The sequence below is a fragment of the Gilliamella sp. CG16 genome, assembly GCF_046635785.1.
Lineage (GTDB): Bacteria > Pseudomonadota > Gammaproteobacteria > Enterobacterales > Orbaceae > Gilliamella > Gilliamella apicola_I.
In genome coordinates, this window is sequence record NZ_JBIDFL010000009.1 from 1 (window position 1) to 57,671 (window position 57,671).

At 36.3% G+C, this 57,671-nt stretch carries 46 protein-coding genes and 2 CRISPR repeat arrays (1 of these 48 running past the window's edge); of the genes, 17 read left to right on the forward strand and 29 right to left on the reverse strand.

Translation table 11 applies throughout. The features are described 5' to 3' along the window. The first annotated feature begins 647 nt into the window (after positions 1 to 647). A CRISPR array of direct repeats spans positions 648 to 984; the repeat unit is 29 nt. A 469-nt stretch (positions 985 to 1,453) separates the two neighbouring features. Beyond that, positions 1,454 to 2,459: direct repeats of the CRISPR family, unit length 29 nt; unit sequence GTGTTCCCTATACACATAGGGATAAACCG. Between the two features lie 176 nt (positions 2,460 to 2,635). After that, entirely contained in the window at positions 2,636 to 4,951 is a 2,316-nt protein-coding gene (locus tag ACGH47_RS08785; protein ID WP_411623237.1) for a zinc/cadmium/mercury/lead-transporting ATPase, read from the reverse strand. Positions 4,952 to 5,162: 211 nt separating this feature from the next. On the opposite strand from ACGH47_RS08785, the gene ACGH47_RS08790 reads away from it, so the two are divergent. Continuing rightward, positions 5,163 to 6,368, forward strand: a complete 1,206-nt coding sequence (locus tag ACGH47_RS08790) for an MFS transporter (protein WP_411623238.1) — start codon at positions 5,163 to 5,165, stop codon at positions 6,366 to 6,368. 47 nt (positions 6,369 to 6,415) lie between these two features. Here ACGH47_RS08790 and surE read toward each other — a convergent pair whose 3' ends face one another. Together surE and ACGH47_RS08800 are read right to left on the reverse strand one after the other, a co-directional pair. Beyond that, positions 6,416 to 7,198 carry a 5'/3'-nucleotidase SurE gene (surE, locus tag ACGH47_RS08795; RefSeq protein WP_220215340.1) on the reverse strand — a complete coding sequence of 261 codons (783 nt, stop codon included), beginning with the start codon at positions 7,196 to 7,198 and terminating at the stop codon, positions 6,416 to 6,418. A 21-nt stretch (positions 7,199 to 7,219) separates the two neighbouring features. Further along, positions 7,220 to 8,074 carry a neutral zinc metallopeptidase gene (locus ACGH47_RS08800; protein ID WP_267352218.1) on the reverse strand — a complete coding sequence of 285 codons (855 nt, stop codon included), beginning with the start codon at positions 8,072 to 8,074 and terminating at the stop codon, positions 7,220 to 7,222. Positions 8,075 to 8,502: 428 nt separating this feature from the next. On the opposite strand from ACGH47_RS08800, the gene proP reads away from it, so the two are divergent. Continuing rightward, a complete protein-coding gene (gene proP / locus ACGH47_RS08805) occupies positions 8,503 to 9,996 on the forward strand; it encodes a glycine betaine/L-proline transporter ProP (protein WP_411623239.1) in 1,494 nt (497 codons plus the stop codon). A 351-nt stretch (positions 9,997 to 10,347) separates the two neighbouring features. On the opposite strand, the gene ACGH47_RS08810 is transcribed toward proP, so the two are convergent. The 6 genes from ACGH47_RS08810 to ACGH47_RS08835 form a co-directional block, all read right to left on the reverse strand. Next, positions 10,348 to 11,463: an ABC transporter permease gene (locus ACGH47_RS08810; protein WP_411623240.1), complete on the reverse strand. Its 1,116-nt coding sequence runs from the start codon at positions 11,461 to 11,463 to the stop codon at positions 10,348 to 10,350. Positions 11,464 to 11,480: 17 nt separating this feature from the next. Continuing rightward, on the reverse strand, positions 11,481 to 12,599 hold the full coding sequence (locus tag ACGH47_RS08815) for an ABC transporter permease (RefSeq protein WP_267352215.1): 1,119 nt from the start codon (positions 12,597 to 12,599) through the stop codon (positions 11,481 to 11,483). Beyond that, positions 12,596 to 14,332: an ATP-binding cassette domain-containing protein gene (locus ACGH47_RS08820; RefSeq protein ID WP_411623241.1), complete on the reverse strand. Its 1,737-nt coding sequence runs from the start codon at positions 14,330 to 14,332 to the stop codon at positions 12,596 to 12,598. Before ACGH47_RS08820 ends, ACGH47_RS08815 begins: the two co-directional genes overlap by 4 nt. A gap of 5 nt (positions 14,333 to 14,337) precedes the next feature. After that, a complete protein-coding gene (hlyD, locus tag ACGH47_RS08825; RefSeq protein ID WP_411623242.1) occupies positions 14,338 to 15,327 on the reverse strand; it encodes a secretion protein HlyD in 990 nt (329 codons plus the stop codon). Between the two features lie 17 nt (positions 15,328 to 15,344). Then, positions 15,345 to 15,839 (reverse strand): MarR family winged helix-turn-helix transcriptional regulator, encoded by a 495-nt coding sequence (locus tag ACGH47_RS08830; RefSeq protein WP_411623243.1) that lies wholly within the window; start codon positions 15,837 to 15,839, stop codon positions 15,345 to 15,347. Between the two features lie 73 nt (positions 15,840 to 15,912). Then, entirely contained in the window at positions 15,913 to 16,797 is an 885-nt protein-coding gene (locus ACGH47_RS08835) for a helix-turn-helix transcriptional regulator (protein WP_411623244.1), read from the reverse strand. A 279-nt stretch (positions 16,798 to 17,076) separates the two neighbouring features. Here ACGH47_RS08835 and fsa point away from each other — a divergent pair, with 279 nt between their 5' ends. From fsa to ACGH47_RS08850, 3 genes are all read left to right on the forward strand, one after another. Next, the gene (gene fsa / locus ACGH47_RS08840) at positions 17,077 to 17,739 is read left to right on the forward strand and encodes a fructose-6-phosphate aldolase (protein ID WP_294827079.1); all 663 of its coding nucleotides are present in this window, start codon (positions 17,077 to 17,079) and stop codon (positions 17,737 to 17,739) included. Between the two features lie 145 nt (positions 17,740 to 17,884). Beyond that, entirely contained in the window at positions 17,885 to 18,673 is a 789-nt protein-coding gene (locus tag ACGH47_RS08845) for a siderophore-interacting protein (RefSeq protein ID WP_411623245.1), read from the forward strand. A gap of 15 nt (positions 18,674 to 18,688) precedes the next feature. Further along, positions 18,689 to 19,270 carry an ACP phosphodiesterase gene (locus ACGH47_RS08850; protein WP_267352208.1) on the forward strand — a complete coding sequence of 194 codons (582 nt, stop codon included), beginning with the start codon at positions 18,689 to 18,691 and terminating at the stop codon, positions 19,268 to 19,270. Positions 19,271 to 19,376: 106 nt separating this feature from the next. Here the strand turns inward: ACGH47_RS08850 and ACGH47_RS08855 are convergent, their stop codons facing one another. Together ACGH47_RS08855 and ilvY are read right to left on the reverse strand one after the other, a co-directional pair. Next, the gene (locus ACGH47_RS08855; protein WP_411623246.1) at positions 19,377 to 21,458 is read right to left on the reverse strand and encodes a 3-hydroxybutyrate oligomer hydrolase family protein; all 2,082 of its coding nucleotides are present in this window, start codon (positions 21,456 to 21,458) and stop codon (positions 19,377 to 19,379) included. 122 nt (positions 21,459 to 21,580) lie between these two features. After that, positions 21,581 to 22,480, reverse strand: a complete 900-nt coding sequence (gene ilvY, locus ACGH47_RS08860) for an HTH-type transcriptional activator IlvY (RefSeq protein ID WP_411623247.1) — start codon at positions 22,478 to 22,480, stop codon at positions 21,581 to 21,583. Positions 22,481 to 22,680: 200 nt separating this feature from the next. Here ilvY and prfC point away from each other — a divergent pair, with 200 nt between their 5' ends. Next, positions 22,681 to 24,273, forward strand: a complete 1,593-nt coding sequence (prfC, locus tag ACGH47_RS08865; protein ID WP_267352205.1) for a peptide chain release factor 3 — start codon at positions 22,681 to 22,683, stop codon at positions 24,271 to 24,273. 73 nt (positions 24,274 to 24,346) lie between these two features. Here prfC and ACGH47_RS08870 read toward each other — a convergent pair whose 3' ends face one another. The 4 genes from ACGH47_RS08870 to ACGH47_RS08885 are packed head-to-tail and all read right to left on the reverse strand — an operon-like array spanning position 24,347 to position 29,112. Beyond that, positions 24,347 to 25,588 (reverse strand): hypothetical protein, encoded by a 1,242-nt coding sequence (locus ACGH47_RS08870; RefSeq protein ID WP_411623248.1) that lies wholly within the window; start codon positions 25,586 to 25,588, stop codon positions 24,347 to 24,349. Continuing rightward, the gene (locus ACGH47_RS08875) at positions 25,578 to 27,005 is read right to left on the reverse strand and encodes a glycosyltransferase family 2 protein (RefSeq protein ID WP_267352203.1); all 1,428 of its coding nucleotides are present in this window, start codon (positions 27,003 to 27,005) and stop codon (positions 25,578 to 25,580) included. Before ACGH47_RS08875 ends, ACGH47_RS08870 begins: the two co-directional genes overlap by 11 nt. Before the next feature lie 5 nt (positions 27,006 to 27,010). Then, positions 27,011 to 27,934, reverse strand: coding sequence for a hypothetical protein (locus tag ACGH47_RS08880; RefSeq protein ID WP_411599225.1), 924 nt, complete (start codon positions 27,932 to 27,934; stop codon positions 27,011 to 27,013). Beyond that, positions 27,922 to 29,112 carry a YaiO family outer membrane beta-barrel protein gene (locus ACGH47_RS08885; protein WP_267377790.1) on the reverse strand — a complete coding sequence of 397 codons (1,191 nt, stop codon included), beginning with the start codon at positions 29,110 to 29,112 and terminating at the stop codon, positions 27,922 to 27,924. Before ACGH47_RS08885 ends, ACGH47_RS08880 begins: the two co-directional genes overlap by 13 nt. A 327-nt stretch (positions 29,113 to 29,439) precedes the next feature. Between ACGH47_RS08885 and ptrA the strand changes: the two genes are divergently transcribed. Beyond that, positions 29,440 to 32,334 carry a pitrilysin gene (gene ptrA, locus ACGH47_RS08890; protein WP_411623249.1) on the forward strand — a complete coding sequence of 965 codons (2,895 nt, stop codon included), beginning with the start codon at positions 29,440 to 29,442 and terminating at the stop codon, positions 32,332 to 32,334. Positions 32,335 to 32,454: 120 nt separating this feature from the next. Here the strand turns inward: ptrA and ACGH47_RS08895 are convergent, their stop codons facing one another. Both ACGH47_RS08895 and lexA read right to left on the reverse strand, forming a co-directional pair. Then, positions 32,455 to 32,820: a hypothetical protein gene (locus tag ACGH47_RS08895; protein WP_267352199.1), complete on the reverse strand. Its 366-nt coding sequence runs from the start codon at positions 32,818 to 32,820 to the stop codon at positions 32,455 to 32,457. Between the two features lie 48 nt (positions 32,821 to 32,868). After that, entirely contained in the window at positions 32,869 to 33,492 is a 624-nt protein-coding gene (gene lexA, locus ACGH47_RS08900; protein ID WP_267352198.1) for a transcriptional repressor LexA, read from the reverse strand. A 374-nt stretch (positions 33,493 to 33,866) separates the two neighbouring features. On the opposite strand from lexA, the gene coaE reads away from it, so the two are divergent. Genes coaE through tsaD form a run of 4 tightly spaced genes read left to right on the forward strand, consistent with a single transcriptional unit; the run spans position 33,867 to position 36,487 of the window. After that, a complete protein-coding gene (gene coaE / locus ACGH47_RS08905; protein WP_267352197.1) occupies positions 33,867 to 34,475 on the forward strand; it encodes a dephospho-CoA kinase in 609 nt (202 codons plus the stop codon). 2 nt (positions 34,476 to 34,477) lie between these two features. Continuing rightward, positions 34,478 to 35,215 (forward strand): cell division protein ZapD, encoded by a 738-nt coding sequence (locus ACGH47_RS08910; protein ID WP_411623250.1) that lies wholly within the window; start codon positions 34,478 to 34,480, stop codon positions 35,213 to 35,215. Between the two features lie 31 nt (positions 35,216 to 35,246). Continuing rightward, a complete protein-coding gene (yacG, locus tag ACGH47_RS08915) occupies positions 35,247 to 35,465 on the forward strand; it encodes a DNA gyrase inhibitor YacG (protein ID WP_267359266.1) in 219 nt (72 codons plus the stop codon). Next, entirely contained in the window at positions 35,465 to 36,487 is a 1,023-nt protein-coding gene (gene tsaD / locus ACGH47_RS08920) for a tRNA (adenosine(37)-N6)-threonylcarbamoyltransferase complex transferase subunit TsaD (RefSeq protein ID WP_267377797.1), read from the forward strand. Before yacG ends, tsaD begins: the two co-directional genes overlap by 1 nt. Positions 36,488 to 36,524: 37 nt before the next feature. Here the strand turns inward: tsaD and ACGH47_RS08925 are convergent, their stop codons facing one another. Further along, positions 36,525 to 36,812 (reverse strand): DUF4282 domain-containing protein, encoded by a 288-nt coding sequence (locus ACGH47_RS08925; RefSeq protein ID WP_267359269.1) that lies wholly within the window; start codon positions 36,810 to 36,812, stop codon positions 36,525 to 36,527. Between the two features lie 143 nt (positions 36,813 to 36,955). Between ACGH47_RS08925 and ycaO the strand changes: the two genes are divergently transcribed. Further along, complete coding sequence (gene ycaO / locus ACGH47_RS08930; protein WP_267352194.1) at positions 36,956 to 38,722, forward strand: 30S ribosomal protein S12 methylthiotransferase accessory factor YcaO; 1,767 nt, start codon at positions 36,956 to 36,958, stop codon at positions 38,720 to 38,722. A gap of 57 nt (positions 38,723 to 38,779) precedes the next feature. Here ycaO and ACGH47_RS08935 read toward each other — a convergent pair whose 3' ends face one another. Next, on the reverse strand, positions 38,780 to 39,601 hold the full coding sequence (locus ACGH47_RS08935; RefSeq protein ID WP_411623265.1) for a shikimate 5-dehydrogenase: 822 nt from the start codon (positions 39,599 to 39,601) through the stop codon (positions 38,780 to 38,782). A gap of 84 nt (positions 39,602 to 39,685) precedes the next feature. Here ACGH47_RS08935 and ACGH47_RS08940 point away from each other — a divergent pair, with 84 nt between their 5' ends. Together ACGH47_RS08940 and ACGH47_RS08945 are read left to right on the forward strand one after the other, a co-directional pair. Next, complete coding sequence (locus tag ACGH47_RS08940) at positions 39,686 to 40,015, forward strand: nitrous oxide-stimulated promoter family protein (protein ID WP_267352192.1); 330 nt, start codon at positions 39,686 to 39,688, stop codon at positions 40,013 to 40,015. Positions 40,016 to 40,428: 413 nt separating this feature from the next. After that, positions 40,429 to 40,962: a hypothetical protein gene (locus tag ACGH47_RS08945; protein WP_267377804.1), complete on the forward strand. Its 534-nt coding sequence runs from the start codon at positions 40,429 to 40,431 to the stop codon at positions 40,960 to 40,962. A gap of 125 nt (positions 40,963 to 41,087) precedes the next feature. Here ACGH47_RS08945 and ACGH47_RS08950 read toward each other — a convergent pair whose 3' ends face one another. From ACGH47_RS08950 to ACGH47_RS08990, 9 genes are all read right to left on the reverse strand, one after another. Continuing rightward, positions 41,088 to 41,627, reverse strand: coding sequence for a methylated-DNA--[protein]-cysteine S-methyltransferase (locus ACGH47_RS08950; RefSeq protein WP_411623251.1), 540 nt, complete (start codon positions 41,625 to 41,627; stop codon positions 41,088 to 41,090). 137 nt (positions 41,628 to 41,764) lie between these two features. After that, a complete protein-coding gene (locus tag ACGH47_RS08955; RefSeq protein WP_267359281.1) occupies positions 41,765 to 42,529 on the reverse strand; it encodes a histidine phosphatase family protein in 765 nt (254 codons plus the stop codon). Between the two features lie 25 nt (positions 42,530 to 42,554). Then, positions 42,555 to 43,895, reverse strand: coding sequence for an OprD family outer membrane porin (locus ACGH47_RS08960; protein WP_411623252.1), 1,341 nt, complete (start codon positions 43,893 to 43,895; stop codon positions 42,555 to 42,557). A gap of 123 nt (positions 43,896 to 44,018) precedes the next feature. After that, positions 44,019 to 45,413: a glycoside hydrolase family 1 protein gene (locus ACGH47_RS08965; RefSeq protein ID WP_267352187.1), complete on the reverse strand. Its 1,395-nt coding sequence runs from the start codon at positions 45,411 to 45,413 to the stop codon at positions 44,019 to 44,021. Positions 45,414 to 45,416: 3 nt separating this feature from the next. After that, a complete protein-coding gene (locus ACGH47_RS08970; protein WP_411623253.1) occupies positions 45,417 to 47,312 on the reverse strand; it encodes a beta-glucoside-specific PTS transporter subunit IIABC in 1,896 nt (631 codons plus the stop codon). A gap of 186 nt (positions 47,313 to 47,498) precedes the next feature. Continuing rightward, positions 47,499 to 48,338: a BglG family transcription antiterminator LicT gene (licT, locus tag ACGH47_RS08975; RefSeq protein ID WP_294825999.1), complete on the reverse strand. Its 840-nt coding sequence runs from the start codon at positions 48,336 to 48,338 to the stop codon at positions 47,499 to 47,501. Between the two features lie 179 nt (positions 48,339 to 48,517). Beyond that, positions 48,518 to 50,392, reverse strand: coding sequence for a molecular chaperone HtpG (htpG, locus tag ACGH47_RS08980; RefSeq protein ID WP_220215302.1), 1,875 nt, complete (start codon positions 50,390 to 50,392; stop codon positions 48,518 to 48,520). 297 nt (positions 50,393 to 50,689) lie between these two features. After that, on the reverse strand, positions 50,690 to 52,063 hold the full coding sequence (locus ACGH47_RS08985; RefSeq protein ID WP_220215301.1) for a sodium-dependent transporter: 1,374 nt from the start codon (positions 52,061 to 52,063) through the stop codon (positions 50,690 to 50,692). Between the two features lie 190 nt (positions 52,064 to 52,253). After that, the gene (locus ACGH47_RS08990) at positions 52,254 to 52,550 is read right to left on the reverse strand and encodes a hypothetical protein (RefSeq protein WP_220215300.1); all 297 of its coding nucleotides are present in this window, start codon (positions 52,548 to 52,550) and stop codon (positions 52,254 to 52,256) included. Positions 52,551 to 52,757: 207 nt separating this feature from the next. Here ACGH47_RS08990 and ubiG point away from each other — a divergent pair, with 207 nt between their 5' ends. The 3 genes from ubiG to guaB all read left to right on the forward strand — a co-directional run bounded on the left by ubiG (position 52,758) and on the right by guaB (position 56,653). Next, positions 52,758 to 53,462, forward strand: a complete 705-nt coding sequence (gene ubiG, locus ACGH47_RS08995) for a bifunctional 2-polyprenyl-6-hydroxyphenol methylase/3-demethylubiquinol 3-O-methyltransferase UbiG (protein WP_267352183.1) — start codon at positions 52,758 to 52,760, stop codon at positions 53,460 to 53,462. Positions 53,463 to 53,701: 239 nt separating this feature from the next. After that, on the forward strand, positions 53,702 to 55,024 hold the full coding sequence (gene gntT / locus ACGH47_RS09000) for a gluconate transporter (protein ID WP_411623254.1): 1,323 nt from the start codon (positions 53,702 to 53,704) through the stop codon (positions 55,022 to 55,024). Between the two features lie 162 nt (positions 55,025 to 55,186). Further along, positions 55,187 to 56,653, forward strand: coding sequence for an IMP dehydrogenase (guaB, locus tag ACGH47_RS09005; RefSeq protein ID WP_220215297.1), 1,467 nt, complete (start codon positions 55,187 to 55,189; stop codon positions 56,651 to 56,653). Positions 56,654 to 56,797: 144 nt separating this feature from the next. On the opposite strand, the gene ACGH47_RS09010 is transcribed toward guaB, so the two are convergent. After that, positions 56,798 to 57,671: the 3' portion of an amidohydrolase family protein gene (locus ACGH47_RS09010; RefSeq protein WP_411623255.1), read on the reverse strand. Its footprint extends 143 nt past the window's final position; 874 of the gene's 1,017 nt are visible here — the last part of the coding sequence; the start codon falls outside the window, past its right edge; its stop codon occupies positions 56,798 to 56,800.

Sequence of the window (57,671 nt, forward strand, 5' to 3'; positions counted from 1 at the left end):
TTTTCTTTTTTTGGAAACAAATACGCAATTTATTAGAAATAATTACCTGTTATTTTTTTAATCTCAACAAACAAATTCTAATTATAAATCATTAGTCAAATGGTATTTCATAAGCAATAACCGATAAAAGTCAGAATAATGAATTTATTTCTGGCTCTTTTAATCTAGGTATAATTTCTTTATGTTCGGTTTAATCATCAATTGTTAATTTTTAAACGATTGAAAATATAGCGCCCGTGCATTTAGTTGCTAAAGAACAACCTCTTCATCCATAAAATTATTGAACATACTTTTAAACACTAACTGATTATTTATCGCTTAGATTTGCTAAGTGAATTAATGGAATAGCCCATTAGTTAGGTAAAAATAAGGCGAGGGCAAAAAAGGAAGATGATACATGGCAATTAGTCATGACCAATTAACGAAACAAGACAAGTCAGGCTGTAGGCAAAAATAGGCTGGTGCGCAAGAAAGTTGTAAAAAGATAAAATGCCTAAAATAGCATTTGGAAAGTAACTAACTATATGATAAATATTCAATTTTATTTTAGATAGCTAACAAAGCAGATCGCCTAAAAAAACGACAAAAAAGTTGGTGGAATTTTACACTTTGCTATTTTAATTAATAAACAATAGGTTATAATTAGGGTGTTCCCTGTATACACAGGGATAAACCGGATTGTCACCACGGAAAAATACGAGAATCAAAGTGTTCCCTGTATACACAGGGATAAACCGAGGTAACAGAATCGTTGATATATGGATAAATGGTGTTCCCTGTATACACAGGGATAAACCGTTTTAAGTTACAAGAAAGTTTTAAGCACACAAAGTGTTCCCTGTATACACAGGGATAAACCGGCGATCAATAAATATATTTTTTGCTGAGGAAAGTGTTCCCTGTATACACAGGGATAAACCGAATAGAATTAAACGCCGAAATTCTTAGATGTGCGTGTTCCCTATGCACATAGGGATAAATCGTTCCCCTCAAATAGGGCTATCTTTAAAATTATCGTGTTCCTTAAATGAATAGGGATAGCCATCATTTTCAAAGATCTAAAAATTAACGCTTTGTTCAAACTCCTAATTATTTCTTCTGTTATAAAACTTCTAACTATTGTTATAACGTCAGTCTGCGAATTAATGGTTATAACATTCGGCATAAAGCCGAATTAAATAAGAAGCTAAAGGTAAGATCAATATAAAGTCGTTCGTTAAAATCATCTACCAAAAAGTAACATGTTATCTTGTTCTCAAGAATTGCTCGGTGCGCAGTAAAAAATGCAAAAGAGTTTCCGCTAAAAAAACTCCATGATTGCAAGTAAGTATATGATAATTATGAAATTAAATTCCTAATGTGTATTAAACTAAATCGCCTAAAAAAACAACAAAAAATCGGTGGAATTTTACACCTCCCTATTTTAATTAATAAACAATAGGTTATAATTAGAGTGTTCCCTATACACATAGGGATAAACCGCGATTTAAAATCTGAAATAAAGCTCGGCGCCGGTGTTCCCTATACACATAGGGATAAACCGGCTCAAATGTTGATTTTAAAACATGGTCTAAAGTGTTCCCTATACACATAGGGATAAACCGTAAATTTATACAGGAGTTTGTAGATGAATATTGTGTTCCCTATACACATAGGGATAAACCGGCTATTATTACAGGTCAAAATATGGCATTTGTGTGTTCCCTATACACATAGGGATAAACCGTTCAGCGCGCAGTTTACGATTGCGTTGCACCTGTGTTCCCTATACACATAGGGATAAACCGGTTTTTGCGGTTAGATCGTGAACGGGATTCATGTGTTCCCTATACACATAGGGATAAACCGTGTCAGGAACTCAAAGCGCGGGTTTTTGCGCCGGTGTTCCCTATACACATAGGGATAAACCGATTTGGACGTCGGGACGTTCGGGGACAAATTAGTGTTCCCTATACACATAGGGATAAACCGCCCTGCAAAACATCGGGCTCTCACAATATCAAGTGTTCCCTATACACATAGGGATAAACCGGGATTGGATTTACCATTGTGTGATGAAATAACGTGTTCCCTATACACATAGGGATAAACCAGAGTTGGATGAGTTAGTCAAAAAACATTATACGTGTTCCCTATACACATAGGGATAAACCGAGACGCGTTTACGTCAGGCGATCATGCATCAAGTGTTCCCTATACACATAGGGATAAACCGGGCTTGCGACGCCATGACCTCCTCTAATCGAAGTGTTCCCTATACACATAGGGATAAACCGTTTTTCAACTTCATTGATAATCCCGGCTGGCTATGTTCCCTATACACATAGGGATAAACCGGGCGATTCTGATTTGCTGAAACGCATGTATGCGTGTTCCCTATACACATAGGGATAATCCGCGCAAATGCCTAACATTTTATTAATTAAAACGGTGTTCCCTATACACATAGGGATAAACTGTTCGCATGCGAACAAAAATGGATAATAGGTAAGGTTTCCTTTATTCTTAATAGCGCCAAGCAGGCATTTTGTAAAATCCCTACTTGGTGGGTGTTGATAGATGCCATACCGTTTTTAAAAAGTCTAAAAACTCATTTTTTAACAACGGTGTTTCTGCAACTTGATATTTAGAATCCTTATTTTTTAAGTTTAAGCAATCTTAAAGCATTGGCTGTGACAATCGCTGTTGTCCCCGAATCTGCTAATACAGCAAGCCAAAGTCCTGTAATACCAAATAGGCTGGTAATTAAAAATATCAACTTAATGCCTAAAGCAATTGTAATATTCTGTTTGATATTACGGTTAGCAAAGCGTGTTAAACGTATCAATTTTGGTAAACTTAATAAACTATTTTTGGTTAAAGCCGCATCGGCTGTTTCGAGTGCGACATCTGTTCCGCTACCCATTGCAATACCTACAGTAGCGGCTTTCATGGCAGGGGAGTCATTAATACCATCGCCAACCATGGCAATAGCGGTTGTGGTGCTTATTTTTTCAATTTCATTTAATTTATCGGCCGGTAAAAGTTCCGCTTGGTAATCAATATTGAGTTGTTGGGCAATAGCTTTGGCAGCTCGTTCATTATCGCCTGTTAACATCAAGGTTTTTAAGCCTAATTGATGAAGTTGATTGAGTGCACTGACCGCATCTTGGCGAAGTACATCTTGCAAAGCAATGATACCCAATAATTTTTGATGAGATACTACAACGACAACCGTTTTTCCTTTAGTTTCAAGCTGTTGTATAAGCTGTGCATCTTCTTGGGGTAATTGGGTTGATAGGGTGTCGAGTCTATTCGGGGCTACAACGTAAAAAGTCTCTTGATTGATATCTCCTTGAATACCGACCCCAGCAATCGCTTTACGATTATTGGCTTCAGTAAAAACAATCTTATTTTGTTTAGCATAGTCAAGGATAGCTTTGGCTAACGGATGATGTGATCCACTTTCCACCGCAGCAACAACAGTTAACAAGTGTTCGGTTGTGATATCACGATTGATAACATCGGTAACTTGAGGTTTGCCTTCGGTCAGGGTTCCGGTTTTATCAAAAGCAATCATTTTGATTGAACCTATATGTTCTAGGGCTGCACCGCCTTTAATTAAAACACCATATTTAGCCGCACTCGATAACGCAGAAGTAATAACAGCCGGTGTTGAAATCACTAACGCACATGGACAACCTATTAGTAGTAACGTTAATCCACGATAAATCCATGTGTACCAATCAGTCTGAATCAATAGAGGCGGAATAACCATTACTAATAGCGATAATAGGGCAATAGCAGGGGTATAATAGCGACTAAATTTATCAATAAATCGCTCTATCGGTGCTTTGCGTTCTTCAGCATCTTCAATAAGTTGTAAAATACGGTCAACAGCGTTTTGTCCTGTTTCTGAGACAACTTTTAATTGAATGGTGTTATCTACCACTAGTGAGCCAGCTAAAATTTTATCACCATATAAATAGTTGACTGGAATCGATTCCCCTGTTAGTGCGCTTTCATCAATGCTGGCTTGCTCACTGATTAAGATCACATCTGCCGGTAATCGACCGCCTGATGATATTTCGATAATATCGTCTGGTTTAAGACTATGACTTGCCACCGTTTTTCGATTTCCGTCAACAACAATCACGGTTTCTTCTGGCATTAATTCAACCAGTGAGGAAATCCCTTTTTTAGCTTTATTGCTAGCAATCCCTTCAAGCATTTCGCCAATCATAAACAAAAAAATCACCATGGTGGCTTCTTCTGCGGCACCGATAAATAGCGCACCAATTGCTGAAATACTCATTAGCGTTTCAATGGCAAAAGGAGTGCCACTACGGGTTAATGTGATGGCTTCTTTGGCTATTGGAATGATGCCAATTATAGCCGTAACAATGAAGGCATATTTACCTATATCATGATTGATTAACAGGATGATATAACTTATTACAATTAAGATACCCAGCGTCACTAAAGGTAGTAGCGCTTTTTTATCCAAACTGTGTGAATGCTCATGATGATGATGTGGCGAGGATTCAAAAATAGGGGTATAACCTAATTCAACCACTTTATCTTCAATGAGTTTGATAATTTCTTTATTTTTGTTGGGCACAAATACCATGAGTTTTCCAGTTGAAAACGTCATTTTTATTTGATTGATATCGGGTAACGTTTTGATTCCATTTTCAATTTTTTGGGCACAATGCGCACAATCCATGCCTTGAATTTTCCATGTTAATTTGACAGTTGGGCTTTGCTGGTCAGGTTCATCGGGTGGAGGATCAAGATCATTGGTTTGCGTTTGAATATGATCATGATTTTCACGTCCCAGATTGGATTGATGGTTTTTATTAATATTACGGGCATGAAGTGAATTATGTGCATGATTATGTGTGATGTTTTGGCAGCTATCATGGCAGTGATGATCAGCGTGCTGATGAGTGGATTTGTTATTATATAACATAACGTTACCTCGGCTAGTTGATGATTTTTATTGTACGCTTGTATCATTAAAAATAAATCATTTTTTTAATGATATTTGTCAAGGTTTGGTTTGTATTAATTAAAAAGGATTGAAAACAAGTCATGCGGGATTAAACCCGAATGCTTAACATGTTTTTTGTTATGCTTATTTTCAGTATATAATTATTTCATTCTATATACAGGAAATCACTATGCCGAGTACTTCATCTTTTCGACATTTAAAAGGGGTAATTTTTACTGCTTTTCTTGTTACTACTTTCATTATCGGGATCGCAGGCGCTTTACAATCTCCGACATTAAGTCGTTTTTTAACTGATGAAGTCAATGTTGATCCCATTCTTGTCGGTCTTTTTTATTCGGTCAATGCGATTGCCAGTATTTTGGGGAGTTTCTTGTTGGCGAAATATTCGGATAAAAAAGGGGACAGACGACTCATTGTCATATTCTGTTGTTTAATGGGTGTTTTCAATAGTCTGGTTTTTGCCTTTTCTCGGCACTATGTCTTTTTGATTACGTTGGGCGTGTTATTTGCGGCATTATCCTCAGCGGCAATGCCACAAATTTTTGCGTTAGCACGTGAGTATGCGGTTAAAACGGGTCGTAATGTTGTGGCATTTAACTCACTTATTCGAGCTCAACTTTCCTTGGCTTGGGTTATTGGTCCACCTTTGTCATTTATTCTAGCGATTGAGTATGGTTTTACTACCATGTATCTAAGTGCAATGGGGATGTTTTTTGTTGCGATGATCTTTATTGCTATTTTTTTGCCTTCAGTCGAAAAAAATCCGGCTACACAGCAAACTCAAGCTATGAATCAGCAGGAGATAAATCAACCGTTATTCCAAAATAAAAATGTGGTTTTTTTATTTTTATCAACCGTATTTATGTGGACAGCGAATATGATGTATATCATCGATATGCCATTATATATAAAATCGAGTTTACATCTGTCGGATTCCTTGCCGGGTCAGTTAATGGGGCTTGCTGCAGGAATCGAAATTCCGGTTATGCTAATTGCCGGTTTTTTAGTACCTTATTTAGGAAAACGTAATCTATTTTTTATTGCAATTGGCTGTGGTGTTCTGTTTTATATTGGCATCATCCTGTTCAAAAATGAAGTAGCACTATTTTCATTGCAAATTTTTAATGCACTTTTCATCGGTATTGTGGCGAATATTGGAATTATCTATTTCCAAGATCTTCTCCCTACCCGAATGGGCGTTGCTTCAACGCTTTTTAATAATGGTATAACGTGTAGCGTTATCATTGCCGGTCTGATTCAAGGTTTCGTCTCTAAAGCATTTGGACATGAAATGATATATTGGATCGCTTTAATTATGGTGACGGTTTCTTTCCTGTTTTGTGCTTTTGTTAACGAATCAAAATCAAACCATTAATAGCTTTTGTACGTCTTTCGATATAAGAAAGACGTACGCATTAAGTATTAGTCAAAATTTAACGCATTTTGCAATGTGTTAAGACTAGGATAATGTGTTCTTTCATAACTCATAGGCGTGATTGCAACGTAGCCACTGTTTGCTATATCCAGTTCTTTGTCTTCATGGCAAGCGGTTTGATTTCGTTTAGCTCTGAACCAAAAATAGTCATGTCCTTCTGGGTCTTTAGTTGGGGTGAGTATCAGTTCGCTTACATCCGGTTCCCCTTGTTTGGTGAGTTTATATCCTTTTATTTGATCAGCATTACAATCTGGAAAATTGACATTAAAACAGATGTTTTTAGGCATTGATAACCCATGCAATTTTCGGATGACGTTTTCAGCATGGTGAATGGCACAATGCCAATTTGTCGGTTGATTATCTTCACTGCTCACTTGGCTTAATGCCATTGCCGGTACGCCAAGGGTCATCGCCATCATTGCCGCCCCAACGGTACCCGATAAAATCGTTTCAAAGCCAACATTAGACCCATTATTAATACCGGATAAGACTAAATCAGGTAATTGGTCTGTCATTAGATGTTTCAATGCAAATAACATGCAATCTGCTGGCGTACCATAAACGGCGTATTCGGTATGAGAACGTTTAGAGACTCTGAATGGGGCTTTTAAACTGACGGAACAAGACACGCCACTTTGATCTATAATTGGCGCTACTACCCAAACTTCATGAGCCAGTTTTTCCGCCACATTTTTTAATATTTTGATACCTTGGGCATCGATGCCGTCATCATTCACTAATAAAATACGATTCACTAATTTGACATCCATTTTGTTTCCTTATGTTGTTCGTTACTCAGTAAAAGTGTCACATTGTTCAATTGAACCACTATCAAACCCTTTTTTAAACCAAGCGTAACGTTGTTTCGACGTGCCATGTGTAAAACTATCGGGTACTACATATCCATCACGTTGTCGTTGTAGGCGATCATCACCAATGGCTTCGGTTGTGTTCAGTGCTTGCTCGATATCACCAACTTCAAGTAAGTTCTGTTTTTGAACTGCATTTCCCCATAACCCTGCATAGCAATCGGCTTGCAATTCTAATCTTACTGATAATTGATTATCGCTAACATCGGAATATTGTTTAAATTGTTTTAGTTGATTAAATGTGCCGAGTAGATTTTGCACATGGTGACCGATTTCATGGGCAATGACATAACCTTGCGCAAAATCACCGCCACCGCCTAGTCGCTGTTTCATCTCTTGATAGAAAGAAGTGTCCAGATAAACCGTTTTATCAATACTGCAATAAAACGGCCCCATAAAGGTTTGACCGGTACCGCAAGAGGTTTGCGTTGAACCTGTATAAAGAACTAATTTGGGTGGGATATAGGTTTTGCCGAGGCGTTTAAATTCCTGGCTCCAATAATCTTCGGTGCTGGCTAAAATGACCGACGTAAATTTCGCTGCTTGCGGATCATCAATCGCATACTCAGCGCTGTTTTGTGGAGTGCTATTAAGATCAATAACATCTGAATTGAGTAAACCGGTTAAATCAACGCCATAATAGCCGGCGATTAAAACAACAATGAATAGAACAACTCTGCCTTTACCACCAATAGGAATTCGCGTTCCTAGTTCACTTCCTGATTGTGAGCGGCGATCTTCAATATTATCACTCTCTCTTTGGTCTCTCCAGCGCATAGGAATTACCTCATCAGTTTTAGTAACGTCATTTTAAAGGATTATTTCATGGGATACTAGGTAAAGTTAAATTTGTTACAGGTGAACGATTTAGAGAAGGGTAGAACAGCTATTTTAAAAAAATTTAACCAGAATTGTGTCGAATATATTGACGTGAAACTTTCAACTATCAGATTGGTTGTAATTTTACAACCTGATCTTATGTTGCTATAATTAAAGCCTATTTTTTGTCAAACTAAACGTAATTATCAAACTTAATTGATTGATAGTAATAACGATAAATCGTTTAATTCTTTTTCTGTTCCTTGTATATCTTCAAAATTTAAGTAATCAATAAACCATTTGTTGTCACTAAAGCACTATAGCAAGTCTTTATCAAAATTGTATTCAACTTATTCCATAATTTGCATGAAAATAGGCGGTTTTTTATGAAGAAGGCAAAAAAGTCAATTACAAAACCTTTGAATATTAATGATATTACCATTATTGATGATAGTAAGCTTAAAAAAGCCATTACGGCTGCTGCACTCGGTAATGCGATGGAGTGGTTTGATTTTGGTGTTTATGGTTTTTTAGCCTATATATTAGGGCAGGTGTTCTTTTCAAATGCATCGCCCAGTGTTCAAGTTGTCGCTGCGTTAGCCACTTTTTCAGTCCCTTTTTTAGTGCGTCCATTGGGCGGAGTGGTGTTTGGTTTATTAGGTGACAAATTAGGACGGCAAAAGGTGCTGTCTATGACAATAGTGATTATGTCGTTAAGTACCTTTTGTATTGGCTTAATTCCTTCTTATGCAACTATTGGGATTACCGCACCAATCCTATTGTTACTGGCGAAATTAGCACAAGGATTTTCAATTGGTGGTGAATATTCTGGAGCGGCAACCTTTGTGGCTGAATATTCGCCTGATCGTAAACGAGGATTTATGGGGAGTTGGCTGGATTTTGGGTCAATTGCAGGCTTTTTAATTGGTGCAGGGTTGGTTGTCATTTTATCTACTTTATTAGGTGATGCCAAATTTCGAGATTGGGGGTGGCGTATCCCGTTCTTTTTTGTGTTACCTTTAGGGGTAATTGGTCTGTATTTGCGTCATGCGCTTGATGAAACGCCCACTTTTCAGCAACAATCTGAGTCTAATGAACAACGGTCTGAAAAACCAACTAAAATTACGTTAAAACAGATTTTAACCCAATATTGGAAGAGTTTTATGGTCTGCGTGGGCTTAGTGATCGTGACCAATGTTACCTATTATATGTTGCTGACGTATATGCCAAGTTATTTATCGCACGATTTAAATTATCATTCCGATCATGGTGTATTACTGATTATTGCGATAATGATTGGTATGCTATTTGTTCAACCTATGATTGGCTTAATAAGCGATAAAATTGGGCGAAAACCCTTTATTATTGGCGGTAGTGTGGGGTTACTTATTCTTGCTTATCCGGCCTTTATGATGATTAATAGTGATAATATTGGTTTAATCTTTTTGGGATTACTAATACTTGCTGTACTACTTAATTGCTTTACAGGTGTGATGGCATCTATTTTACCCGCTATTTTTCCTACCAATATCCGGTTTAGTGCGCTAGCTATCGCTTTTAATATCTCGGTATTAATTGCCGGGGCAACCCCAACAGTGGCAGCTTGGCTTGTCGAAGAAACCAATAACTTATATATGCCTGCATACTATTTGATGGTTGTAGCAATTGTTGGATTAGTCACTGGTTTAAAAATGCGAGAAACCGCAAATCAACCATTAAGAGGCGCCACACCCGCCGCTTCAAATCGTCGAGAAGCAAAAGAAATTTTATCGGATCATTTTGATTCAATTGAACAAAAAGTTGAAGATATTGATGAACAAATCGAGAATCTGCAAGAACAGCGTCAAGATTTAGTCGATCAGCATCCTAAACTAGATTAACGACGATAAACATCGGGACGTCGAACAGACTTTTTGAATAAGTGATTTTGCTGATATTGAACACGCTCAAATCAAGAGGGGATAATATAATCTTCTCTTGATTCTCTCATCCCTCCAAAAAATTGAACATTGTTGTGTGACGGTTTTACAAGTGATAATTGTCAAAGTCCCATTGCCAAGTATTGTAAGTGTTTATTTGCTTTGGGTTTGGTGGATACTTGCCGATTGTGGTTGTTCAATTCTCTTACTGAAAGTTTATTAAATAGGAATTGTCATGATTGGATTGTAATCCTAAAACAGTTAACAGAATTTGATTTAAACATATAAGGTTAGGTGAGGCTCTCTTTAAATTCACATATATTTTTTAAATAAATAATAAGCCATACCTCCTAATAGTATGGTGATTGCATAGAGCTTCCATAGACTTTGCCAGATGATTGAAAAATTGACGTTTTTTAAATAAATCTGTTTAGTCAATTCGATAAAGTGACGCACTGGATTGATTTCAGTTAAATACTGTAAGCAGAGTGGCATGTTTTCGATTGGCGCAATAAAACCAGATAGTAAAATAGCCGGCACCATAAAGGTAATAATACCGATAAAGGTCTGTTGTTGAGTTGAGCAAAGTGCTGATATAAATAATCCAAATCCCACTAAAGAGAGTCCGTAACTCATCATACAGAGATAGTACCAAATAAACGATCCTTGAAACGGTATTTGATATATAAAAATACTGGCAATAAGTACGATTGTTCCTTGTAATGTTGCCACAATGATTGCCGGTATCGCTTTACCAACAAAAATTTGCCATGTCATTAAAGGTGAAATACGTAGTTGGTCAAGCGTGCCTTGTTCACGTTCTCTCGCTACTGATAACGAGGTTACGATCATAACGCCAATGGTGGTAATAAGTGCAACCAGCGAAGGTAAGATAAAATGTTTATAGTCTAAATTACTGTTATAACGGTGACGAACGATTAATCCGCCCTTATCTTGATTCATATTTTGTTGCTGATATTGCATAATAATTTGTTGAATATAGTTAGCGGCAATTTGGGCACTATTCGATTTACGACCGTCTAAAATTATTTGGATTTGTGGCGATTGTCCATTCAGTAACTTGCGAGAGAAGTCAGCAGGAAATTGTACAACCACCAAGGCTTTTTGATGATTAATCGTGTCAGTAATGGCTTGCTGTGAATCTAATATCAATACGTTTGAAAAACTGCTGGCATGGGCTATACGATGGATTAACTCCGTTGTTGGTTCATCAATCGTGGGGCGATAAACGGCAATGGTCGCATTATTGACATTCAAGGTTGCAGCAAAGGGGAAAATAAAAATTTGTAGCAATACTGGCACGATTAAGATAATGCGTGTCTGTTTGTCTTGCCAAAGTAGGGCTAACTCCTTTTTAATTAGAGTTAATGTGCGGTAAAAGGCGATAGTGTTGAAAAATTTTAACATAGTATTATTCCTTTACCTTAATCTAATTGCATTCGAGTTTTTTTGAAAATCACCACAAATAACAGCAATAAACACATAAGTAAAAAGCCTGCATTAATTAGCATGACTGAAAAAATATCGCCCGCTAAAAAGAGAGTTTGTAGAATATTGACGTAGTAACGTGCAGGAATGATATAGGTAACTAGTTGAATGATAGCGGGCATACTATTGATTTCAAATACAAAACCTGACAGCATAACCGCAGGTAAATAGGCCGCGTTTAACGCTATCATTGCGGCATTAAATTGATTCCGCGTAAGGGTGGATATTAATAAACCAAGTTGCAAAATCACCAATAAAAATAGACTGCTGAGTAGTAATAATAGCGTAAAAGATCCACGAAAAGGGACATGCATAATGCCTACAGTGACAATAAAACAGATAATTAAGGCTATTAAACCGATTAAGTAATAAGGAATCAATTTAGATAATAAGAACTCCAACTTGGTCATCGGGGTAGAGAGCAATGCTTCCATTGTGCCACGTTCCCATTCTCGAGCAACGACTAACGACGTCAATATCGAGCCAATTATCGTCATAATAATGGTTATTGCACCGGGCAAAATAAAATTTTTGCTGATTGCTGCGGAGTTAAACCAAACGTGTGAAGTCATGTCAATCATTGGTTGACTATTCATTAATTGCTGTTGACTGCGCTGCTGTAACCAGATTTGCCACACACCGGTTAAATAGCCTTGTACAAAATTAGCGGTATTCGGTTCACTTCCGTCGGTAATTAACTGAATGGCTGCTTGCCTATTTTGCACTTGTTGAGCAAAATTAACTGGAATGATAAGCATACCTCGAATTTCGCCAGCATTTAATTTTGCCGATAATGCTGAACGATTATCCAGATATATGGGTTCAATATAGGGGGAACCATTTAACACTTGGACAAAATCATGGGCAGGTTGACTGTTTTGTTCAACTAATACCCCAACACGGATTTTATTGGAATCTAAACTAATACCATAGCCAAATAAGAAGAGTAATATTAATGGAATAATAATTGACATAATCCAACTGCTCGGGTCACGAATAATCTGTTTCATCTCTTTTTTACACAGTGTTAATGTTCGAGAGAGTGAAAATATCATGTTGTTGCCCCTGAGTTAGCGTCGTTCACCAATTTAATAAAGGCTTGCTCCATGGTGGCGTTGCTTGCGACCGATTGTTTAAGTTGGTTAGGCGAACCCAAAGCAATTAACTTGCCACCATTAATTAATGCAATGCGATCACAATATTCGGCTTCGTCCATAAAGTGAGTGGTGACCATGACCGTAACCCCTTTTTCGACTAAACTGTTGATATGGATCCAGAACTCACGACGAGTGATAGGATCGACGCCAGATGTCGGTTCATCAAGAAACACAATATCGGGTTTATGCATTAACGCACAGGCTAAAGCTAATCGCTGTTTGAATCCTAAGGGGAGTGATTCTGGTGTTTTGTCTAAAATCGGCTCAAAATTAAATGCGGTTATCATTTCATTCATGCGCAGTGTTTGTTCACTGCCCATTAAGCCGTAGATGCCTGAAAAGAAGCTTAAATTTTGGCGTACAGTTAATCTGTCATATAAAGAAAAACGTTGTGCCATATAGCCAATGCGTTCACGTACTTTAGTTGCACTTTTTTTTAGATCAAATCCCAATACTAACGCTTGCCCATCACTAATCGGTAATAAACCACACATCATTTTAAATGTTGTCGATTTACCTGCGCCATTGGGCCCTAATAAACCAAATATTTCACCACGCTTTATGGCAAAATTAACATGATCCGTTGCAATAAAATGACCAAAAGTTCGGGTAAGATCTTTTGCTTCTATGACAATATCGTTTGGCAGACCGGCAACCTGCGGCATAATTTTAGTTAATATTGATTCTTTTTGAGTTATTCCGCCTAATCGGTCAATAAACGCATCTTCAAACCGTCCTAAGGTAGGTTGATAAGTGATGTTAGTTGTCCCAAGTTTTGCTATGACTTGTTCAATGGCGTGATTCGGCTTGAGTATTAAGCGAATACGATCACCTTCGATCACGCCGTCACTGACTTCAGGGAGTTTTAAGGCCGTTTGTAATAACCGACGATGTGAAATTGGCGAAGTGAGCAGGTAAACTCGATCTTTGACACGTTCAGTTAAACATGAGGGTTGACCTTGAAAGAGTAATTCACCTTGATTCATCAGTAAAATTGTTTCACATTGCTCGGCTTCATCAAGATAAGAGGTGCTCCAGATAATTAACATCCCTTCTTTGGCTAGTTGATGAACCATGTGCCAAAGTTCTTGGCGTGAAATAGGATCCACGCCAACACCAGGCTCATCAAGTAGTAATATTTGTGGATCGCCAAGCAAAGTACATGCTAACCCCAGTTTTTGCTTCATTCCCCCCGATAACTTGCCCGCCAAACGTTGGGTAAATTTAGTTAAATCGGTGAATTTTAGGAGTTTGGCAAAAATTTGTTGACGTTCTTCTTGTTTGATATGTCGCAGATCAGCAAATAAATTAAGGTTTTCACTAACCGTCAAATCCTCGTAAAGACCAAACTTTTGAGGCATATAGCCTAAAATTGCGCGCAATTGATCCCGATCTTCAGTCGGATTATATTGCGCAACATTAATTTGACCTGCACTTGGCGAAAGCAAGCCTGCCAGCATACGCAATAGTGTTGTTTTCCCTGCACCGTCAGGGCCAACCAATCCTGTCACACCCTGTGCAAAAATTGTTGTCGATAAAGGTTTTAGTGCGACAGTGACTTGCTGATTTTTTTGCTTAAACACTTTGGTCACATGAGTGAGTTTGATTTGCTGGCGATTTTGTTTAGTCATAGCGATTATTCTGCAAATTTAATCGTTACCGGCATGCCTTGGCGCAACATATCATTCGCTTGACCGTCACCAGTTTGACGTATTTGAATACGTAAGCGGTAAACTAAATCTGTACGTAATACAGGGGTTTCGACTGTTTTAGGTGTAAATTCGGCCGTAGGCGATACAAAACCAATCTGTCCAATATAAGGTTTATCTGGCTGTGAATCGGTATAAACATAGACAGTTCTACCCGGAATGGCTTGATGTAAATTGACCTCGTCAATATAAGCACGTACCCAGACAGGTCTATCTATAGATATAGCATAAATCGGGGTTCCTGCGGTTAACATTGTGCCAGATTCTACTGCTCGAGTTAAAATGGTGCCGTCGGTTGGTGCATAAAGTTCGGTATCCGATAAGTTAAGTTCCGCTTGGTCTAACTCAGCTTTAGCCGCTTGCACAGTGGCTTGTGCAGCTTCAATTTCTTCTTTTCGGTAACCATTAGTAAGTTGATCAAGTTTTTGCTTTGCTGTTTGTAAATTAGCGTTAGCTTGATTACGTAAGGTTAAACTGTTTTCAAGTTGATCTTTAGAAATGGATGATGATTTCATCAATTTGACCATGCGCTGATAGTTATTCTCTGCATAATCATAACTCGCTTGGTACTGTAAAACTTGTGCTGCTGCTTGGGCAACTTCTTCTTTACGATATCCGGTTATCATTAAATCAAGTTGCGCCTGCTTTACCATCAGATTTGCTTTCGCTTTATTTAAAGCGATTTGATAAGGTTTTGCATCCAGTTTAGCTAATAGATCACCTTGTTTAATCGAATCACCTTCTTCGTGATTTAATTGTATTAAGCGTCCTGATACACGAAAGCTACTGTTTACCGTTCGGATATCCACATTACCATATAAAATCAGCGATGAAGGACTTTTATATATGAACCAAATCACCCAAAGTACTGCAATAATGATTAATATTAACAGGGCGATAAGCCCTTTTTGTTTCATGGATATTCTCATTTAGTTTACTCGGCAAGATGCTTTAAAAGTTTAGTTAAAATTGTGCGTAACTGTTGACGTTCTTCTTGAGTAATAACTTGCCAAGCTTGAACCACTTTTTTTTCCATGGGTGGTAGTTCATGTTGAAAAAAATTGATGCCTTTTTTGGTTAAAATTAAACAATGTGAGCGGCGGTCATGCGGATCAGCTTGGCGGGCGACTAAGTCATTTCCCACCAGTGTATCAACAAAACGGGTAATTTGTACGCGAGTAAAATTGGTTAATTCGCTGATTTGCGATGGTTTTACCCCTTCAGGGTGAAAGGCGTTAATCACTAATAAAACCGCAAATAATTTATCATCTAATTCATAATGTCGGTAGGTTTGATTCAAATTTTCTAATAGTGCTTCGGTACTAAATTGCAATAAGCGACTTAAAAAAATCTCGTCATAGTTTGAAGAGAGTCCACGAGCTTTAAATTTTTCAATCAGTTTTTCAACGGTTGCTATCGGGATTGCCATCACATCACCTTATTTAGATAATTTCATTTGAAACTATATCAAATGAAATTACTTTTCACAACCATTAATTTAGTTAACTAGTTTTGTTGTTATCCGTCATCGGTAATAATTTACTATGATATTGGCGACGGTATTCGGTCGGGGTACGTTCAGTTTTTTTTCTGAAGATTCGACAAAAATAGTGACTATCTTTGAAACCTGATGCTAAGGCAATATCTTTGATATTTAAATCATAGTCTCTAAGGCGAGTTTTTGCATATTCCAGACGTACATGGGTAAGATATTCATTCAAACCTATTTTACCTTCTCGCTGGAATAGGTGAGATAGATAATTGGGTGAAATATAGAACATTTTAGCGAGAAAATCTCGGGTGATATCGTCACGAAAATGGCTATCAATATATTGCCGAATTGCCTCAAATAAGCTAGCTGTTTTGGTTGAGGTTCTGACATCAACATTCAGTAAGTCGAAGGTATGACTTAATAAGCTTTGAATAAGATGATAAGCGGTAGGAGCACGCTCGCAAGGCTGATGCTGCCAAGTTAGTTCAGTTAGCGCTTGAATGATAAACGCCCCAATACGTGCTCCTCGCCTAGGTACATTAATTTGATCATAAGATGTCAGTGCTTGACCGTCCCACTGGTTGATAGTTATGCTAATTTGTTGTTTATCATACAGGATGCTTAATGTGGTGAAGGGGGTTGTATAAGCGGGCTTGCTCCAACTTTGTGCTGTAATATATAAAAGATCGCTAGGAAATAACGTTTTTTCAATAATGTTTCCTTGATAGTCTGCCCATTGTATGGATTGTTTTCCCTCTATCATGATTTCTATTCTGGGTAAACTGACTTGATCAGCAAGTAGTGGTGCTGATTGAGCATAATTAGCAAAATATATCTGATTCGTTTGTTGATGATTAAGGCATTTTGCTAACACTTCATTGATCGTTATCGCCATATCGCTATCTTCATAAAATAATATCGTAGATAAATCGAGTTATGTATTGTAACCATGATTATATACTGCCAAATAGTATTTTAAAGTATCAAGTAAATCGTTAATTTTATCATTAGGATATTCTTAAAATGTTTTTAGTGTGATCTCACTCACATTTTCTTATTAAGCGTACAAATATCCAGTAAATCGCAGGATTGTCATCTAGGCTATCGGTTTAATATTATCTAGTATGGTATCAATACAGTGATTAATGATTTGAACATTCAGCAGGAGTTAACCATGGAGTTATATTTAGATACCGCCGATATTGAAGCCATTAAACGTCTAGCCCCCATTTTACCGATTAAAGGCGTCACAACCAATCCAAGCATTGTGGCAAAATCCGGTCAATCACTCTTTACCTTATTATCGACACTGCATGATTTATTAGGCGCCGATAAATTACTGTTTGCACAGGTACTTTCAAGCGATGCATCATCCATGATAAAAGAGGCAGAACAACTCAGAAGAGTCGTACCCAATATTGTTACTAAGATTCCTGTTAATGCAGAAGGACTGAAAGCGATTAGAGCTTTAACACAACAAGGAATCCCTACTTTAGGCACTGCTGTTTATGGCGCAGGGCAGGGATTATTAGGTGCGCTAGCCGGGGCTAAATATATTGCGCCTTATGTCAATCGAATTGATGCCCAAGGCGGCAACAGTAAAGATACCGTGCAAGAATTACAAAAACTGTTAGCGTTACATTGTCCTCAAACCATGGTATTGGCGGCAAGTTTTCGCACACCTAGGCAAGCATTAGATTGTCTGTTAGCCGGATGTGAATCTATTACCTTACCGGTGGATGTAGCTGAACTATTTATCTCCGATCCAGCTGTAGATGCAGCGATAGTAAAATTTGAACAAGATTGGCGTAATGCGTTTGGTTCACTGACTTATTAATTTAAACTGTCATCATCTGTTATCACATTCTGCCTAATTGGGTGGAGTGTGTTTGTCTGTGTTTCTGAGCAATAATTGAAAAGATAGCCTAAAAATTTAAGTTTTGTTGTATGATAGTTAAAAATGAAATATTAGGTTAGCCATAATGACAGGAAAAAAACAAACATCTATTGTTAATGCACTTTTAACGGTATTGAGAATTGAAAGGTTATCGCATAGTTTTATTCGAATTAACTTTAGTTGTGATAAACAGCTGACGGTTAATCCTTTATGGATTTGTCCTCATTTAAAATTATTGTTTGCTGATCCTTCAACGGGAACGATAATTTTTCCACAATTAGACGACAATAATAAAATACTGATAAATGACAAGATTCGTCAATTGGCTCGGAGTTATAGTATTCGTCACTATGATGAAACGACACAGCAATTAACGATTGATTTTGCCATTCATCAAGAGGGATTAGCTTCGGTTTGGGCTCAGCAGGCTAAAGTCAATGATCAGATAGGTTTAGTCGGCACAGCGGCAAAACTTATGTTTAATCAGCAAAGTTTGGTGTTGATTGGTGATATAACAGCTGTACCTGCCATTTGTTATACGCTTGAACACCTACCTAACAATGTTAATGTTCAAGCGTTTATCGAAGTCAATCACCCAACAGATATTATGGCTTTACCGAATAGTCTAAATACTCATGTTAACTGGCTGATACAAGATGTTAATCAGCCAAATCAACTTGTTGAAACAATAAAAAAAGCGAATATTGTCCATAGTGATAATTTACTTATTTGGGGTGGAATGGAGCGGGATTTAGCCCAGCAAATTCGACATACGCTTAAAGATAATTATCCTCATTTACCCCCCGATGCATTTCATATTATTAGTTATTGGCGACAAGGTTTTGCTGAAGGGGAGTTTAAACATCGTGAATAGTAACGTGTAATTAAGATGAACATTCTAGCTCATTTACATCTTGCCACTTTAGCTAATAGCTCCTTAATTGGCAATAGTGTGGCTGATTTTGTTAAAGGGGATCCTTATCTTGTTTATCCGCAAACGATAGCCGACGGTATCATGTTACATCGTAAAATTGATAGCATGGTCGATGGTTTAACAGAAGTGAAACAAGCCAAAACACACTTTATCAAACCGCATCAACGTGTCGCACCGATTGCACTTGATATTGTATGGGATCATTTTTTATCTAAACATTGGACTGATTATGGCATGGGGCAATCAGTGTCTGAATTTGACCAATACACCAGACAACAAATTCAGCCCTTTATTCATCTCTATCCTGAACATTATCAGCATTTTATGCAGTCAATGTGGCAAGGCAAATGGTTAGAAAATTACGCAAATCTTGAATTTGTTGGAAAAGTGCTTAATGGTATGGCCACCCGACGACCAAAGCTATGGTTATTAAAAGAGACTATTTATGATATTAAGCAGCACTACAAAGAATTCGAAGCGCTGTTTTTTATTTTGTATCCTAAAATGTGTCGCTTAATAATAGCTGATCCTATTTAGTTATCATCCCCGCTAGGACTACCTGTTATTAATGTAAAATTAGACTTAACAAATGTGAATTAATAACTTGGATGTGTCCTAAGCGGATTGCTAATTACCGTAGATACTAATTGGGTAATATAATTTTCCCGTTTTCAGTCGTGATTAAATCCTTTTGGTTTGGTGTTTGCGAAATAGGGACAAGCGTATTTTCGGTCAATTGTGGAGCAAAACCTATTTTACCACCTCTGGCTTTTGCACGAACAACTTGGCTTTCAGGTAAAGAGGCATGATTCGTTAAATGAAACCATAACCATTCCATGGCATCTTCCCCATAATAATCAATTGGTAAGAGCGAATTATCAAATGGATAAGTGCCATCCAAGTAGCTGGTGTTTTCAATCTCATAATAGCGCAGTTGCGAGGCGTTACCTTCTACTTGGCTATTTAATGCGACATAAGCACGTGCAGTATAATCAGGTAGCTGTTTAACGTTATGACGAGCATGAACGATAAGGGTTTTTGTGCCATGTAAATTTGCTGATGCACTCACTTGATTAATGCCAAATTTAACACGAGGATGCGTTAATTTTTTATATAAACATATGGCGCCCTTAGCATTATAGTCAATGGCTTTTTTGTTATCTGAACCCGAAAAGAAATCGCTTCTTGGTGAATAGGCATCTTCATTATTAACCAGTGCTAAAGCCGTTGAATCATCCGTTAACCATATCGGTAAATGACCCGTTGCAAAAGACCATAGCTGTTGAAATGTCACTTCGTGTAAACTAGCAACTTTACCTTGATAATTTATCGGATTTTGTTGCGTACTTGCGACCGAGTAACCACACATTCTATCGGTGACATCAAAATGACCATAGGCACTGATATATTGATAAGGCAATCCAATTGTTTCTTTATAATAAAAATAAGGGAGTTGGATATCCATTGATGGCGTCCAACCATAGCTATGTAATTTTTCAAGTGCTTCTTCAGGGGTACCTTTTGTTAATAAGTTTTCTTTTTTTAGCGCATCACAACGGTTTTGCGAATAAAGGTATTTGTCGGCAAACGGAATAGTGATCGTTTTGTGCTTAGCTACAATAGCAGATATAGCACAAGGAATATACAGGGACGCATAACTACTGTAATCAGCAATTGATTTATAATCGATTTTTTGAGGAGCACTTTTATTATATTGAATGGAAACGGTGCTATTTTCAACATTGGGTTGAATTTGTGGATTAACCGCAACGATACCTTTAATGACATTGTCAGTATCAAGTTCACCTGCTTTTAATGCTGCACCGCCACCATCACTTGCACCATAAACTAAAACTATTGTGTTATCCTTATTAAAATGAAACTTAGAATCAGAAGGGAATTGTGTATTAAGGGCATAAAAAGCAAATTCAATGGATTTTAATACAAATTCGCCCCATCTTTCTTCAGAATTTAATCGTGAATGGAGTTGTTTTATTGCATAGCGATTTGGATATTTTTTAATAAATCTATCTCTATTGAAAATAGTGGGTTCGAACAATAAATTAGTAGATTGAGTTTGCCCATTTATAGCATAACCACGCTTATGCTCAATATCATAAATACCATTGCCTAAACCTTTATCATTATAAACAACCGCACAATTGTGCCGAAGTCCCCATAAACCCCGAATTTGCACATCTTTGGCATTATATAACCCGTCTGAATCCGTCGCAGGCACTGCAATAATACATGGTTTATTTTTATCAAAATCAAGCGGGATTTGCAGTAACATGCCCACCTTTTCTTGTTCTAATTTTAGTGTTGCTAAAATTTCAAATCCCGGAATTTTGCCATCAAAAAGGGGACTTAATTCCTGGCGTCTAAATCCAAATAAGGAGCCTTCACCATTATTGATATTGATAAAACGATTGAGTTTTGCTTGCCGTAGCTCTTGAATGGTTGGCTGAGTCGGATCACTGAAATGTGGGGTATAAATTGACGTGGATAAGGTGGTAAATCCTAGACCTGCCGTGACGAGGTCATCACTGTCACCATCGTAATAAACGGCTTCTTCGGTAAGTAGCCAGTCGGGAGCTAAGATTGAGTAATTTTGAGAAGAATCGGTCTGAATATCTTGTTGAGCGTGCAAGGAAATTGGAATAAGTGTGGAGCTAAAAAGTAATAATGATAATAATGTTTTAACGTGAAAGTTGTGCAATTGCATTTCAAATATTCCTTTTTGATAGTCAGACTGTTAAATAGTTGCGTATCATTCATTGCAATCAAAAACATTAACAATCCTGTCAATGTTAGTTTTTGAATGACAAATCCATTATAAATTATTTTCTAATTTTTGGTATGATTTAGATTGGATAGGTTCCAAAATGCCGCGATAATTTTTTCGGATAATCGCCTTTTTTGGACACACATTCCTATGTCAAAAGGTTTCATTAAGTTGGTTGACCATTCAGTAATACGCTCTCTTATTCTTTCGGGACTGTTTTCCATCACAACTTTCGGTAATAGGGCAACACCGCAGCCTAATGCCACCATTGAGACAATGGCTTCATGTCCGGCAACGGTGGCATAAATTTTAGGGCTGGTAATTTTTTGTTGCTTAAACCAAAGATCAATACGTTGTCGGCTTGGGCCATGCTCAGGTAAAATGAAAGGGATATTATGCCAATCGGGCTTTTTTTGATGAAGTTTATCACTAAAGGTACTATTAAGTTTGGGTATTAACAAAACCATTTCAATTTCACCAAATTTTAAAAATTCAACACCAGCAGGCAATTGTTTCGGTTTGCCTGCGATAGCGAGATCCGCCTCGTTAGACTGGACTTTTTCAACGGCATCTGCCGCATCGCCAGTTGATAATTTAATTTCAATCAGTGGGTAATGTATACGAAACTGGTCTAAAATGTCAGGTAAATGGCTGTAAGCGGCTGTCACTGAACAAAAAAGTCTTAATTCACCAATGAGCTGTTGATTGGATAATTCTAACTCTTGTTTTAATTGCTGATGTTGACTAATAACTTGGAGTGCAAAACGTTTGACCTTTTCGCCAACTTGGGTGATTTGAACTTGCCGATTATCACGTATAAAAAGCGGATGACCAAAATAGTCTTCCATGCGTTGGATTTGCCGTGATAAAGTCGATGGGCTAACATGCATAGCATTAGCTGTCATACCAAAATGACACGTCTCACATAAATGTAAAAATAATTTCAAATCACGAATATTCATAGAAAGTTCCGTTTTGATAAAACTTTTGCGTAGTTCAGCGCTATTTTATACTGTAAATGTACAAATTGGCTAGGCTAGTGAAGATATTATGCAGAGATAATTAAATAAGGAAAATCACAGGTAATACATTCATGGCAATGCATAGCGATACCTGTTAAAATGCTCGATTATTTTTGTACAGGTTAATGAACGTTAATTTTATGACAGAACAAGCTTATTTAGACGAAGTTAATGCTCGTCGCACTTTTGCTATCATTTCGCACCCTGATGCCGGTAAAACCACGATTACCGAAAAGGTTTTGTTATTCGGTCACGCAATTCAAACTGCCGGAACGGTAAAAGGGCGTGGAGCCAATGCGCAACATGCAAAATCTGACTGGATGGAGATGGAAAAACAACGTGGTATTTCTATCACAACTTCTGTGATGCAATTTCCATATAATGATTGTTTAGTCAATTTACTTGATACCCCCGGGCATGAAGACTTTTCGGAAGATACCTATCGCACATTGACAGCAGTGGATAGCTGTTTAATGGTCATTGATGCGGCTAAAGGGGTGGAAGATCGTACTCGTAAATTAATGGAAGTGACACGGTTACGTAATACCCCAATTTTAACTTTTATGAATAAGTTAGACCGTGATATTCGTGATCCAATGGAGCTGCTTGACGAAGTTGAAAACGAGCTTAATATCCTATGTGCACCGATCACTTGGCCGATTGGTTGTGGTAAGTTATTTAAGGGCGTGTATCATCTGAAAAAAGATGAAACCTATCTTTATCAATCAGGTAAAGGTCACACTATTCAGGATGTACGTATTATTAAAGGGTTAAATAACCCCGAATTAGATACAGCGGTGGGCGAGGATTTAGCTCTGCAATTGCGGGAAGAGCTGGAACTGGTTCAAGGTGCATCAAATGAGTTTGATTTGGATGCTTTTTTATCTGGTGATTTAACCCCTGTCTTTTTTGGTACAGCGTTAGGTAATTTTGGTGTCGATCATATGCTTGATGGCTTAACTGCTTGGGCGCCAACGCCACAACCTCGTCAAACGGATAAGCGAGAAGTGAAATCCTCAGAAGAAAAATTTAGTGGCTTTGTCTTTAAAATTCAAGCTAATATGGATCCAAAACATCGTGACCGAGTTGCTTTTATGCGTATCGTGTCAGGGAAGTATGAAAAGGGCATGAAGTTACGCCATGTGAGGATTGCCAAAGATGTGAATATTTCTGATGCCTTGACATTTATGGCAGGTGATCGTGAACATGTCGAAGAAGCTTATGCAGGCGATATTATTGGATTGCACAATCATGGTACGATTCAAATCGGTGATACGTTTACGCAGGGGGAAGATTTCAAATTTGTTGGTATCCCTAATTTTGCGCCTGAATTGTTCCGACGGATACGATTAAAAGATCCGCTTAAACAAAAACAGCTATTAAAAGGATTGGTGCAGTTGTCAGAAGAGGGGGCTGTACAGGTATTTAGACCCTTATCCAACAATGATTTGATTGTCGGAGCGGTCGGTGTTCTGCAATTTGATGTTGTGGTTGCGCGCTTAAAATCGGAATACAATGTAGAAGCCATTTATGAACCGGTGAACGTCACAACCGCCCGTTGGGTAGAATGTAGTGATGTGAAAAAATTGGAAGAATTTAAACGTAAATGTGAACAAAATTTAGCGCTGGATGGTGGCGATAATCTTTCTTACATTGCACCAAGTATGGTGAATTTGAATTTAACACAGGAACGTTATCCAGATGTTGAATTTAGAAAAACACGTGAGCATTAATGTAAACTTCATTTATCCGTTTTTGGTATAACCGATAATGCCAATTAAGAAGAGCTAGGTGACTAGCTCTTATTTAATCTTCTTCAACATCAAGCCCATTAATAGCAAAACCATCGAAAGAACTCCAGTTTGAAAATACTTCAGTCAAGGCATTAATCATGCCAAATAGCTCATCTTCTTTACCTTCAAAGCTAATTTCTGTGAAGTCCACTATATGATCAGTTGAATTAACATCAGAATTCTCATCATTTGACCCTTCTTCGATTTCACTATTCGTTTGGTCATAGGAGTAATATTTTTCGAATTCTTCACTGAGTATACCATTTTCAAGGGCAATGACGATTTTATGAAGATTTTCATCTCCCCATGATAACCATTTAGCACTGATATCATAAATCAGTTCATAATCAGTACGATAAACCATGATAATATATTTTAAGGAATAAGGTTCAATATACTGGATAATTTGCTTGCTTTGATTAATATCTTTTAACCAAAATGGGACTACAATCTCAATTTTTCCTCCCCAACTTTCACTCAATTTTTTTATCGCTTGCGCCCATTGTTGCCAAATCAGATCTTTATTTTGGTCATAATCACTTAATAAATAGGGTTCTATATCATATTGAATTCCAGCAAGACAAGGTTTATTTATACGTCGCTGACAGAATTGCTTAATTATCTGATTACGTTCAATCGCATTTTGTAAACCACTTTCAAGTATCATTTCTGCTGCTCCTTCAACAGCAATGATCTCAATACCATTTTGAAATGCGATGTCTAAAAGATTTATTAGCTGTTCTTCATATTCAATTTGCTGGTTTTCAATAAATAATTGTAAATAAATCTGATTGATCCCTTTTGATTTTATCTTTGTGATAAATTGGTTAGGTGAGTTATTCCATGTGGTTGCTTTCCAATTCCACATAGCAAGATTGCGGTTTTTTTCCGGATAAGTTAAGTTATCAATCAGTGTATTTGAATGTGTTGATTGTTCAATGTCCAGTTTTGGAACATTTGAACTATCTGGTTGAGCGGATGGATCAAGTGATAAGGGTTGATTTTGATCAATCATAATTGGAACCGAATCACTCATTGCTACCTGCTCAATAATTTGCGTTGTATTTACCACGGCGCTTAAAACCGAATCGCTATTAGGATTCGACAAATCATGTTGTAATGCCGTATCGTATTGGCTCGTTTCGGTATTTTTAAGGTTGTTCAACATCGACACATTACCCGCAAAAGCCGCAGGCATGACAGTAATTAGAATAAATAGTACATTGCTTGATAGTCGTTTAATGTTATTTATCAAATTTAACTCTCTCCATTTTTCCCCAAGATAATTTACCTTTTTTCAAACGGAAGAAACCTTTAAATTTCCAATATAAACAGATTTGTCGATAGCCAAAATTATCAATTAGCGAAATAAAAAGTAGTGATACAAAATATCTGATTTTATCTAATCCTCTTAGCAAGAGGCCGTCAATGGCAATGGCAGTCGAGGTGATTAAAATATTGTAACTAATAACAAGTAAAAAATAGGATAAAATTAAATTACCATCGACCACATCAAAATAACAAAAAAGGGGTAATAATACATAACCTAATAATTCAGCAATCGGTCCTAAAATATCGGTTAAAATCGAAAAGGGTAAAAGAATAAAACTTAATCTTTTATATTTTAACTTAAAAGTAAACTCCCGAAAATGCAAATAAGTTTGCAATGCACCGATATGCCAACGTATTCGTTGATTCTTTAATACTTTCCATTTTTCGGGTACTTGAGTCCAGCATACCGCAGTTGGGACATATTCTATTTTATAATTGGCTTTGGTATCATAGATTAGTTTATGTAATTTTACCGTAAAGTCAAAATCTTCACCAACCGAGTCAGCCGAAAATCCACCAATTTTTATGGCTAAATCTCGACGGAACAAGCCAAATGCGCCTGATATAATCGGTAATATTTTAATATGATTCCAGGCCACTTTAGCCATTAAAAATGAACGCATATATTCCAATGCTTGTAATTGAACAATGTATTTTCTTGATAGTTTTATTTTTGTTACCACCCCTTTATTAATCAAACAACTGTTGGCAACTCGAACGGTTCCACCCACGGCAATAGTTTTAGGACTGTAAATAAAAGGAATAACCGCTTTAGTTAATGCATCGGGTTCTAAAATGGAATCAGCATCAATGAGACAAACGATAGGGGCTTGACTTAAATTGATTGCCGCATTATGTGCATCGGCTTTGCCTCCATTGACTTTATCTATCACGCGAAGACGGCTATCTTTTTGAGAGATATAAACCCCTCTTATTTTGGCATGAGATAGGTGATTTTGTTCCACATTATTTAAATGATGGGCGGTTTCTTGTAATCGAAAATGGTCATAAATTAATTGAAAAGTATTGTCGGTTGAGCCATCGTTAATCACAATAATATCAACATTAGGGTATTCCGTTGCGAGCATCGATTCAATACTATCGATAATGGTAACGCTTTCATTATAGGCAGGCATAATAATAGAGATAGCCGGTAAAATACCTTCATTCTTTTTAATATTCTGAATTTTTTTATCGTTATCTCGCGCTTTAATTAGGACATAAACAGAAATGATAAGTTGCAAAAAATAGATGAGCACTTGTAAAAGTCCGACAATCATTATGAGAATAACCAGCACTTCCATGCAAAGCTTGATTGCATAGTATAAATCATTGTTCATAAAGTTTACCCGTGTTTAATTTTGAAAATATTGTTGTTTTTATCGAGGATATGGACAAATCGCTTAGTCGTAAAATCAAAATATTCTGTTATCAATTCTTCAATACTACATATCTTTTCTTGATAGCAGAATTCATTAATAAAATTAAGTAGATAACAGCTGTGAATAATACCGGAAGAACTATTTTGTAAATCGATTAACGATTCATAAAACGCCCGCATATAATCGCGTCTATCTTCTTTAGCTAACATAGCGTAAGGCGTGATATAATTTATAGAAATTTGGGTTAAGATGTTAGATAGATTATCAACAATTTTGCTAAATTGTTGATTTGCTAGTTCGGTTTCAAACTCTAAAAGCTTATAGGATGGAACTAATCGTAAAAAACAAAATAGACCATTTTGCGATATTGAATTAGACAATAAGATTATGAGTTCAGCAAGAGTCACGTTAGGATTACTGATCGCTAAACTCAGCGCTGCTGCAACAGCAACTTCTTGGTTATGGTTTTCACAAGCATGTTTCAACGCCGCAAAGGTTTGTGTGGAAGGGTAGTAAGACAACATGTTTGCGGCATCAATGCGTTCTTTCGTCGTTCCTTTTTTTAATAAAGTGCGCAATTTTTTTTGAAATACTTCATTTTCAAACAGCGGTAATACCGGTTCAAGCTCATTGAACTGTTTTTCAGCAAAAAAAGCGGCAATTAAGTCAACGGAATTTAATGCATATTTCGATATTTTGCTTGCATAAAAGGCGTTTACTTTACTTTTTTGTGCAATCAAATCGATTAATTTTAGTTTTAAATCATTAAATCTTTTCCGATGATATCTTCGGTCAAGATAAATTATTGACGTGATAAAAACAATTATCAGACCAGCAAAAATCATACTGACATTGTAAATATTCATATACCGTATTAAAATGTCCATTTTATACCACATCCTAATGTTTTCTTGTTGTACAAATTACGGTTGCGGTTGGTGTCTTTTCGACCTTCAGCAGTGTAGTTAAATTGAAGACTTAATCTGTCAGAAACATCATACGTTAGCCCAACGAAATGTGCTTTCGCTTTGATTAATGAATGATTATAGCGGTTAGAACGATCTGATGTTTCTTGAGCATTTGAGTAACCGATAAATAGATGCAATTTTTCGATTGGTGTTGCGGTTAGCTTAATTAGAAAACCGTTGGTATGATTATTATCCTGATCATAAGTATTGTACCACTTACCGGCAATTGATAATCGGTCATTCAAGAAGTATTGCTCAATCCCTGGCGTAATACTTTTGATATTTCCGTCGTTGTAGTGGTCGAACTTTAAATCCAATGTGATATGAAGGGAATTAAAATATTTATTTGTTGATGATAATAATACATAGTCAGCACCACTTGCTAAAGTATAACGTGCAAAGAATTTTTTCGACGTCGCGGTAAAGCCTGATAAGTAGCCGTAAGCACGATCATTTAGCGTATGCCAAAATGTTGTACCAATTCTTTGATCATTCATATTAAAACGATGAGATTGAGCAACATGACCTGTAATCGTACTTGTTTTAGATAGTTTGTAAGATAGCGCAAACTCCATTTCGTTCCAGTCAGCATAAGATTTTGTTAAATGACTATGAGTACCTGCAACATTGAGTGTCCAGTAATGAATCGATTTTTTGATGTCAGTGATTGTTTTTTTTAATGTTAACAATTGGGTATCATTGGGTGATTGCGTTAAATAGTGATTGAGTAGTAATTCAGCTTCACTTGGATTATCAATATTTTGTGCTAACACAACGCTGACCAATCCGTATTGGGCATCGACATAATTGGGGGCTAAGACTAAAGCCTTTTGAAACGCTTGTTTTGCTTGATCTAAGTTTTTCAGTGCATAATAGTTAAATCCAAGTTGGACAAGTATGTCTGAATTAGTTGGTGATAGTACAAGCGCAGATTCTAATTTTTGCGCAGCGAGATTAAAATTTTGCATTTTTTTTGCTTCAATGCTTTCATTTAATAATTGTTCTGCTTTGATTGCGTTATTTCCATAAATTGGGTTTGCTAATATAGTAGAACTGTAGGCAAAAAAACTTAGCATTAAGACTAACTTATAAGACATAAAACCACCTTAATTCAATATATTTCAAAATCTATGTTTTTATTTTTATTTGTGTATGAATCAAAGCACTATTGAAATGATGTAAATTAATCAATGAGTTGTTCTGAATCAGCAAAAAATAGAAATCTTAGGTAATATCACAGGATGATGTAATTTTAATTACATGGTTTAGGTTATCCAAACGCGTGGATTATATAAAATACATATAACAAAGAATAGAAATATTTGGTGTAGTTTTGTTTAGTTTGATAGCTATTGTTTATTTATGTTTTTTTGCCCTTAATTGTTGAATTAAGACTATAATAGTTTTTTAAATGGGAAAATTATATGAATAAGATGAAAATTAAATTGATTATTTTTACTGCGTTAGGATTCATTATTTCCAACTCTTCTAGCGCAATTGATAATAAGCTTGTTCACCCTGTATTACTGGAAAAGGTACAACAAAGTGAACGAGATAAACGTCAATATGAAGTGATTGAGTTACCAAACAAAATGCAGGTATTACTGGTGTCTGATCCCAATGCAGTCAAATCGCTTGGCTCACTAGCACTACCGGTTGGTTCATTGCAAGATCCAAAAGCACAGCAAGGCTTAGCGCATTATACTGAGCACATGGTACTTATGGGCTCAAAAAAGTATCCTAAACCAGCAAGTTTTTCTAAATTTTTAAGCCGTCACACCGGCAGTTATAATGCAAGTACTGCCGCACATCGTACCGCATTTTATTTTGAAGTTGAAAATAGTGCTTTTGATAAAGCATTGGATTATTTAGCTGATGCCATTGCCGAGCCTATCTTAGATCCTAAATTTGCCGATAAAGAACGCAATGCCGTTAATGCCGAATTGACTATGGCACGATCCAATGATGGTTTTAGAATTGAACAAGTTAATGCTGAAACCATTAATCCCGAACATCCTGCATCACAATTTTCAGGGGGTAACTTAGAAACATTAAGTGATAAGCCAGACAGTAAACTACAAGATGCCTTAGTCAATTTTCATCACGATTATTATTCTGCCAATATTATGGTCGGGGTCATTTACAGTAATCAATCGATAAATAAATTGGCAAAATTAGCCGAAGATACCTATGGAAAGATTCCCAATCGCCATACTATTGCGCCAAAAATTGATAAGCAGGCAATGACGTCGGATTCGTTAGGTAAACAAATTTATATGATTCCTGCACAACCTAAAAAGTTGTTGTTATTGCAATTTCCCATTGAAAACAATTTAGCTAAATTTGCCGATAAAAGTGATGAATATATCACTTATTTAATTAGTAACAGTAGCCAAAATACATTATCTGACCAACTTCAAAAACAAGGATTAATCGAAAGTATATCCTCCTCGATTTCACCAAATCGATATGGCAATAGTGGTATTTTTAGTATTAATGTCAGTTTAACCGATGCAGGGCTTAGCCAGAAAGATAAAGTTATTGGCGCTATTTTTAATTATTTGCAGTTAATTCAAAAAGAAGGTGTAACCGAAGCTTATTATGAGGAGTTTAAGAAAGTCTTAGATTTAGGATTTAAATATCAAGATATTGAACGGGATATGTCCTATGTTGAATGGTTATCGGATCAGATGTTGCTATATCCAATTCAAAATGTTCTTAATTCAGATTATATTGCAACGCATTTTGACAAGTCTGCAATTATCGCCCGACTAAAAAGTTTAACTGCCGATAATGCCCGGATATGGACGATTTCACCGAATCAAGCAACCAATAAAACCGCTTATTTTGTTGAAGCGCCTTACAAAATTGATAACATTACTAAAGAAGAAAAATTAAATTGGACAGCGTTAGGTAAAGATTTCTCGTTTACCTTACCAGCGCTCAATCCTTATATCCCCGATGACTTTTCGATTGTAAAGCAAAGTGAAACTCCATTACCAGCCGTTGAGTTTAACAAACGGGGAAATCATATTCATTTAGCTAGTCAATATTTTAAACAAGATCCGAAAGCTGCCATAGTGGTTTCATTGCGCAATAACGAGGCATTTAAAGATGTAAAATCACAGGTCATTTTTTATTTACTTGACTATATTGTCAGTCGAAATTTAGCGCAGTTAGAATTTCAGGCTGGTGTCGCAGGTATGTCTTTATCATGTTCGGGTGATAATGGACTAATGATCACTGCAACAGGCTTTAACCAACATCTGCCAGATATGATAACCGCTGTCTTAAATAGCTATCAAAATGTTAATATTGATGAGCAAAGTTTAGCATTAGCGAAATCCTGGTATCTTCAAAAACTTGATGCCGCCGATCATGCTAATAGCTATTTATTATCGATGCAACCAATTAAAGCTTTATCTTATATTCCTTACTTCGAACGCAGTGATAAACGCCGAATAACAGCGGATATCAGTGTGAATGATGTATTGGCTTATCGTGATAAGTTATTGTCAAAATCCGTTCCTTATATGATCAGTTTAGGGAATATATCGAACGATAATTCACTCAAACTTTATCAGGAAATACAAAAAACGTTGGATGCGAATATCGAGTTTGAACCAAAACCAACGATAAAAATAACATCGACACAGACAGCAAAAATTACGCAACATGCAACTTCGAGCGACAATGCTTTAATGATTGGATATATTCCAGCGAATTATAGTGAAATCGAGGGACAAGTTTTAAGTTATACGCTGACCAAAATGATTGAACCTTCTTTTTATGAGCAATTGCGCAGTAACGAGCAGCTTGGTTATGCCGTGTTTACCATTCCGTTTACCATAGGTGAATCGTCAGGATTAGGATTTTTAATTCAAAGTAATCAGTATGATCCTGATTATTTACTTAAACGCTATCAAGATTTTTATCCTAGCATGTTAAGTAAATTGAAAGAATTATCCGATCAAGATGTTGAGCAATATAAAAAAGGCGTGCTCAATGAATTGACAATGCCGCCACAAACGCTAGAGGAAGAATTAAATCTTTATCTGTCAGATTATCGTTTATCACGCTTTAAATTTGATTCACGTGAGAAAAAAATCAATCAATTGAAAAAAATTACCCAACAAGATTTGATTAACTTTTATACCCATTCTGTTATGGAGCATAAAGGTTTAGTACTAGCGTCGCAGGTACTGGGTAAACCATTAGAAGGTTCCAAAGTACCACAAGCTATTAATGGTAATGAGTTGACGGATTTTGACAATGCTTCAAGTTTACAACATTCTTTGTTAAGTGAAATGACTAAATAATTTTGATGTTAATAAGGTTTGTTAAAACAGAATGTAAAATCACATAACTGAAATAAAAATAGGGTAATTTTCACCGAAATTACCTTATTTTTTTATCTGAATTTTTAGTTAAATTGAATATTAATGGTAATAATCAATAGTATTATCTTCATTATGGTGGTCATTTGAACCCGGTATCGCTCGGGATCGTTCGATTGGCACGTAACTACCACTTGGCGTTTCAACTTGGCATTCACTTAAATAGATTGAGTATTTGGTGTTGGCATGCATACTTTCACCACGAAAATAGCAGTGAACCGCACTAAATAAGTGATTTCGACACAATATTGCAATAGCAAGCCAAACCACAAGAATAGCAATAGCCACCCATTTTAAACGCCGCCAAAGAAACGACCAAAATCCTTGTTTACGAAAACGGCAATAAACAAAAATGAGGATAATAACGGCAACAAATCCTAACGCTTCAAATAACCAAAATAGCCACATACCATTTTCTCCTGAATTAGCTATAATTTGTGACTATTTTATACTAAGTTACAACCATGATCCATTGCGAATGATACCCACAGCTATGCCTTCAATAGCAAAATTTTGTTGTTCAAGATCAACCAAAATCGGAGAAAATTCACTATTTTCGGCAATCAAATGTACATATCGACCTTGACGAGATAAGCGTTTAACTGTCACTTCATCTTCAATGCGTGCCACAATAACTTGTCCATTTTTAACATCCTGAGTTTTATGCACCGCCAGTAGGTCACCATCCAATATACCGATATCTTTCATTGACATTCCCTGTACACGTAATAAAAAATCGGCATTGGGTTTAAATAAATTGGGATCCACTTGATAATAACTTTCAATATGTTCTTGAGCAAGAATCGGTGAACCAGCTGCTACTTGACCAATAAGCGGTAGACCTTCCGCTTCATTTTTTTCATGATTTTCAAGTAACAGGCGGATACCTCTTGATGAGCCGGCAATCATTTCAATAGCACCTTTTTTGGCTAAAGCTTTTAAATGCTCTTCTGCTGCATTAGCTGAACGAAAACCTAATATTTTAGCTATTTCTGCTCGTGTTGGTGGCATTCCGGTAGTCTGAATATTATCTTTGATTAAATCATAAATTTGCTGTTGGCGTTCAGTTAATGGTCTCATTCGATTTTCCTGTTTATTTATACAGATATATGTGATTATATACAGCTAAGTTAATAATGCCAACCCTTTCTTTCATTGATTTTTATTTTATTTCTGCTCAACAAGGTTTAATTGTGTTTATTAAGGTGAATGTTATCTGACTTTTGTTACAAAATAACGGAGGTTGAATTTTAACCTGTATATCAACAATAATTGATAATAGTTTAAATATATTCATAATGTTATAAAAAATGATTGTGCGTTTAATTTTGTATATTGGATTGGGCTGTTTTACGATGCGTTTTCCTTGTTTTGTTTCAGAGATTAAGGTTATATAATGAAGGCCAGTAGTATGATATACTAAGCAAAATTGTTTTTTTAATTGGAATTGTCTCATGCCTTATGTTGTTGCACTCAGTGGTGGAATTGCCAGCGGTAAAAGTACCATTGCACATCTATTTGCTGATTTAGGGGTTCCAATTATTGATGCTGATATTATTGCTCGCCAAATTGTAAAAAGTGGCACCTTAGCATTTTCTCAAATTGTTAAACATTTTAGTCAAGAAATTGTCTTACCTGACGGTGAATTGGATCGTCGTCAATTAAGAGAAATTATTTTTAATAATGACCATGAACGTCTTTGGTTGAACAGTTTATTACATCCGATTATACAGCAAGAAACCCAAGCTCAAATTGAAAAGCAAACTGCTGATTATGTCATTTGGGTGGTACCATTACTTGTTGAAAATAATTTACATCATTTTGCTGATCGCGTATTAATGATAGATATACCTGAATCATTGCAATTAGAACGTCTTATGAATCGTGATCATATTGTTGAGTCATTAGCCCGAAAAATGATATTTTCACAGGTTTGTTCTGGCAAACGTTTGTCGTATGCTGATGATATTATTATTAATAATGATGATTTAGATTCATTAAAACAGCAGGTTTGTAAATTACATCAACAATATTTAAAAAATTCAAAAATTAAGAATGGATAAGTATGAATAATATTATTTTTGAACATCCTTTAAATGAAAAAATGCGTACTTGGTTACGATTAGAATTTTTATTAAAACAAATTAATACGCATTGTCATTTGAATGAAAATAATGCGCTGCTCTTTTTCCATGCCTTATCTGAACTTCTTGAGATAATAGAGCGTAGTGATGTCAGAGGGGAACTCATTAAAGAAATTGAATCACAAAAACAAAAACTGATTTCATGGATGAATATTGATGGTGTTGATAAGGATCTAATCAGTGATTTAATCCTCCGATTCGATTCGTTTTTAGTCAAATTTAATGCAACCGCTCGTTTAGGGCAGTCATTAAAAGACGACCGTTTTATTACGTCAATAAGGCAACGTTTAACCATTCCGGGTGGGTGTTGTAGTTTTGATCTGCCTTTCTTTTATTTATGGTTGAAACTGTCTCAAGAAACACGAAACCTTCAGGTAAGAAATTGGCTGCAACAGTTGTCTTTATTAGATGAGGCATTATCTTCTTGTATGCAACTTATAAGACAGCTGGGCGAGTTTAAAAAATATCATTGTAGTAACAATTTTTTTCAAGAAACTAACGGAGAAATTAACTTAATTCGTGTTCGTGTTTCATTAGATAAAAATGTTTATCCTCAAGTATCGGGGCATATGTTACGGTATAGTATCCGTTTTTTACCCCTTGAAACTTGCGAAAACACAACACATGATTCGATTGAATTTGAACTAGCTTGTTGTTAGTTATGGTAAAGTCTATTTTGAAGAAACTGAAATGAGTAATCAAACACACACTTTTGTAAATTGTCCGACTTGTCAAAAACAAGTCGAATGGTCAGACGTTAGTCCTTATCGACCTTTTTGTAGTAAACGTTGCCAACTTATTGATCTCGGTGACTGGGCAACGGAAGAACACCGTATCGCTGATAAAGAGATAAGCGAACAAGATCATTGGAGCGAAGATGATAAATTCAACTCTTCAGGTAATCAGTAATGAAAATTTTGGGTATTGAAACATCTTGCGATGAAACAGGGGTGGCGATTTATGATGATCAACATGGATTGCTTGCCAATCAACTTTATTCACAAGTCAAGTTACATGCTGATTATGGTGGAGTGGTACCGGAACTTGCATCACGTGATCACATTCGTAAAACCGTACCACTGATTCAAGCGGCCTTAAAAGAAGCTAATTTAACTTCGCGCGATATTGATGGTGTGGCTTATACGGCTGGGCCCGGATTAATTGGAGCATTAATGGTGGGAGCCTCGATAGGGCGATCACTCGCTTATGCGTGGAATGTGCCTGCGATTGCCGTCAATCATATGGAAGGTCATTTACTTGCTCCTATGCTTGAAGATAATCCGCCAGCGTTTCCTTTTGTGGCTTTATTAGTTTCAGGGGGACACACTCAACTTTTCAGTGTGACTGGAGTAGGGGAATATCAGCTACTTGGCGAATCCATTGATGATGCAGCAGGTGAAGCATTTGATAAAACTGCTAAATTGCTAGGGATTGATTATCCTGGAGGAGCGAAATTATCAAAATTAGCTGAGCAAGGCTTATCTTCTCGATTCCATTTTCCTCGACCGATGACAGATAGACCAGGTTTTGATTTTAGTTTTTCTGGTCTTAAAACAGCCACAGCCAATACCATTCATCAGCATAGTCAAGATAATGCGATTGATGAACAAACCAAAGCCGATATTGCCCGTGCTTTCGAAGATGCGTTAGTCGATACTTTGGTCATTAAATCCCGACGAGCACTTGATCATACGGGATTTAACCGTTTAGTCATTGCTGGTGGTGTGAGTGCCAATAAGCCTTTGCGTGACAAATTAACACAATTAATGCAACAGCGAAAAGGACAAGTTTTTTACCCTAGAGTTGCGTTTTGTACCGATAATGGTGCGATGATAGCTTATGCTGGTATGATTCATTTGCAATCTAAAGAAGGTAATGAACTGGCTATTGAGGTAAATCCTCGATGGGCTTTAAATATATCCAACAGTTAGTGTTGGATATATTTAGTTGGTTTAGAAAAGAGCATGTTTAATTATCTGAATTAGTGAGTTTATTGGTGTTTTCAGATTGCATTGCAACGAGTTTTTCTAGATTTCTATTGATGCTAAAAGTCACACAGATTAATTCGAAGCCAATACGTGTAACAATAGCCCCGCTAATTAAACAGAACAATCCATAAAAAAAATTACCTTGGAATATATTGAATAAACAACTCAGAACGACGCAAGCTAACGATAACCAGTACAGAATGGTTAATATACTTGGCATGATTAAACGATTAAAGAAAAGTAAATCTATAGGTTTAAAATCTTTCATATCTTTCCCCAATGTAGTTTCACATAAATTTAGGTTATTAAAGCATATAAAAAGCTAAACTATAGGATGATTATCTAAAATAATCGTTGTATATTAGAGTACATTTTTTAGAGGAAATCAATGCAATTAAAGATTAAATATTTATGAAAACTTATATTACTGGCAAAGATGCCGCCCTTGAAGATTCAATCCACTATTTCCATCAACAATTAGCTAAATATCAATTAGACGTTAAAGAGGCGTCTTGGCTTAATCCCGTTGCTAATGTTTGGTCAGTTCATATACAAAATACCCAATGTCCTTTATGCTTTGCTAATGGTAAAGGCGCAAGTAAAAAAGCCGCACTTGCATCGGCTTTAGGTGAATATTTTGAACGGTTATCAACTAATTATTTCTTTTCCGATTTTTATTTGGGAAAACAAGCAGCAACGGCTAATTTTGTTCACTATCCAACAGAAAAATGGTTTGCAGTGCCTGAGGATAATACTTTGCCAGAAGGCCTGTTATCGGAAAAATTATTACAATTTTATGATCCAGAACAAGAATTAAACGCAACCGATCTCATCGATTTACAGTCGAGTAATCGTGAACGTGGTATTTGTGCTTTACCATTTGTTTCTCAAACAGATCAAACAATTGTTTATGTTCCAGTAAACTTAATTGCTAATTTATATGCTTCAAATGGTATGTCTGCCGGTAATACACGTAATGAAGCCAGAGTGCAAGGTTTATCTGAAATTTTTGAACGCTACGTTAAAAATAAAATTATTGCTGAAGCAATCAGTTTACCGACGATTCCAAAAGAAGTGATTGATCGCTACCCAAGTGTGTTAGCATCAATTGAATCACTTGAAAATGAAGGATTTCCACTTTATTGTTTTGATGCGTCTCTCGGCGGTAAATATCCTGTGATTTGTGTGGTGTTGTTTAATCCTCACAATGGCACTTGTTATGCTTCTTTTGGTGCTCACCCTAATTTTGGTGTTGCACTAGAAAGAACGGTGACCGAACTATTACAAGGCAGAAGTTTAAAAGATCTTGATGTTTTCTCACCACCAAGTTTTGATAATGATGAAATTGCGGATTTAAGTAACTTAGAAACCCATTTTATTGATTCAAGTGGTTTAATATCATGGGATTTATTTAAACAACAAGCCGATTTTGAATTTGTAGATTGGGATTTTTCGGGAACAACCGAACAAGAATTTAATAATCTTATGGCAATTTTCCATGAACAAAATACCGAAGTATTAATTATGGACTATGAGCACTTAGGGGTATATGCTTGCCGTATATTGGCGGTCGGTATGTCCGAAATTTATCCGCCTGAAGATCTTTTAATTGCCAATAACAACATGGCGATACATCTTCGTGATCTTATTTTATCACTACCAGTAAAAAACTATTCTGCTGAACAATATCTTGCCATTATTGAACAATTGGATGAAGAAGGATTAGATGATTTTGCACGAATTCGTGAACTGCTTGGTATCGCTACAGGCAAAGATAACGCTTGGTTAACATTACGAGTTGGTGAGCTAAAAGCAATGCTTGCATTAGCCGCTCAGGATTTGGAACAGGCTAAACTATGGATTGATTGGACGATAGAAATGAATGAATCTATTTTGTCAGCTGAAAGAAATCATGATTATCGTTGTTTACAAACGTTGGTGAATTTTATTCTTCAACGTGATGCAAGCCAATTCCGTGATTATCAAAAGGCCTTTAATAAAATGTATGGTCAAGCTTGTGTTGATAAAATGTGGCAATATGCCCTTGGCGAAAAAACATTTTACGGTCTAAAAGACGCTTTAGTGACCGCTAAATCAGTTGATGATGATGTTGAACAATTTGCCATGCATCAAAAATTATTAGCTGTGTATCATAAATTGCATCAAGCTATGCAATAAAGTGCTATAAAGTTAATTAATTCATCCACCCAATTAAATTGGTGGATGAATTAAACGTTAAGCTTGTCTGGCAAAGTCGGCAGCTTGCTTAACCAGTTCTTCACTCGGTCTTACTCCCGTATATAAGTAAAACTGTTCAAGGGCTTGTAAAACTGCAACATCTGCGCCTGAAATCCTTATTTTGTTTAATCGATTGGCATAACTCATCAAAGGTGTTTCAACCGGCATGGCAACCACATCAAAAACAATATCGGCATGGTTAATCATGCTGTCTGGAAAAGCTAAATGTTTTTCCTCATTTCCGCCCTGCATCCCGATAGGCGTGACATTAATTATCAATTTTGCTTGTTCGGGTGAAATTTCAATTTCATCTTTTACCCAACGATAATTGTATCGTTGTGCTAACGCTTCTCCCTTTTCTTGATTACGTGCAGCAATAATTCCATGGGTAAAACCTGCATCGAAAAAGGCGCCAATCACGGCATTAGCCATACCACCACTGCCTTTTAATACAAATGGGGTCGTGTTATCAATGTGATGTAAAGCAATCAGTTTTGCAACAGCGATATAGTCTGTGTTATAGCCTTTCAAATGATAGTCAGTATTCACAATAGTGTTAACTGAATGGATAGATTTAACGGATTCATCGAGTTCATCAAGAAATTCAATGCAGGTTTCTTTATAAGGCATAGAAATGGCGCAGCCACGAATTGCTAACGCTTTAATGCCATATATTGCATCTTTTAAATTATTAGTCGTAAAAGCTTTATAAAGATAATTGAGATCGAGTTTCTCATATAAAAAGTTATGAAATCGAGTTCCAAAATTGCTTGGTCTGGCAGCCAATGACATACAAACAATCGTATCTTTATTGATAATTCTTGCCATTTTTATTGTTCCTTGTGATCATATTCATCTATTTTTTTTAATTTTAACACTTTCTCGATTTAGACGTATTGAATTATGGTAGCAAATAATACAGGCCCTAACATACAACAAGAAAAAGCCACCGTTAGCACAATGATTTATCTTTATTGTCACAAACAGCATCATGTTCCTAACAATCAGCTATGTGATGAGTGTAATGATTTATTAAAATATGCAATGCAACGCTTAACCTTATGCCGATTTGGTGAGGATAAAACAACCTGTGAACGTTGTCCAAAACATTGTTATCGTAAAGATTATAAACAAAAAATAAAGCAAGTGATGCGTTTCTCAGGCCCAAGAATGATGATTTATCATCCTATTATGGCCCTCAAACATCTTTATAAAAATTTGACTAAGCAATAATTTTCGCAATCAATTTTGCGACATCATTTAAGGTCACAAAGGATAAATGTGAAGGCGCTATTATAAAAATTAAAAAACGTTAAAATCCATATTTACCATTAAACAGGTTTAAATTTATATCCGTCTGTTTTAAAAAGTAAAAATTGGTTATAATGGCACACTATATTATATATTTCAGATAACTCGTAAAATATCGTGATTATGATAATGGGTGTTCACAATTAAAAGTAGAGATAATCATAAATAACTATTATCTGTTTTATTTAATGACATAAAACATAAGGATGATGAATATTTAAACATTTTTGATCCATACGCAAATGAATGCGCTCACAATCAAAGTTATCGGTGATCATTTCATTAGCTGTTAAAAAGTTTAAATATCTAAAGCCCTTTTTTAAGGTAATTTAATAATGAAGAAGATATCAATAATTTTTATATTATTAGCACATTTGTCGTTTGTTATTCAAGCCCAAGAGTATCAATATAATGATTTTGGTATCACCAAATCCTTTGAATTTGGACCAAGTAATTCTAAAAATTCATCAAATCAGCAACGTGATATTATAGAAGCGATCTATTTTGAGAAAGGTGTACAATTATCATGGAACAGTAGTATTGACGATTTTGATATTGATTTCTTTTTTGTTAATAATAAAAACGATAAAAAAACGGTGGAAATTCTGGTAAATAATATCCAAAATACAGAGTGGGTTTATTTACCAACCAAATTGAAATTAAATGAATTAACTAAGGGAGATATTGCTTTTTTGTATCTTATACAACTTAAGAATATCGAGCCGAATAGTTGTTTGCATCACTATTTTGATGTTTACGGTTATTCAAATTCAAAGTATCCTGAAGGAATTTTGGATTATTTAGATTACAATCGTTTAGAAGTTCAAAATAAAATGCGTATTTGTTTATCAGATAAAGGCTATTTGTAGTCAAGTTTAACTAAGTATTGATAAGTCATTGTCTCGGTATGCTCAAAAAGAGAGTGAAATCTTGTACCGTCAATAAGTCGCACCATTTAATGAATTTTTTGCCTTTCCTTGATAACCTAAATTTTTTAAAGTGCAGTGCCTTTAGTGGGTATCGTTAGTTTTAGGGTATCAACGCCTTCTAGTTGCAGAAGTTTAATTTTTTTATCAATGCCACCTGCATAACCGGTTAAACTGCCGTTACTACCAATGACTCGATGACAAGGAATAATAATGGATAGTGGATTACGCCCAACTGCACCGCCGACAGCTTGGCTTGACATAGTTGCAAGTTGATTGGTTTTCGCAATTTGTTTAGCTATATCGCCATATGTGATGAGTTCACCATAAGGAATTTTACAAAGAATATCCCAAACTTGATGACGAAAAGGCGTACCAATCGGGGCTAAATCAAGTTGATTGATAGCCGGATTTTTTCCTGAAAAGTAGTGATCAAACCATTTTTTTGTGTGGTTAAAGATGGGCAAGTTAGGTTTGCTTTCAAGGGGAGCATTGACGGTATCACCAAAATATTTTTGTCCTTCAATCCATACAGCAACAAGTTGATTGTTTCGGCTTGCCAGCGTAATTAACCCTAATGGTGAAACGTAATCGGTTGAATAAAACATATAAACCTTAAAATTTGGAGCTCAACATTAAAATTAAATTATGCTTGTTTATTCACTAAATTTCTAGTTTTTTGTTGATATTGCCGATTATATTTTGTTATTTGGCTTACCTAAGCAAGCCAAATAAAATTAAGACGTTATTTTGTGCTTTGTTTCCCTTTTTCGACATAACTCATATCGCCAAAACTTTCGACAATAAATTTACCTTCATCGGTATAACGAATTTTGGTAACACTGGCATTGCCTAATGGAGAGGTGATTGGAGCATCAAGCAGATCTTCTACCATAGACATAATCGCAATACCATGTGAAACAACTAATACATTACCACCACCTTGTGCTTTTGCTGATTCAGCAATGGTTTTTAATGCGACTTCCATTCGTTTTTTAACTTGCTGATAATTTTCTGCTTGTCCTGATTTTTCAACCGCTGCCACGGCATCTAACATTTTTTGTAGTGTTATTTTCCCTTTGGCAAGATCAGCCATTAAATCCTTGTCAGAAGGATATCCTAAATGTTGCGCAGCAGGAGTCCACATATTGGGATCTAGATCGCCTTCAAAATCGCCAAAGCAGGCTTCACGCAGTGCTTCCATTTCATTAATTGCCAACGTATCACCTTTACTTTCTAAGATAATACGTGCAGTTTGTCGTGCACGGCCTAAGTCACTTGAATAGGCAGTAATAAATTCGACATCTTTTAAGCCTTGTCCTAATTGTTCAGCAACTTCTATACCAGACTGAATCAATGGTGTATCAGACCATCCTTGAGCACGATGAACGTTGTTAAACATGGTTTTACCATGACGGGTTAAATAGATTGTCACTTCACTGGCAAAAGCTTGTGAAATTGATATGACCATAACAAAAAGTAGGCTAATAAATTGAATAGATTTTTTCATGTTTCATCCTTTATTTAACAAAATTTTAAAATAAATTAAATCGATAATCGATAACGGTTTCCGCTGATAAGGTTGGGGAACGTTGTGCTCTTCCATGTTTCAGGTTTGGTGTCGCATCTGAGGCACTCATCGTTTTGTAAGACCATCCATAACCAAATTTAGATAAAATCGAGAGATTTTTAAACATGCCAGAACTCGGTTTCCAAATATTAAAAATGTTGATCTCACCATTTTTTAATCGGTCATGCTTATAATTAAATTTAGCATAGTTCATATACAATCCAGTGGTATTATCCTTAATAAAATCATAATTTAATACGGCGGTGAAAACAAGTTCCCCATCGCGCATGTAATCTGCTGCTGCGGCGGCAAGTCCATTAAAACGACCACGGTTATTTTTACCGATATGGCGTCCATAATACCCAAGAGCGTTATGTTTATTTGCATCGGTATAGGCGAGCCCCACTTTGATGCTCCAGTCTTCTTCTTTCCATTCAATGTCGGTTGCATAGTGCCATGCATGGGAATCAAACTCTTTTCTATTTTGTTTCATGGCATCATAATTTTTCATCGCATAGCTACCATAAAATTGTGAACCCAAAGTTAAATTTTTAACGGGTTTATAAGATAATTCAATTGTATGCCGTCTTAAGTAATCTTTGGCGACACCATAAGAATAGTCGATTTTGGTATCACTATCTTTATAAGCCATTTCAACTGTTGAGATGTGATCAATGACTTTTTTACGATCGTTTGTTAAAAAGTGAACTTTTTGGGCGGATTCACGGGGTAGGGCACTGTCTAAACGACCAAATGAAAAGGCAAAGTCATCATATTTTAATATGCCACTAAATCCGAGATAGCTGTTTCGTGTTAAATGTTGTGAAGAGCTAATGATGCCTAAATCTTTCACACTATGCCAGCCCACTTTACCGTTAAAATTTATCCTATCTTCACCCAGTTTTATTTTTATATAACGCTGAGTAAATTTATTAAAGCCATGCGCATTGTGTTTACTATAACCTTTACCGTGGTTATAAAGTAGATTACGGGTTGCAAAATAGTCACTTGCACCCAGTTTTATTGCATTGTCATAAGTGACATCAAATCCAAGTGTATCAAACAGATAACCCGATTTATAATTGAACGTGAAAACTTGTCCCCAAGCACTGTGCACTTCTTTTGGTTGAGCGGCATTTTCTTTTAAATATTTCCAATGATTACGGGTAGAAAAATCAAGTTTACTATCGGTAATAAAAGCATTCTCTATAAAGCTAGGTTGTAAATGATTATTGGATATTGGGTTTGCGAGAACGGAATAAGACATGATATTAAATAATGCGAAGGTTAAATATCTTATTTTCATTTTTATATCCTTTTTTTAATTATCAAAAACCTAAATAGCCGGTTAAGCAAAGTTACCTCTAATGCTATTTAGGTTTTGCCTGCTGTAAGCAGTAACTTTCCAATTTTAGGTGTGACACAAAAGTTAAGATTTTAAAATTTCGCCTTTTGATGCAATCACCGCTTGATACCAGTAGAAACTTTTCTTTTTATAGCGTTTTAGCGTTCCCGAACCGTCTTGGTTTAAATCGACGTAGATAAATCCATAACGTTTAGTAACTTCGGCTTTTGAAGCACTAATCAAATCGATTGGTCCCCAACTGGTATAGCCCATCACTTCGACACCATCATCGATAGCTTCACGAATTTCCACAAGATGATCGTTCATATAGTTAATACGATAATCATCATTTATCGTGCCATCTGCTTCTAATTTATCTTTTGCGCCTAAACCATTTTCAACAATAAATAATGGTTTTTGGTAACGTTCATAAAGCATATTTAATAGATAACGGATTCCTGTTGGATCGATTTGCCAACCCCATTCCGATGCTTTTAGATAAGGATTTGGTACCATATCTAAAATATTGCCTTTTGTTTTTTGTGATTCATCTGAAGTTGCGCAACAACTCATATAGTAACTAAACGATACAAAATCGACCGTTTCTTTAAGATCTTGTCGATCTTGTTCGGTAATCGTTAAATTAATATTGTTTTCTCTGAAAAAACGTTTCATATAAGTCGGGTAATAACCTCGAACTTGAACATCACCAAAAAATAGCCAACCATGGTTTTCTTGAAGTGTAGCCCAAACATCTTCAGGCTTAGGTGTTAAAGGATAAGCAACAGCGCCTAATAACATGTTACCTATTTTGGCATCGGGAATAATTTGATGACATAGTTTGACCGCTTGACTGCTGGCGACTAACTGATGATGAATGGCTTGATAGATCTGTTCTTTATTACTGTGTCTATCCAATCCGACACCGGTAAAGGGTTCGTGTAATGACATATTGATTTCATTGAAAGTTAACCAATATTTCACTTTATTCTTGTAACGCTCAAATACGGTTTTGGCATAACGAGTAAAAAATTCGATGACTTTACGATTTCCCCATCCACCATATTGTGTGACAAGGTAGTAGGGCATTTCGTAATGCGATAAGGTGACAAGTGGGGTGATGTTGTGTTTTAACATTTCGTCAAACAGTTTGTCATAAAACGCCAGTCCTTTTTCATTTGGTTGTTCTTCATCACCATTTGGAAAGATTCGAGTCCAAGCAATTGACGTTCTTAAACACGAAAATCCCATTTCAGCAAATAAAGCGATATCTTCAGGATAGCGATGATAAAAATCAATGGCACGATCTTTAATGCCGGTAATTGTGTTTTTATTACGATCGATGATGTCACCAAATAAACCGTTGGGTGTACAATCTGATGTAGATAAACCTTTGCCATCTTCACGATAGGCTCCTTCAACTTGGTTGGCAGCAATTGCTCCGCCCCAAAGAAAATCATTCGGAAATTGTGTTAACATGTGTTACTCCTTATTTGCTGATAACGTCAATAAAATGTCACCCTTTTCAATAGTTTCTGATTGATGAATAGTCTGGATCTTCTGATAGTCATCACTGTTAGTAATGATGATCGGCGTGGTAACTTCAAAGCCTGCTTGTTTGATTGCCTCGATATCAAAACTGACGAGTAAATCGCCTTTTTTGACTTGGCTACCGGCTTGAACATGTGCTTGAAAGTGTTGACCGTCTAATTTAACCGTATCGATCCCGATATGAATTAATATTTCCACGCCAGAATCAGTTTGAAATCCGATAGCGTGTTTGGTTCTGAACAGTGATACGACTTCACCGTCATCAGGAGCGTAAGCTTTCCCTTCTGTTGGAATAATAGCAATGCCTTTACCCATTAGTTCACTGGCAAAAGTAGGATCATTAACTTGATTTAGTGGAATGATAGTTCCTGTTAACGGGCTGTAAACTGTGACAGGTTGCGTATTAACAGTATCTGAAAGGTTAAGATTGTTTGTCGATGAAGTTTCATCTTGATCTGTTTGCTTTGTTTTTGGCATTCCAAATAGATAGGTTGCAATTAGTGCCAAGATGAATGAAAGGATACAACCAACGACGACAGCATAAAATTTTTCATCTATGCCTGTAGGAGGAATTAATTGTAAAAAGGAGAAAATATTAATAAAACTAAACGAATAAATGACACTGTGATAATAACCAACAATTCCACCACCTACAGTTGCAGCAAGACAACCAATAACAAATGGTCTTTTTAACGGTAAATTGACACCGTAAATTGCGGGTTCAGTTACCCCAAAAATACCCGATAGTACCGAAGAACTTGCTAAAGCTTTAAATTCAGGATCTTTGGCTCGTAATCTTACCGCTAATACGGCACCAACTTGCGCGAACACAGCTGGAAACAGAATCGGTAACATAAAATCATTTTGATATACCGATAAGTTATTTAAGGCAAATGGAACAAGTCCCCAATGAATACCAAATATTACCATGACTTGCCAAAGTGCGGCTAAAACCATGGATGCTATAACTGGACTGAGTTCATACATAAAGATGATACAACTAGCAATCCCATTACTGATATACGTTACCGCAGGGCCAATAACCGCAAAAGTTAATGGAACGGTGATAAGAATTCCGAGCAGAGGGGCGATAAATTTTTTAAATGAATCATGCATGATTCTATTGAAAGTACGTTCAAGTAAAGAATAGAACCAAGCTGCCAAAATAATCGGGAAAACCGATGATGCATAAGGAATTAATTGTATTGGTATTGAAAACATTTCTGTTTCTAATGAAAACTGACCGCTAGGTATCATATTGGCAATATTAGGATGAACTAAGGCGCCACCTATTGCCATTCCAACATAGGGGTTGCCACCAAATTTCTTTACCGCAGAAAAACCTAAAATAATAGGTAAATAGTAGAGTGGGGCATCCGCTATGGCATACAAGAATTCATAGGTTGGTGTTTCTGGGTGAATAACATCCAAAACCTGCAATAAAGAGATTAATCCTTTTAAAATCCCACCGGCAACTATAACGACTAGAACAGGAATAAATATTCCCGAAACGAGATCAATTAATTTCGACAAAAAGCCTGATTTTTTATTTTGTTGTGTTTGGGCTGAAGGTTTATCATTGAGATTAGTGAGTTGCATGATATTGTTAAATACATCTGCCACATTGTTACCAATGACAACTTGAAATTGCCCACCACTTTGCACAACAGTTATTACCCCTTTTTGTTTTTTGAGGATATCTGCATTAGCTTTATTATCATCTTTTAATGCAAATCTTAGACGAGTTGCACAGTGTACCAGACTGATAATATTGTCTTGACCACCAACATATTCAATAATTGATTCGGCAAGTTGTTTGTTTTTCATACCTTATCCTTTTTTAAATGCAAAAAAAAACCTAACCACCTCAAGTCGAGGTGATTAGGTTTTGCTTACACAACATAAAATGCTGTGCAATAACAATCCAAAATTTATTCGCTTAGGCTAGCATAAATAAAAGATAGTGAATATGATTTCTCATTTTGAGATGTTCGAATTGTGAACTGTATCACATTATTTTTTGAGTTCAGTGCGTAATCTTTCAATATGAATGGTTAAATACAGGCTTTCATCATCGGTAAGTGGATGTTGATATTGTTGAATTAAATGGAGATCGATTTGTTTGGTACAAAGATAAGCTTGTTCATACTTTTTACGAATTAATTCATATAAAGAGGTATCTTGTTGAACTGGTTGGCTTTGACTCAGTATACGTTGTGAAAAAAATTTTAAGTGTGTCACAAAGCGTTGATAAGACAGACAGTCTTCATCATACTCAAAATTAAAATGGTATTTGACGATATTAAGAATTTCACGCATGATTTTGGTCATTTTAACGATATTGGGCATCGTATCATTAAGTTGAGCATTAATAATATGAAAGGTAATAAAACCCGCTTCGTCTTCTGGTAACTCAATGGATAAACGTTTTTTGATGACCGATAAAGCAAATAAACCTACTTGAAACTCTTTAGGATAGAGCTTTTTTGTTTCCCATAAAAAACTATTCGGAATATCAAATCCTTGTTTATGGCGCTCTATAGCAAAATGGATATGATCTGTGAGTGAAATATATATACTATCTTGCAGTTTTCCATTCAGGACTTGTTTGGCGTGATTGATGATGATTTCTGAAGTAGTGAATATTTCAATGGGTATTTCAGATAGTAATTCAGCAAATCTTGGTAGCGTTTCTTGGTTGTTGAGGGAAAATTGTTTTTCAATCAGTTTAGGATCAATCAAGTCTCCTTCACGTTTTTTAAATCCAATGCCACGACCAGTGACAATGAGTTCATTGCCTTTGGAATCAAGTGTAACGACTACATTGTTATTAAGAATTTTATAAACTTTCATCTGTCACCGTCTGATTGAAAACTTTAGGTATTATGAATAGACAGTAGAAAATGAAAAGAAGAAATATAAGAAAATGTGATAGGCATCATATTTTTAGTAAATTTCGATTACCTAACTTAAATAAAAGTTAACAAAAAACCCGATATTACTATCTAATATCGGGTTTTACTATTTATTGATTATTCTGCAAGCAGTTTATTCATGGTTTGAATAAATTTACTTGGATCACTTAATGATCCTTTCTCTGCCAATAATGCTTGATCTAATAATAATTCAATCCAGTCGCTAAATGCCGTTTCGTCTTGTGTATCAGCAATACGTTTTACTAACTTATGATCAGGGTTGATCTCAAACGTATATTTGATTTCAGGCGCTTTTTGACCGGCAGCCGCAAAAAGTTTTGCCATTTGCGTGGTCATTTCATCCGCTGCAGTGGTCACTATTGCAGGTGTATTGGTTAAACGATGCGTTAATTTAACTTCTTTTACTTTATCACCTAACACTGCTTTGACACGTTCAATAAATGGTTCAAGCTCTTTTTCTGCTTGTTTTTGTTCTTCGCTATCTTGATCGGCAAGTTTTTCAATCGATTCGTCAGATTTACTGATTGATTGGAACTGTTTTCCTTCAAATTCAGTTAAATTACTCATCATCCACTCATCAACACGATCAGATAATAGTAAGACTTCAATGCCTTTTTTGCTGAATAATTCCAAATGTGGGCTATTTTTAGCCGCACCATAACTATCAGCGGTAATGTAGTAGATCTTATCCTGACCTTCTTGCATACGACTAATATAATCGTCTAAGGAGATGGTTTGCGCATTGCTATCCGAATGTGTAGAAGCAAAACGGAGCAATTTCGCGATAGCTTCACGGTTAGCATAGTCCTCACCCGTTCCTTCTTTTAACACTAAGCCAAATTCGCTCCAGAACTGTTGATATTGTTCTTTATCATCTTTAGCCAGTTTTTCTAACATTTGTAATACACGTTTTGTACATGCATTGCGTAAACTTTGGGTGATTTTGTTATCTTGCAATATTTCACGTGATACATTCAATGGAAGATCATTAGAGTCAATTAAACCTTTTACAAAGCGTAAATAGTTTGGCATAAATTGCTCTGCATCATCCATAATAAAGACACGTTGTACATAAAGTTTTAGACCGTGTTTGTTATCACGATTCCACATATCCCACGGTGCTTTTGAAGGAATATAAAGTAAACTGGTGTATTCTTGTTTACCTTCTACTCGGTTATGGCTCCAACTAAGTGGATCGGCAAAATCATGAGAAATGTGTTTATAAAACTCTTTGTACTCTTCGTCGGTAATTTCAGATTTACTCCGAGTCCAAAGGGCTTGAGCCTTGTTTACTTTTTCCCATTTTACGTCTTTGCTTTCTTCGTCGATGGTTTGTACTTCAACAGGGAGTGAAATATGATCAGAATATTTACTGATAATTGAGCGTAAACGCCAATCATCTAAAAACTCTTTTTCATCTTCTTTCAGATGTAAAATAATTTCAGTACCACGAGTCTCTTTATTATCATCAGAAATCGTATATTCACCTTCGCCAGCCGATTCCCACATAACCGCTTCATCAGCGTTAGCAGTTGCAGCACGAGTTTTGACGGTGACTTTATCTGCTACTATAAATGCAGAGTAAAAACCAACACCAAATTGACCAATTAGTTGGCTGTCTTTAGCTTGATCGCTACCGATTGATTCCAAAAATGCTTTGGTGCCAGATTTGGCAATCGTACCTAAATTTTCGATAACTTCATCACGTGTCATACCGATACCATTATCGGCAATGGTTAAAGTTCCTGCTTCTTTATTCACAGAAATACGTACGCCAAGCTCAGCATCACCAGCATAAAGGCTAGGATTTTCAAGTGCTTTAAAACGTAATTTATCAGCTGCATCGGATGCGTTCGAAATTAACTCTCGTAAAAATATTTCTTTATTGGAATATAAAGAATGTATCATTAAATGAAGAATTTGTTTAACTTCGGATTGAAATCCACGAGTTTCTGTACCTTGCTTACTCATTGACTAGTTCCTCTAATATATTTAACTGATTCAATTAACAATTTATACCGATAACCTTGATTAATAAAGCTATCCATGCTTTCAACGTCTGCAAGAGCAGATTTGAATGCAAAAGGGTATAACTGTTAAATGAATAACACTGTCATAATAGTTTGATTTATTGTTGTATTGTTATATGGGAATGAAAATGAGGTTTTCAATAGAGATTAAGTAATTTTGGTAATTGTTTGCTGTTTTTTTGTTAGCTTGGTGGGAAGAAAGCCTTGAAAATATCAAGGCTTTGCAGATGATAATTAACTATTTCCCTTCTGGAAAAAATCCAAAAACAAGAATAGCAACAATTGCCACTGGAATAATAAAACGGGTTAAGATTGTCCAAATGTTAAACCAGAAAGCGTTGAGATTAAGTTCTTCACGAATTCGTTTTTGATTCATCATCCATGCAGCAAAAATAATGGTACCTAAACCGGTTACTGGCAACATGATTTTACTGGTTAAGTAATCAAGTAAATCAAAAATATTTTTACCAAATAATGTGACATCTGCCCATTTATTAAATGAAAGAATACAAGCAATACCTAAAGCCCAAATAATAATACTGGTGACAATGGTTGCCGTTTTGCGTCCCATATGGGTTTTTTCTTCGAGTAACTCTACAGTCGGTTCTAATAATGAGATTGACGAGGTTAATGCAGCAAACGTTAAGAATATAAAGAATAATATGCCTAAAATTGAACCGCCAGCCATATTGCCGAATGCAATTGGTAGTGTCACAAAGATGAGACCAGGGCCTGAACCCGGTTGTAAATCATTAGCAAAAACAAGCGGGAATATTGCTAATCCTGATAAAACCGCCACAATCACATCCAAAATGACCACAGTTCGGGCTGTTGAGAGTAGATTGACATCTTTCCCTAAATACGAGCCATATGCCATCATAATTCCCATACCTAAAGATAGACTGAAAAATGCGTGACCTAAAGCAGCTAATATTGCCGTGCCATTTAAGGCAGACCAGTTAGGTGTAAATAAGAAATCACAAGCCTTCCAGAAAGAAGAACCGCTGGCATATGCGGCATACCCAACCAGCACTAAGAGTAATATACCTAAACCAGGCATCATAATCTTACAGCCACGTTCCAAGCCAGCTCCAACGCCGAGAGCGACAATAAAGGCCGTTGCAAACATAAATACTGTATGCCAGATTAATAAACTATTTACATCGCCCAGAAAATTAGTAAAGAGATTTTCGGTTATTCCACCATTCGCACCTTCAAATGTGCCTTGCGCTGCTAGAACGATGTAATCTGTTGCCCAGCCACCAATCACACTATAAAAGGAGAGAATTAAGAATGAACCAAGTACCCCAATTATTCCTACCCAGCCCCATAATTTTGAACGACCTTCAGAAACGGCCACATCTTGCATGGTATGAATAGGATTTTTTTGCCCTCGGCGCCCGATCAACCATTCTAAAACAAGGATAGGTAGCCCAATGATAAACATAAAGAGTAAATAGGTGAGCACAAATGCTGAACCACCCATTTCACCCGCCATATAGGGAAATTTCCAAATATTACCTAAACCCACAGCAGAGCCAGCTGCTGCTAGCATGAATCCCATGCGTGAGCTCCATTGGGAATGACTTTTCTTCATAGTACCTGTACTCATGAATTTTCCTTTGATTCTTAATAAATAGTTTAATTTGCGTTTAGTAAAATTATGTCTTAATTAAAACTTTAAATCATGCCATGAAATCAAACTATTCACAAGAAATCATTACAGTCATTGACAATATTGTTTAAAAATTTAACTAGAATTGGCGTCAATCATTAAAATGAATCAAATGATTCGATTATTATTAGATCCAACCGATGAGTTTCAATATACCGATAAGGGTAAAAAGTAACCAGGAAGGTAATATCATAATCCAAATACTGATACCAAAAAAGAAGGCTAAAATGAAGTTATAAACGCCTACTATAAAATATATTATATTTGTTTGGAGATCTTGATAACTGAATCCAAAAGCACCATCGGTTATCATTAAAATAAACATTGGAATCAGTGCAAAAATAAACATGATAAAACTGCCTATAATTGGTATATCCATTATTTTTATTAAACTAGGTCGATTTGTTCTTAGCGCGATTATCATAATTTGTCTTCCTTATATTATATTTATACCGTTTTTATGAATTAAATTAATTGTCTATTTTTTATTGGTAAAAAGTATATCATTTGAGCGATTAAACTAAGTGGATTTTTTTGTTAATAAAAAGCGGGCAGTGTAAGCTATTTTATTGATAATTGATTGGAGTTAGCATATAGTAAAACCCATTTTTTACACTTTAAAAACGCCAGCATGTCACAAAATATCGATATTAACGAAATAAATAAATTCTCACAATTAGCCGCACAATGGTGGGATCCAAATGGTCAATGTAAACCTTTACATATCATTAATCCATTACGTGTTGATTATATATTGCAGCAATGCGAATCTCTTACTGGCAAAAAGGTGTTAGATGTCGGGTGTGGTGGTGGCATCTTATCAGAAAGCCTTGCTAAACTTGGTGCGCAAGTGACCGCTATCGATCTGGCGGATGAGTCTTTAAACGTTGCTAAAATGCATGCAGAGCAAAATGGTCTTTCTATCGATTACGAAAAACAAACCGTTGAAGCGCATGCAGAAGAACGATCAGAATATTATGATGTGATTACTTGTATGGAGTTATTAGAGCATGTCCCCGATCCATTCTCCATCATTAATGCTTGTGCTAAGTTGCTAAAACCCAGTGGCAAACTATTCTTATCGACAATCAATCGAAATACCAAAGCAAAGTTATTACTTATTTATGGTGCTGAATACATTGCTCGGCTTGTGCCAAAAGGAACACATGATTTTAATCGCTTTATTCGACCTTCAGAATTAATGGACTTAGTCGAGCAATCTAAATTAGCGGTTAAAGGCATTATTGGTATGGAATATCATCTTTTAAAAAATCAATTCAAATTAGGTCACAATGTGGATGTAAATTATATTTTAATGGCGCAAAAAGAAGTTTAAATTTAAAAGTGTGATCTTATTCTCATTTCTAATAAATAGTGTAAATTTTCCTCTAACATTCCCACATATATCGTTACTATGTGGGTAAATACTTATTGTTAATTTATTCGTACTTACCCATAAAATGCGATGTGTTCAAATCTTAATTGATTTGCAATTTACTAATTATGTTTAAAGTATTTAAGTCTAGCTGTGTCAATTTAACCAGATTGGATGTTGTTGATTAAGAGGAGTTGATTATGCCATTAATCATTATTGCTTTTGGTGTCTTGATGTTATTGATTCTCATGTTACCTTTACGAGTTAATGGTTTTATCGCATTAATTTTGGTGGCACTTAGTGTCGGTGTTCTGGAAGGGATGCCCGTTATGGAGGTCATCAAATCAATTAAAAATGGTGTAGGTGGCACGCTTGGCAGCTTAGCATTAATTATGGGATTTGGCGCAATGTTAGGCAAATTACTCGCCGATTGTGGAGGTGCACAGCGGATAGCAACAACGCTCATTGCCACTTTCGGCGATAAAAAGATTCAATGGGCAGTGACGCTTACGGGATTTATTGTTGGATTTGCTCTGTTTTATGAGGTTGGTTTCGTTTTATTGTTACCCTTAATTTTAACTATAGCAGCAACCTTAGGTATCTCTCCGCTATATATTGGTATTCCCATGGCGGCGGCTTTGTCGGTTACACATGGTTTTTTACCGCCGCACCCTGGACCAACAGCGATTGCACAAATATTTAAAGCCGATATGGGAAAAACCTTACTTTATGGCACAATTATAGGTATTCCAACCGTCATACTAGCTGGGCCTATTTTAACTAAATTACCTTTTATTCGTGCGATTAATCATCCTGTTGAAGAAGGCTTATATAATACTAAAACATTTACTGAACAGCAGATGCCTAGTTTTCGTGTCAGTCTTATTACCGCATTGATTCCAGTTATATTAATGTCAATCCGAGCCATAAGTGAAATGACGTTAAATAATGGGCATTGGTTGCTACCCTATGTTGAATTTTTTGGGGATCCAGTCATTGCAACGCTGATATCAGTATTAATAGCCATATTCACTTTTGGTTTATTACGTGGCCGTAGCATGTCAGACATCAATACTAGCTTAGTTGATTCAATTAAAATTATTGCAATGATGCTATTGATTATTGGGGGTGGTGGGGCATTTAAACAAGTTCTTGTCGATAGTGGCGTGAAAGTTTATATCGAACAGATAATGCATGGATCGACTGTTTCCCCCATTGTTATGGCGTGGTTAATTGCAGCCTTATTAAGATTAGCCTTAGGGTCGGCAACGGTTGCTGCACTAACGGCAGGTGGGATTGTTTTCCCATTAATTGCTTCAACGGGTGTTAGCCCAGAATTAATGGTTATTGCAACGGGTGCGGGTAGTGTCGTTTTTTCGCATGTAAATGATCCTGGCTTTTGGTTATTTAAAGAATATTTTAATCTGAGCATTACCGAAACATTGAAATCATGGTCTTTACTCGAAACAGTGATATCTGTCAGTGGATTAATCGGCTGTTTGATCATTAATCTTTTTTTATAAGGTTAGTTTGTATGAGATATAATTATTTTTGATGAAATAATAAGAAGGATAACTGTTCAAACTATTTCAAGAATCAAAATAGCGCTGGTCTTTTATCGCAAAAGTCAGTAGAATACATCGGCAATATTTTATCAACAATTCAACTCAATGGTGAATATTGTCATGTCTCGTATAGTTAAAGAAGCACTTACATTTGATGATGTGTTATTAGTTCCTGCCCACTCCACGGTATTACCTAACACTGCTGTTATTTCTACTCAGCTAACCCAAACAATTAAACTCAATATTCCGATGCTGTCAGCTGCAATGGATACGGTGACTGAATCCGATTTAGCCATTGCCCTTGCGCAAGAAGGCGGAATTGGTTTTATCCATAAAAATATGTCAATCGAAGCTCAGGCTAACCATGTAAAAAGGGTGAAAAAGCATGAAAGCGGTATCGTCCAAGATCCCGTGACCGTTTTACCTACTGCCACGATTCGAGATGTTATCGAACTTGCTAAAGAATATGGTTTTGCCGGTTTCCCTGTGGTTACTCAATCTCAAGAGTTAGTGGGGATTATTACCGCTCGAGATGTTCGTTTTGCGACTGATTTATCGTTACCGGTAACGGCAGTCATGACACCAAAAGAACGACTTGTTACGGTAAAAGAGGGCGAACAACGTGAAATTGTGCTGAAAAAAATGCATGAACACCGTGTTGAAAAAGTGTTAGTTGTTGATTCCAAATTTCACCTTAAAGGAATGATAACGGTTAAGGACTACAATAAAGCAGAACAAAAACCACATGCTTGCAAAGATGAAAAAGGGCGTTTGCGCGTAGGGGCGGCAGTGGGCGCTGGTGCAGGCAATGAAGAACGGATTGCGGCATTGGTTGAAGCAGGTGTTGATGTTTTATTGATTGATTCATCTCATGGACATTCAGAAGGTGTATTAGAGCGGATTCGTCAGACAAGGCAAGCGTATCCGGAATTACAAATTATTGGGGGGAATATTGCTACTGCGGAAGGTGCAAAAGCATTAATCGATGCAGGGGTAAATGCAGTTAAAGTCGGTATTGGTCCAGGTTCTATCTGTACTACGCGTATTGTGACAGGTGTTGGTGTGCCACAAATTAGTGCCATTATGGATGCAGTTGAAATGGCTCAACGACATAATATTCCTGTTATTGCTGATGGTGGTATTCGTTTTTCGGGTGACATTGCTAAAGCCATTGCCGCAGGTGCATCATGTGTTATGGTTGGCTCAATGTTTGCTGGAACAGAAGAAGCCCCTGGTGAAATCGAATTATATCAAGGTCGAGCTTATAAATCTTATCGAGGTATGGGATCACTTGGCGCAATGGCGAAAGGTTCATCTGATCGTTATTTCCAATCTGATAATGCCGCTGATAAATTAGTTCCTGAAGGTATTGAAGGCCGTATTGCCTATAAAGGCCCATTAAAAGAAATCATTCACCAACAAATGGGAGGATTACGTTCTTGTATGGGATTAACTGGCTGTGCCACTATCGATGAGCTAAGAACGCAATCTAAATTTTATCGAATAACCGGCGCTGGCATGAAAGAAAGCCATGTTCACGATGTGCTAATAACCAAAGAGCCACCAAATTATCGAGCTGGATCTTAATTTTTTATCAGTATAAAAGCGTCGTGAATCATTGACGCTGTTCAATGGTAGTAAAAATCCCAACAATCTCAGCGTTGTTGGGATTTTTAATCTTTAAAGGGAATAGTTTGCTTTAAAAACTTGGTTTATAACGTTTTGCGTTAATTACTCAAGTCCCAGCACTTTACGTCCATTCCGAGTGGCGACGTTAACCACATTATCTAAATCGGTATATCGACATCCGGTTACAAGCAGTTTTAGCTCTTCCCACATATTACCCGTTGAAAAGGGGAGCATATAATCACTGACATTATCAGTACCAATCGCAACAGGAATTCCTGCTGCGGCTAATTCATCAACAGGGGTTAAGGAGTTACGGGTTGGGCCTTGTTCCTCACGCCTTGGACTGTCAATCCACGCAAACGGACAGGCAATCACCATCATTTGGGCTTCTTTCATTTTTTTGTATAATTTTTGACGATATTCTAAGCTATGGGCAGTAATTGAAATACTATGAATTGCCACTACACGACCATGCATTGCATGTTCTAAGGTTTTATCCGTTAATTGCTCTGTTTCTATCTCATCGGATGAATTAAACTGATCAACATGAACATGCACCATTTTACCTAATGCTTTGCCCGTTTGCATTAATACATCCAGATGTTTAAGTCCCATACCTTCACCATGATCACGTTCATCACGGCGAGGTAAGCCACCAATAATATCGACAAGATCAGCACCTTTGTCAAACCAATAGCGAGCCTCTTTATCAATCACGCCTTTTAAGGTCTGATTCACCAGTTTAATGGTGATATCGTTTTTATAGGTTTCTCTTGCCCGTAATGCGCCTTTGATTGCACGTTCTTCAGCAATAGGGTCAATATCCACAAATGATCCCATGGCACTGACACCTTGTTCAATCATTCGTTCAACAGCCATACTAAAATGACGATAATAGTCTTCTTCGCTCATGGCAGCTTTGACTTTGTCTAACGTATCCCATTTTTCAATCAATGTCTGTTTTTGGTAGACATCA

Bases quoted from the DNA above. Each gene is read 5' to 3' on its own strand.
- ACGH47_RS08785 (WP_411623237.1), bottom strand. From the start codon at position 4,951: ATGTTATATAATAACAAATCCACTCATCAGCACGCTGATCATCACTGC.
- ACGH47_RS08790 (WP_411623238.1), top strand. From the start codon at position 5,163: ATGCCGAGTACTTCATCTTTTCGACATTTAAAAGGGGTAATTTTTACT.
- surE (WP_220215340.1), bottom strand. From the start codon at position 7,198: ATGGATGTCAAATTAGTGAATCGTATTTTATTAGTGAATGATGACGGC.
- ACGH47_RS08800 (WP_267352218.1), bottom strand. From the start codon at position 8,074: ATGCGCTGGAGAGACCAAAGAGAGAGTGATAATATTGAAGATCGCCGC.
- proP (WP_411623239.1), top strand. From the start codon at position 8,503: ATGAAGAAGGCAAAAAAGTCAATTACAAAACCTTTGAATATTAATGAT.
- ACGH47_RS08810 (WP_411623240.1), bottom strand. From the start codon at position 11,463: ATGTTAAAATTTTTCAACACTATCGCCTTTTACCGCACATTAACTCTA.
- ACGH47_RS08815 (WP_267352215.1), bottom strand. From the start codon at position 12,599: ATGATATTTTCACTCTCTCGAACATTAACACTGTGTAAAAAAGAGATG.
- ACGH47_RS08820 (WP_411623241.1), bottom strand. From the start codon at position 14,332: ATGACTAAACAAAATCGCCAGCAAATCAAACTCACTCATGTGACCAAA.
- hlyD (WP_411623242.1), bottom strand. From the start codon at position 15,327: ATGAAACAAAAAGGGCTTATCGCCCTGTTAATATTAATCATTATTGCA.
- ACGH47_RS08830 (WP_411623243.1), bottom strand. From the start codon at position 15,839: ATGGCAATCCCGATAGCAACCGTTGAAAAACTGATTGAAAAATTTAAA.
- ACGH47_RS08835 (WP_411623244.1), bottom strand. From the start codon at position 16,797: ATGGCGATAACGATCAATGAAGTGTTAGCAAAATGCCTTAATCATCAA.
- fsa (WP_294827079.1), top strand. From the start codon at position 17,077: ATGGAGTTATATTTAGATACCGCCGATATTGAAGCCATTAAACGTCTA.
- ACGH47_RS08845 (WP_411623245.1), top strand. From the start codon at position 17,885: ATGACAGGAAAAAAACAAACATCTATTGTTAATGCACTTTTAACGGTA.
- ACGH47_RS08850 (WP_267352208.1), top strand. From the start codon at position 18,689: ATGAACATTCTAGCTCATTTACATCTTGCCACTTTAGCTAATAGCTCC.
- ACGH47_RS08855 (WP_411623246.1), bottom strand. From the start codon at position 21,458: ATGCAATTGCACAACTTTCACGTTAAAACATTATTATCATTATTACTT.
- ilvY (WP_411623247.1), bottom strand. From the start codon at position 22,480: ATGAATATTCGTGATTTGAAATTATTTTTACATTTATGTGAGACGTGT.
- prfC (WP_267352205.1), top strand. From the start codon at position 22,681: ATGACAGAACAAGCTTATTTAGACGAAGTTAATGCTCGTCGCACTTTT.
- ACGH47_RS08875 (WP_267352203.1), bottom strand. From the start codon at position 27,005: ATGAACAATGATTTATACTATGCAATCAAGCTTTGCATGGAAGTGCTG.
- ACGH47_RS08880 (WP_411599225.1), bottom strand. From the start codon at position 27,934: ATGGACATTTTAATACGGTATATGAATATTTACAATGTCAGTATGATT.
- ACGH47_RS08885 (WP_267377790.1), bottom strand. From the start codon at position 29,112: ATGTCTTATAAGTTAGTCTTAATGCTAAGTTTTTTTGCCTACAGTTCT.
- ptrA (WP_411623249.1), top strand. From the start codon at position 29,440: ATGAATAAGATGAAAATTAAATTGATTATTTTTACTGCGTTAGGATTC.
- ACGH47_RS08895 (WP_267352199.1), bottom strand. From the start codon at position 32,820: ATGTGGCTATTTTGGTTATTTGAAGCGTTAGGATTTGTTGCCGTTATT.
- lexA (WP_267352198.1), bottom strand. From the start codon at position 33,492: ATGAGACCATTAACTGAACGCCAACAGCAAATTTATGATTTAATCAAA.
- coaE (WP_267352197.1), top strand. From the start codon at position 33,867: ATGCCTTATGTTGTTGCACTCAGTGGTGGAATTGCCAGCGGTAAAAGT.
- ACGH47_RS08910 (WP_411623250.1), top strand. From the start codon at position 34,478: ATGAATAATATTATTTTTGAACATCCTTTAAATGAAAAAATGCGTACT.
- yacG (WP_267359266.1), top strand. From the start codon at position 35,247: ATGAGTAATCAAACACACACTTTTGTAAATTGTCCGACTTGTCAAAAA.
- tsaD (WP_267377797.1), top strand. From the start codon at position 35,465: ATGAAAATTTTGGGTATTGAAACATCTTGCGATGAAACAGGGGTGGCG.
- ACGH47_RS08925 (WP_267359269.1), bottom strand. From the start codon at position 36,812: ATGAAAGATTTTAAACCTATAGATTTACTTTTCTTTAATCGTTTAATC.
- ycaO (WP_267352194.1), top strand. From the start codon at position 36,956: ATGAAAACTTATATTACTGGCAAAGATGCCGCCCTTGAAGATTCAATC.
- ACGH47_RS08940 (WP_267352192.1), top strand. From the start codon at position 39,686: ATGGTAGCAAATAATACAGGCCCTAACATACAACAAGAAAAAGCCACC.
- ACGH47_RS08945 (WP_267377804.1), top strand. From the start codon at position 40,429: ATGAAGAAGATATCAATAATTTTTATATTATTAGCACATTTGTCGTTT.
- ACGH47_RS08950 (WP_411623251.1), bottom strand. From the start codon at position 41,627: ATGTTTTATTCAACCGATTACGTTTCACCATTAGGGTTAATTACGCTG.
- ACGH47_RS08955 (WP_267359281.1), bottom strand. From the start codon at position 42,529: ATGAAAAAATCTATTCAATTTATTAGCCTACTTTTTGTTATGGTCATA.
- ACGH47_RS08960 (WP_411623252.1), bottom strand. From the start codon at position 43,895: ATGAAAATAAGATATTTAACCTTCGCATTATTTAATATCATGTCTTAT.
- ACGH47_RS08965 (WP_267352187.1), bottom strand. From the start codon at position 45,413: ATGTTAACACAATTTCCGAATGATTTTCTTTGGGGCGGAGCAATTGCT.
- ACGH47_RS08970 (WP_411623253.1), bottom strand. From the start codon at position 47,312: ATGAAAAACAAACAACTTGCCGAATCAATTATTGAATATGTTGGTGGT.
- licT (WP_294825999.1), bottom strand. From the start codon at position 48,338: ATGAAAGTTTATAAAATTCTTAATAACAATGTAGTCGTTACACTTGAT.
- htpG (WP_220215302.1), bottom strand. From the start codon at position 50,392: ATGAGTAAGCAAGGTACAGAAACTCGTGGATTTCAATCCGAAGTTAAA.
- ACGH47_RS08985 (WP_220215301.1), bottom strand. From the start codon at position 52,063: ATGAGTACAGGTACTATGAAGAAAAGTCATTCCCAATGGAGCTCACGC.
- ACGH47_RS08990 (WP_220215300.1), bottom strand. From the start codon at position 52,550: ATGATAATCGCGCTAAGAACAAATCGACCTAGTTTAATAAAAATAATG.
- ubiG (WP_267352183.1), top strand. From the start codon at position 52,758: ATGTCACAAAATATCGATATTAACGAAATAAATAAATTCTCACAATTA.
- gntT (WP_411623254.1), top strand. From the start codon at position 53,702: ATGCCATTAATCATTATTGCTTTTGGTGTCTTGATGTTATTGATTCTC.
- guaB (WP_220215297.1), top strand. From the start codon at position 55,187: ATGTCTCGTATAGTTAAAGAAGCACTTACATTTGATGATGTGTTATTA.